Annotated in this window: 42 protein-coding genes and 1 pseudogene (1 of these 43 running past the window's edge); 29 read left to right on the forward strand and 14 right to left on the reverse strand. The window is 60.6% G+C overall.

What is annotated here, in order from left to right; genetic code table 11:
• Positions 1-134: 134 nt before the first annotated feature.
• Entirely contained in the window at positions 135-1388 is a 1254-nt protein-coding gene (mexE, locus tag D8U71_RS13345) for a multidrug efflux RND transporter periplasmic adaptor subunit MexE (RefSeq protein ID WP_039761553.1), read from the reverse strand.
• 278 nt (positions 1389-1666) lie between these two features.
• A complete protein-coding gene (locus tag D8U71_RS13350; protein WP_110600443.1) occupies positions 1667-2119 on the reverse strand; it encodes a DUF805 domain-containing protein in 453 nt (150 codons plus the stop codon).
• Between the two features lie 310 nt (positions 2120-2429).
• Between D8U71_RS13350 and gcvA the strand changes: the two genes are divergently transcribed.
• The 3 genes and pseudogenes from gcvA to D8U71_RS13365 all read left to right on the forward strand — a co-directional run bounded on the left by gcvA (position 2430) and on the right by D8U71_RS13365 (position 5033).
• Positions 2430-3335, forward strand: a complete 906-nt coding sequence (gcvA, locus tag D8U71_RS13355; protein WP_130887936.1) for a transcriptional regulator GcvA — start codon at positions 2430-2432, stop codon at positions 3333-3335.
• A 75-nt stretch (positions 3336-3410) separates the two neighbouring features.
• Positions 3411-4238, forward strand: coding sequence for a DMT family transporter (locus D8U71_RS13360; protein WP_130887937.1), 828 nt, complete (start codon positions 3411-3413; stop codon positions 4236-4238).
• Between the two features lie 29 nt (positions 4239-4267).
• A pseudogene (locus tag D8U71_RS13365) lies at positions 4268-5033 on the forward strand (SDR family oxidoreductase).
• Between the two features lie 78 nt (positions 5034-5111).
• Here the strand turns inward: D8U71_RS13365 and D8U71_RS13370 are convergent.
• The 3 genes from D8U71_RS13370 to D8U71_RS13380 form a co-directional block, all read right to left on the reverse strand.
• Complete coding sequence (locus D8U71_RS13370; protein WP_130887938.1) at positions 5112-5489, reverse strand: type II toxin-antitoxin system RelE/ParE family toxin; 378 nt, start codon at positions 5487-5489, stop codon at positions 5112-5114.
• Between the two features lie 2 nt (positions 5490-5491).
• The gene (locus D8U71_RS13375; protein ID WP_076562760.1) at positions 5492-5782 is read right to left on the reverse strand and encodes a type II toxin-antitoxin system ParD family antitoxin; all 291 of its coding nucleotides are present in this window, start codon (positions 5780-5782) and stop codon (positions 5492-5494) included.
• A 143-nt stretch (positions 5783-5925) separates the two neighbouring features.
• A complete protein-coding gene (locus D8U71_RS13380; RefSeq protein ID WP_016774850.1) occupies positions 5926-6840 on the reverse strand; it encodes a LysR family transcriptional regulator in 915 nt (304 codons plus the stop codon).
• 270 nt (positions 6841-7110) lie between these two features.
• Between D8U71_RS13380 and D8U71_RS13385 the strand changes: the two genes are divergently transcribed.
• The 4 genes from D8U71_RS13385 (at position 7111) to pgm (ending at position 13355) form a co-directional block, all read left to right on the forward strand.
• Positions 7111-8133 carry a zinc-dependent alcohol dehydrogenase family protein gene (locus tag D8U71_RS13385; RefSeq protein ID WP_041480274.1) on the forward strand — a complete coding sequence of 341 codons (1023 nt, stop codon included), beginning with the start codon at positions 7111-7113 and terminating at the stop codon, positions 8131-8133.
• A gap of 550 nt (positions 8134-8683) precedes the next feature.
• Positions 8684-10150 carry a hypothetical protein gene (locus D8U71_RS13390; protein WP_130887939.1) on the forward strand — a complete coding sequence of 489 codons (1467 nt, stop codon included), beginning with the start codon at positions 8684-8686 and terminating at the stop codon, positions 10148-10150.
• A 49-nt stretch (positions 10151-10199) separates the two neighbouring features.
• Entirely contained in the window at positions 10200-11600 is a 1401-nt protein-coding gene (locus D8U71_RS13395; RefSeq protein WP_016774847.1) for a PLP-dependent aminotransferase family protein, read from the forward strand.
• A gap of 108 nt (positions 11601-11708) precedes the next feature.
• Positions 11709-13355: a phosphoglucomutase (alpha-D-glucose-1,6-bisphosphate-dependent) gene (pgm, locus tag D8U71_RS13400; RefSeq protein ID WP_016774846.1), complete on the forward strand. Its 1647-nt coding sequence runs from the start codon at positions 11709-11711 to the stop codon at positions 13353-13355.
• Between the two features lie 54 nt (positions 13356-13409).
• On the opposite strand, the gene D8U71_RS13405 is transcribed toward pgm, so the two are convergent.
• Positions 13410-14105, reverse strand: a complete 696-nt coding sequence (locus D8U71_RS13405; protein ID WP_016774845.1) for a pirin family protein — start codon at positions 14103-14105, stop codon at positions 13410-13412.
• A 257-nt stretch (positions 14106-14362) separates the two neighbouring features.
• Here D8U71_RS13405 and D8U71_RS13410 point away from each other — a divergent pair, with 257 nt between their 5' ends.
• Entirely contained in the window at positions 14363-16843 is a 2481-nt protein-coding gene (locus tag D8U71_RS13410) for a UvrD-helicase domain-containing protein (RefSeq protein ID WP_130887940.1), read from the forward strand.
• Positions 16844-16892: 49 nt separating this feature from the next.
• On the opposite strand, the gene D8U71_RS13415 is transcribed toward D8U71_RS13410, so the two are convergent.
• Positions 16893-17165: a DUF1652 domain-containing protein gene (locus D8U71_RS13415; RefSeq protein WP_038862172.1), complete on the reverse strand. Its 273-nt coding sequence runs from the start codon at positions 17163-17165 to the stop codon at positions 16893-16895.
• Between the two features lie 265 nt (positions 17166-17430).
• On the opposite strand from D8U71_RS13415, the gene D8U71_RS13420 reads away from it, so the two are divergent.
• From D8U71_RS13420 to D8U71_RS13485, 13 genes are all read left to right on the forward strand, one after another.
• Positions 17431-18246, forward strand: a complete 816-nt coding sequence (locus D8U71_RS13420; RefSeq protein WP_073476200.1) for a nuclear transport factor 2 family protein — start codon at positions 17431-17433, stop codon at positions 18244-18246.
• 52 nt (positions 18247-18298) lie between these two features.
• Complete coding sequence (locus D8U71_RS13425; RefSeq protein WP_130887941.1) at positions 18299-19705, forward strand: FAD-dependent oxidoreductase; 1407 nt, start codon at positions 18299-18301, stop codon at positions 19703-19705.
• 31 nt (positions 19706-19736) lie between these two features.
• On the forward strand, positions 19737-20081 hold the full coding sequence (locus D8U71_RS13430; RefSeq protein WP_122611326.1) for a cupin domain-containing protein: 345 nt from the start codon (positions 19737-19739) through the stop codon (positions 20079-20081).
• Between the two features lie 55 nt (positions 20082-20136).
• Positions 20137-21222 (forward strand): polyamine ABC transporter substrate-binding protein, encoded by a 1086-nt coding sequence (locus tag D8U71_RS13435; protein WP_130887942.1) that lies wholly within the window; start codon positions 20137-20139, stop codon positions 21220-21222.
• Between the two features lie 450 nt (positions 21223-21672).
• Positions 21673-23118: a serralysin family metalloprotease gene (locus D8U71_RS13440; RefSeq protein WP_110645372.1), complete on the forward strand. Its 1446-nt coding sequence runs from the start codon at positions 21673-21675 to the stop codon at positions 23116-23118.
• A gap of 133 nt (positions 23119-23251) precedes the next feature.
• A complete protein-coding gene (locus D8U71_RS13445; RefSeq protein WP_241664222.1) occupies positions 23252-23632 on the forward strand; it encodes an AprI/Inh family metalloprotease inhibitor in 381 nt (126 codons plus the stop codon).
• A 180-nt stretch (positions 23633-23812) separates the two neighbouring features.
• Complete coding sequence (locus D8U71_RS13450) at positions 23813-25588, forward strand: type I secretion system permease/ATPase (RefSeq protein ID WP_130887943.1); 1776 nt, start codon at positions 23813-23815, stop codon at positions 25586-25588.
• A complete protein-coding gene (locus tag D8U71_RS13455; RefSeq protein WP_130887944.1) occupies positions 25585-26934 on the forward strand; it encodes an HlyD family type I secretion periplasmic adaptor subunit in 1350 nt (449 codons plus the stop codon). Before D8U71_RS13450 ends, D8U71_RS13455 begins: the two co-directional genes overlap by 4 nt.
• Before the next feature lie 2 nt (positions 26935-26936).
• Entirely contained in the window at positions 26937-28307 is a 1371-nt protein-coding gene (locus D8U71_RS13460) for a TolC family outer membrane protein (RefSeq protein WP_130887945.1), read from the forward strand.
• A gap of 296 nt (positions 28308-28603) precedes the next feature.
• Positions 28604-31549 (forward strand): autotransporter serine protease, encoded by a 2946-nt coding sequence (locus D8U71_RS13465; RefSeq protein WP_130887946.1) that lies wholly within the window; start codon positions 28604-28606, stop codon positions 31547-31549.
• A gap of 474 nt (positions 31550-32023) precedes the next feature.
• A complete protein-coding gene (locus D8U71_RS13470) occupies positions 32024-35101 on the forward strand; it encodes an autotransporter serine protease (protein ID WP_130887947.1) in 3078 nt (1025 codons plus the stop codon).
• Between the two features lie 58 nt (positions 35102-35159).
• Positions 35160-36845, forward strand: coding sequence for a polyurethanase (locus D8U71_RS13475; protein WP_130887948.1), 1686 nt, complete (start codon positions 35160-35162; stop codon positions 36843-36845).
• A 303-nt stretch (positions 36846-37148) separates the two neighbouring features.
• Positions 37149-39002 (forward strand): polyurethanase, encoded by a 1854-nt coding sequence (locus D8U71_RS13485; RefSeq protein WP_130887961.1) that lies wholly within the window; start codon positions 37149-37151, stop codon positions 39000-39002.
• Positions 39003-39124: 122 nt separating this feature from the next.
• Here the strand turns inward: D8U71_RS13485 and D8U71_RS13490 are convergent, their stop codons facing one another.
• Positions 39125-39349, reverse strand: coding sequence for a YgdI/YgdR family lipoprotein (locus D8U71_RS13490; protein WP_016774830.1), 225 nt, complete (start codon positions 39347-39349; stop codon positions 39125-39127).
• A gap of 195 nt (positions 39350-39544) precedes the next feature.
• Between D8U71_RS13490 and D8U71_RS13495 the strand changes: the two genes are divergently transcribed.
• From D8U71_RS13495 to D8U71_RS13510, 4 genes are all read left to right on the forward strand, one after another.
• Positions 39545-41197, forward strand: a complete 1653-nt coding sequence (locus D8U71_RS13495; protein WP_130887950.1) for a VRR-NUC domain-containing protein — start codon at positions 39545-39547, stop codon at positions 41195-41197.
• Positions 41194-43524 carry an ATP-dependent DNA helicase gene (locus D8U71_RS13500; RefSeq protein WP_130887951.1) on the forward strand — a complete coding sequence of 777 codons (2331 nt, stop codon included), beginning with the start codon at positions 41194-41196 and terminating at the stop codon, positions 43522-43524. Before D8U71_RS13495 ends, D8U71_RS13500 begins: the two co-directional genes overlap by 4 nt.
• Entirely contained in the window at positions 43517-45436 is a 1920-nt protein-coding gene (locus tag D8U71_RS13505; RefSeq protein ID WP_130887952.1) for a PAS domain-containing sensor histidine kinase, read from the forward strand. The genes D8U71_RS13500 and D8U71_RS13505 overlap by 8 nt, the downstream gene beginning before the upstream one ends.
• A gap of 78 nt (positions 45437-45514) precedes the next feature.
• Positions 45515-46048, forward strand: a complete 534-nt coding sequence (locus tag D8U71_RS13510; protein ID WP_016774826.1) for a hypothetical protein — start codon at positions 45515-45517, stop codon at positions 46046-46048.
• Between the two features lie 239 nt (positions 46049-46287).
• Here the strand turns inward: D8U71_RS13510 and D8U71_RS13515 are convergent, their stop codons facing one another.
• The 5 genes from D8U71_RS13515 to D8U71_RS13535 form a co-directional block, all read right to left on the reverse strand.
• A complete protein-coding gene (locus D8U71_RS13515) occupies positions 46288-46581 on the reverse strand; it encodes a hypothetical protein (RefSeq protein WP_016774825.1) in 294 nt (97 codons plus the stop codon).
• 183 nt (positions 46582-46764) lie between these two features.
• Entirely contained in the window at positions 46765-48108 is a 1344-nt protein-coding gene (locus D8U71_RS13520; RefSeq protein WP_130887953.1) for a cation:proton antiporter, read from the reverse strand.
• 42 nt (positions 48109-48150) lie between these two features.
• Positions 48151-48762 carry a Yip1 family protein gene (locus D8U71_RS13525; protein ID WP_016774823.1) on the reverse strand — a complete coding sequence of 204 codons (612 nt, stop codon included), beginning with the start codon at positions 48760-48762 and terminating at the stop codon, positions 48151-48153.
• Positions 48763-48849: 87 nt separating this feature from the next.
• Entirely contained in the window at positions 48850-49707 is an 858-nt protein-coding gene (locus D8U71_RS13530) for a glucose 1-dehydrogenase (protein ID WP_016774822.1), read from the reverse strand.
• A 229-nt stretch (positions 49708-49936) separates the two neighbouring features.
• Positions 49937-51091 carry a PatB family C-S lyase gene (locus D8U71_RS13535; protein ID WP_130887954.1) on the reverse strand — a complete coding sequence of 385 codons (1155 nt, stop codon included), beginning with the start codon at positions 51089-51091 and terminating at the stop codon, positions 49937-49939.
• Between the two features lie 360 nt (positions 51092-51451).
• Between D8U71_RS13535 and fdnG the strand changes: the two genes are divergently transcribed.
• From fdnG to fdhE, 4 genes are read left to right on the forward strand one after another with little or no spacing between them, the layout of a single operon-like run.
• Positions 51452-54517: a formate dehydrogenase-N subunit alpha gene (gene fdnG / locus D8U71_RS13545; protein WP_153188858.1), complete on the forward strand. Its 3066-nt coding sequence runs from the start codon at positions 51452-51454 to the stop codon at positions 54515-54517.
• Positions 54518-55453 carry a formate dehydrogenase subunit beta gene (gene fdxH, locus D8U71_RS13550; protein WP_125926630.1) on the forward strand — a complete coding sequence of 312 codons (936 nt, stop codon included), beginning with the start codon at positions 54518-54520 and terminating at the stop codon, positions 55451-55453. It begins immediately after the preceding gene.
• Positions 55450-56115: a formate dehydrogenase subunit gamma gene (locus D8U71_RS13555; protein WP_125926631.1), complete on the forward strand. Its 666-nt coding sequence runs from the start codon at positions 55450-55452 to the stop codon at positions 56113-56115. Before fdxH ends, D8U71_RS13555 begins: the two co-directional genes overlap by 4 nt.
• Positions 56116-56118: 3 nt before the next feature.
• A complete protein-coding gene (gene fdhE, locus D8U71_RS13560) occupies positions 56119-57045 on the forward strand; it encodes a formate dehydrogenase accessory protein FdhE (RefSeq protein WP_130887955.1) in 927 nt (308 codons plus the stop codon).
• Between the two features lie 417 nt (positions 57046-57462).
• On the opposite strand, the gene D8U71_RS28480 is transcribed toward fdhE, so the two are convergent.
• On the reverse strand, positions 57463-57671 hold part of the coding region annotated (locus D8U71_RS28480; RefSeq protein WP_206663207.1) for a hypothetical protein (this coding region is incomplete at its 5' end). Its footprint extends 58 nt past the window's final position; 209 of 267 annotated nt are visible.

Consider the following 57671-nt stretch of genomic DNA (forward strand, 5'->3'; position numbering starts at 1 on the left):
ACTTCCGGGTATTCGCTGATCGGCAACTGGAACAGCGAGATCGCACCGGCGATCAGGATCAACAGCGACAGCACCGCTGCGAAGATCGGCCGGGAAATGAAGAATTGGGAAAAATTCATCGGAGTTGTCGTCCCTTAACCGCGTGGGGTCGTAGCGGCCAGCTTCGCAGCCGAACCCGATGCGCCCTTGGCAGGGGCAACTTTGGGCAGGTTGCTGGCTTCCAGCGCTTGACGTTGTTGAGCGAGGGCGGCGAGGGTCTGCTCGCTGGCCATCGGAATCACCTCAGGGGTGACCGGTGAGCCAGGACGAACCCGTTGCAGACCCTTGACGATGATCGTGTCGTCCTTGTTCAGACCGTTGCGGACGATGCGCAGGCCTTCAATCTTCGGACCGAGTTCGACGGCGCGGTAGGCGGTCTTGTTGTCGCCATCCATCACCAGCACGAACTTCTTGCCCAGGTCAGTGCCCACGGCTTCGTCATTGATCAGCATGGCGTTGTAGGTGCCGCTGCCGACCAGTTTCAAGCGAGCGTAAAGGCCCGGGGTGTAGGTGCCGTCAGCGTTGTCGAAGACTGCGCGACCACGGATGGTGCCGGTTTTCGGATTGACCTGGTTGTCGACGAAGTTCATCTGGCCGAGGTGCGGGTTGCCGTCTTCGTTGGACAGGCCCATGTACACCGGTGTGGTGGCGCCGCGCTGACCGTTGCGGGCCAGTTGGGTGTATTTGAGGAACACGCGTTCGTCGGCGTCGAAGTAGGCGTAGACCTTGTCGGTGGAGACGACGCTGGTCAGCGCGGTGGTGTCGGCGGTAACCAGGTTGCCGGCAGTGATTTCGGCGCGGCTGACGCGGCCGCTGATCGGTGCGGTCACGCGGGTGAAGCTCAGATTCAGTTTGGCCAGGTCCAGTTGTGCCTGCAGGGCACCAACGGCGGCGCGGGCTTCTTGGGCAGCGCTGGTGCGCGAGTCGGCCAGTTCAGCGGAAATGGCGTTGCTGGTACGCAGGCGTTCGCCGCGAGCGGCTTCGTTTTCGCTGCGAGTGGCGGTGGCGCGGGCTTGAGCAACCAGAGCTTCGAGGCGGCGTACCTCAGCCTGGAACGGACGCGGGTCGATCTGGAACAGCAGGTCGCCTTTCTTGACCAGCGCGCCTTCGGTGAACGCGACCTGATCGATCTGGCCCGAAACCCGTGGGCGGATTTCAACGGTTTCCGGCGCTTCGAGGCGCCCGGTAAATTCGTCCCACTCGTTGACCGGTTGTTCCAGCACCTTGGCCACGCTGACTTTGGCAGCGGGCGGGGCACCGGCAGTCTCCGGAGTTTTGCCGCAGGCGCTCATCACCAGTACGGCCAGCATGGCCAACGGGAAGCGCAAATGTTTGAGTGATTGTTCCATGGATGCAATCCGCCGAAGTATTGAAGATGGGCGGATGATGCTCGGCGCAGGTGTGATGGCACGAATCGAATGAAGCAAAGGTAACTATCATTCGGAATGATATAAGCGCCGAGGCAGCCCTCTAGCATGCACCTTTCGTTAGGGGGCTAACAATGTGTTTTCTTGCAAATCTGTCTTGCGTGACGAGCAATGATTGAGCAAGGCCTTTGTGAGAGGGGAGTCATATATATTAAGAAACGGCCATGAAGGCCGTTTCGATCCGCTATTGCGGCTATTGATCAGTTGAAGCCTTTGCGGTTGGCACCGAAGCGATTGGGGCCAGGCTGGCTGTCTTGCGCCAGAAACACGATGTTGACGATGGGCAGCAGAATCCACCAGCCGCTGCGGTCAGTGTCGTGCATGCGCCGTACGCCAACAGCGAGGCTCGGCAACAGCATTGCCAGGTTGTACAGGCTCTGCAAGGCGCCACCGGTCTTGAGCATGGCGTCGAAAACGCTCATGACAATAGCGATGCCCATGTTGATCAGAAAAAACATCCAGTATTCACGGCGCGTGGCGCGTCCGGTGAACACGGCATATTTCTTCAGTGCCTCTACGTATGGGTTGCCGCTCGCCATGATGGGGCCACTGGCAATGGAATGCAGTGGCGCTTGAGGTGCGCCGCATTGGGGGCATGCCAGTGCCAGAGTACTTATTTCCTTGGCGCAACCACGGCAGAAAACCAGGCTCATGTTTTTTTCCCTAAAAAATGGTCAGTCGAAAGACGGGACAGATACATCCCGGTGTTTTCGTTGGTGCAGATGTCGTCGCCAACGAGAGCAGAGACTGAATGCCCGACTCTCCACTGGCGGGGCGGCGGTAATCTAATCGTTACCATAAGGTTTGTCATCGGCTCTCGGCTTTCGATTTGTGGGTCTGCGGCTAAACCCAAACCCGATCGTCACCAAATCCACTTGGGGCCAGAGGCATACGAACGCATTTCGCTCTAACATGAGCTGATATTCATGCCGTCAGCTTCTGCCACCCCCGGAACTTTCATATATGCGAGACCTGCCGCCGACCGCGACCCTGCGGGCTTTCGAAGTGGCCACCCGGCACCCGACGTTCACGGCTGCCGCTCTAGAACTGCACGTAACCCAAAGCGCCGTCAGTCACCAGCTCCGGCACCTCGAAGAACTTTGGGGCTTGCAATTGTTCGAGCGCGGCAAGGCGTTACGCCTTACAACAGCGGGGGCGACGCTGGCGCTGATCGTGCGCGAGTTTTTCATGAGCCTTGAAGCAACGCTGGAGGATCTGCGCGAGCAAAAGGACAGGGTTCGCCTGACCGTCAGCACCACCTATTCGTTCGCGTTGAAGTGGCTGCTGCCACGCTTGCCGAACCTGTCGCGCCTGCACCCGGAGCTGTTGGTGTCGCTGGACACCACGGACAAGATCATCCACTTCGCCAATGGCGAAGCCGATGTCGCAATCCGCTTGGGCAAGGGCAATTACTCCGGCCTGTATTCAGAGTTCCTGTTCGGCGAACAGGTGTTTCCCGTGGCCAGCCCCGAACTGCTGCAGCGCGTCGGCAGGCCGGGCAGTCCCGCGGAGTTGCTGCAGATGCCGTTACTTATCCGCGACGGCGCCGAGTTGGCGCCGAAATGGGAGGTGTGGTTTGAGTCCGTCGGGCTGGAGTTTTTACCGCTGCGCGAAAGCGTCAGGTTTGGCGACACCAACATGACGGTGGAAGCTGCGTTGCTCGGCCAGGGTGTGGCGCTGGTGCGCAGCGGCCATGTCGAAAACGAAATCGCCGATGGCCGTCTGGTGAGGCTGTTCGATGTGCCGTTCCCTTCGCCTTTGGCCTACTATTTCGTCTGCCCCAAAGGCATCGAAGCCCAGGCACACATTCTCAGTTTTCGTGACTGGTTGCTCAGTGAAGCATTGAAGGTGCAGAACCCCCAGCGCTGAAGCATGAGCTTTTGCTCATGCTGCAATGAGGAAACTTCGCTGTAATGCCAATGCCCGAGATGCCTAGAATGCCGCATGCCAATCCATCTCGTACTCCTCGTTCTGTTCGCCGCGCTCCTGCACGCCAGCTGGAACGCGCTACTGCGCGGCGGTACCGATCGGCTCTGGTCGATGACAATAATGTGCGTGGCCATCGCCATCGTCTGCCTCATTGCCACCTTTTTTATGGCCGCGCCTGCACCTGAGAGCTGGGGGTATGCGCTGCTCTCGGCACTGCTGCATGTCGGCTACAACCTGTTCCTGGTGCGCAGCTATCGGGTCGGCGATCTAGGGCAGATCTATCCGATTTCCCGCGGCTCGTCACCGGCGCTGATCACCCTCGGCGCCGCGCTGTTTGCCGGCGAAACCATAACCCCCGGCGAACTGCTCGGCATTGGTCTGGTGTCCGGGGGGATCATTTCGTTGGCGTTCCGAGGGCGCAGCCTGTCGGTGCCGAGCCTGCCGTATGCGCTGGGCACCGGTTGTTTCATCGCTGCCTACAGCGTGGTCGATGGCATTGGCGCCAGACTGTCGGGGGCGCCGCTGGCTTACACAGTTTGGATGAGCGCCCTGTGGGGCGTGCTGATGCCGCTGGTGTATATCGGCCTGCGCGATGCTCGCAGTCTGTTTTCCGTACGGCCCGGAATGCTCGCCGCAGTGGGCGGCGGACTGGTCTCGTTGCTGGCCTACGCAATCGTTATCTACGCCATGAACGAAGCGCCGCTGGGCGCGGTGTCGGCCTTGCGCGAAACCAGCGTGTTGTTTGCCGCATTGCTCGGCTATTTGTTCCTCGGTGAAAAGCTCACCGTCCGCAGGGTGCTGGCGTGCGTGGTCATCGCCAGCGGCGCCATCATCATCGGCTGACACAGCCCAACTGCTGAGGAGAACGTCGCATGGATAAAGTCTCGCAAGCACCGCTGATTCTGATCACCGGCGGCAGTCGCGGAGTCGGCGCCGCCACCGCCCGACTCGCTGCCGCGCAAGGCTACGACGTCGCCATCAGCTACGTCGCCAACGAGCCCGCCGCTCTTGAGGTGGTGGCGGATATCGAAGCGTTGGGGCGCAAGGGACTCGCGGTGCGTGCTGACAGTGCTGACCCCGAGCAGGTTGCTGAACTGTTCTCGGCCCTCGATCGATCGTTCATTCGGGCGTATCGACGTTCTGGTCAATAACGCTGGCGTTCTGGCAAAACAGTCACGCATGGAGGACCTGAGCTTTGAACGCATGCAACGCATCTTCGCGGTCAATGCTCTGGGACCGATCCTGTGCGCGCAGCAAGCGGTGAAGCGCATGGCTTATCGGCACGGCGGCACAGGTGGGGCAGTGATCAACGTTTCTTCTGCCTCGGCGCGCTTGGGCAGCCCGAATGAATACGTTGACTACGCAGCATCGAAAGGCGCGCTGGAAACTTTCACCATCGGCTTTGCCAAAGAAGTCGCGCGCGAGGGTATTCGGGTCAACTGCATTCGCCCGGGGCACATCTATACCGACATGCACGCCAGCGGCGGCGAGCCGGGGCGGGTGGATCGCGTGAAGGATTCGATCCCGATGGGTCGGGGCGGTCAGCCGGAAGAGGTGGCGCGGGCCATCTTGTGGCTGGCCAGCGCGGAGGCCTCGTTTGTCACCGGGACTTTTCTGGATGTGACGGGTGGCAAGTGATTCGGGTCGGGAAAGAGGCTAAAGGGCTTTCAGGGTCGAGATTCAGAGGGGGCGCCTGATCTTCCTGTTCTTGGTCAGTCAGGTCATGGGGTCAGGTCGTTCAGCCGCAGGCAAGTGCAAATGCGCTTCCATGGCGTCATGAAGGAGTCTGACGACCTCGATCACGTCGTCATTTGCCACGCGATAGAACACGATATGGCGCGGGCTCTTGACCGTTCCATGAGTGGGTTTCGCCTGCTGGCGCGAATAGATGAGGTGATAGCTGCGGAGGCCTGGTGCAAGCTCATCGCGGTCATGGCTGCCAATGCGATAAGGCTTGTCGGCCAGCGCTTGCAGCGCTGCAAGGATCAGCGCTTGGTAGCGCTGGCGGGCCTGGTCGCCGAACTGGGTATGGGAGAGTCTGAGTATGTCGACAATGTCGGCGCGCGCGGGGTTGGAAATCCGATATCGCGGCATCCTCAGTGTTTCTCGCGCGCGGGGAGGGTAGCCTCCTGGCTCAAGCCTTCAAGGTAATGTTCCAGATCCCCTTCGTTCACCTGAGTAAAACGCCCACGCTCAAGATCCATGATGCCGATCGAGGTCGCCTGACGCAGTGCCTCGATTTTGGCGGTATCTTCGGCGACGCGCTGCTCCAACAGCCGCAAGCCTTCGCGCATTACCTCACTGGCATTCTGATACCGGCCGGACTGGACAAGGTCATGAATAACCTGTTCCTGGTGAGGAGTGAGCACTACGTTTCGGGTCGCCATAATTATCTCCAGTGCTGGCCTAACCGGTACTTACGAACATTGGCATATTATGCCAATTTGCCCGTCCGGATATTGATTCGGAATCTGATTCCGACGGGGTGCGTTCTACGGTACTTCCGATAACGCACCCTAGCCGACGATAGCTAAAGACTATCCGGATCCCCAAAGAACATCTGAATCCGCGACCTCAACCACCGCTCTCCCGGGTCGTTATCCTGCGACCCACGCCAAGCCATGTGCAGTTCAAACGTACGCGTCGGCAGTGGCGGATCTTCAGCACGCAGACCGCCAGCTGCCGTCAGTGCCTCAGCCGTGTAATCCGGCACGGTCGCGACGATATCGGTGCCCGCGAGCAGCGTGCCGAGTCCGTTGAACTGCGGCACCGCCAGCACCACGTGCCGTTTGCGTCCGAGTTTTTCCAGTTCTTCATCGACGAAACCACTGAGGTCGCCAGCGAACGACACCAGTGCGTGCGGTCGGGCGCAGTAGTCGTCGAGGCTCAACGGCCCCGGCACGGTGTCGGCGCGCAGCAGCTTCGGTGCGCTGCGGCGCAGGACCTTGCGCTTGGCGTTGGCTGGCAGGTCGGTGGTGTAGCTGACGCCGATGGAAATCTCGCCGGAGGCCAGCAGGCCAGGCATCAAGATGTAGTTGACCCGCCGCACCACGAGGACGATGCCTGGTGCTTCGGCGCGCAGGCGCTTGAGCAGCATGGGCAGCAGGGCGAATTCGACGTCGTCGGATAATCCAATGCGGAACACCGACGTGCTGGTCGCCGGATCGAAATCGGCGGCACGACTGACGGCGGTCGAGATCGAATCAAGGGCGGGCGAGAGCAGGGCGAAGATTTCCACCGCGCGGGCGGACGGCTCCATGCTGCGGCCGGTGCGGACAAACAAGGGATCGTCAAACAGGCTGCGCAGGCGCGACAAGGCCGCACTGATAGCCGGTTGGCCGAGGAACAATTTTTCCGCGGCCCGAGTCACACTGCGTTCGTGCATCAATGTTTCGAACACGATCAGCAGGTTCAGGTCGACACGACGCAGGTCATTACGATTCATCTGGAGTCCTGGCAGAGTCATCAAACTTGACGAGGGCGACCATATGAGAACAATGGCCGGCATGAATCTTACGGGGAAAGGCTGGTACTCTGCACCGGAAAATTCAGCTTTACTGCGACGGTGGCAGGCCTTTTTTCATGGATTTTGCCAATGCCGCCCTTGATGCGGAATCAATGACAGGCATGTCGACTATTAATAGCCACTGATGGTCTTGGGTCCAAAGCCCAGATAGAGTTCATGGCATTAGAGGTTACTTTGACGAGGTTTGCGATGTCCCGCACGATCCGTTTTCACAAGTTTGGTCCGGCCGAGGTGCTCAAATGCGAAGAGCATGCGGCTGCTCAGCCAGGTCCTGGCGAAGTGCAGGTGCGTGTCGAGGCAATCGGCATCAGTTGGTACGACACCCTGTGGCGCCAGAATCTGGCGTCGTCCCAGGCACGTCTTCCCTCGGGCCTCGGTCATGAAATGGCTGGTGTGGTCACTGCGGTGGGCGCTGATGTCGACGACCTGTCCGTCGGCGACAAAGTGGCCAGTTTTCCCGCAGAAAGCCCGAACGACTATCCGGTGTACGGCGAGTCGATCGTCCTGCCGCGCACCGCGCTGACCCGTTATCCCGATGTGCTCAGCCCGATCGAAGCGAGCGTGCATTACACGCCGCTGCTGATCGCCTACTTCGCTTATGCCGATCTGGCACGGGTCAAACCCGGTCAATTTGCGCTGGTGACTGACGCCAGCCACTGCGCCGGCCCGTCGTTTGTGCAATTGGGCAAAGCGCTGGGTGTGCGAGTGATCGCCGCGACCAAATCGGCGGAGGAGCGGGAGTACCTGCTGTCCCTCGGTGCGGAGAAGGTCATCGTCACCGAAGAGGAAGATCTGTTGATGCGCATCAACAAGATCACCGACAACCGCGGCGTCGATGTGGTGTTCGATGGTCTTGGCGGCCCGCAGATGTCATTGCTCGGCGATGTGCTGGCACCACGCGGCAGTCTGGTGCTGTACGGCTTGCAAGGTGGTAACCAGACCCCGTTCCCGGCGTGTGCGGCGTTTCAGAAGAACATCCAGTTCTTTGTGCACTGCATCGGCAACTTCACCGGCAAGCCGGAGCTGGGCATTGTCCAGGACCACGTCGCTCTGCAGCGTGCTTTGCGTGACATCAACCAGTTGACCGCTGACCGCGTGCTCCTGCCGCTCAAGACGCGTGTATTCCCGTTCAACGAGTTCGTCGAAGCGCATCGCTACATGGACGAATGCCCATGCCGCGAGCGAGTGGCCCTGCAAGTGGAAACCGCGTAAATCCGCTCATCAGAGTCCGTGGCCGCCACGGACTCTTTTCTGTTTAGATCCTCCGCTGTCAGTAAACCCTTCCCGATATCGAAGCATCGGCCCTTCAGCAACTGAACTGGTTTTTGCCTTCGATCTGTATCTTCTAATCACACTATAAGCACTGATAATTGAATGATTACTTTCATCTCAAGGAATGAGCTATGGCTGTGCATTCAATTTGTCCAAGGCAATATCAAATGGCTGGCTCGGCTGGCTTCGTCAATTTCTGTTTAATTGCTGTAGGGCGTTTCGGAAGTTGCTTCTCCTTTTCTTGTAATGATTTGTCGTGGGACGTTGTAGGAAGTTTCCTCAGATCATTTGCGAATGGCGAAAGCCCAATGAATACGGGTGGTTGAACGTGGCGCTTGGCATCTGGATGGCTTTATTCAGGTGAAGTGTTTCAAATAACTACAACTTTGTAAGTGTTAGCATTTCAGCGTCTATTACTTATTGATCCAATTGCCGCGCGCCCATTGTCATGTCTGCGCGGCATGAAACTTTTGATACCGGGTAAATACCGATGAGCACGATCCATGATCAGGCAATGAACTATGTCTATCAGCAAGTATTGCAGCGTCTGCTGAGTTTCTTTTCCCGAGCCGAGCGTACGGCATTGCAGTTGTTGATACAGCGCCTGGTGGTGGCCGCAGGCGGCATGGAAAACATTGGGCAATTCAAGGTGCTGGTGCCTCAGTCCGGCCTGCGTGACGGCTGCTACACCCTGGCCTTGCTCCGGGCTGCGCAGTTGACCATTGCCGGACGTGCTCCGGCAACCTTCCAGTTGCGTGTGGCTTCCCTGCGCTGGAGTGGCGACAGCCCGCTCGCCCTGCAAAACCTGCATCGCAGCTACAGCGCGCTGTTTCTTTATGACGATCCGCGGGTCGAGGTGCTGATGGTGGATAACCGCGAAGTGCTGCCGTTCGACCATCGCACGCCTGTGAGCAACGAAGGGCGTGAGGCCAGTCGCGTCAATCTGCTGCTGGTCGGGCACTGTCGCACCTGGCTGGAAACGCCTGAATTATGGGATGACGCCTATCTGGCGACGGCCGAGTACTACAGCCAGATCGCCCGCTGGAACAATGGTGTCGACGCCATGATCAGCACTGAAACCAAAGGCAGTCAGCAGCATTTCCTCGAAGGCCTGAACCGTGCAATGCAGCGAGTGGCAATAACCGGTCCAGAACTGGTCAATGCCGGATTCGAAGCGCTTTTTCCGCTGCTCGACGGGCTCGGTGATGATTTTTACCGCGAGCTGCGCGCAGATGATGACCGGATAGCGTGGCGCCCGGAAGGTGAGTTCGAAGCCTGCCGGCGCACCAGTTTTATCGATATCAACGACATGATGGTCGGCAAAATCGAGGATCGCTGGCCGCTGCTGGGCGAATTTCTCGGTTATGAACCTGACGACCTGGCGCTGTACCAGGGCGAAGCGGTATTCGCTGACCCTCTGATCTCGGCGCACGTGCGAGGTTTGTACGCACGCTTCATCGAGGGGCGCGCCTATGAGGCGGGTATCGACGATTATGTTCGTCACACGCTGGCCGACATGCGGCGAAAACAGGTCGCCGAATCTGTCTGCGAGCACTTGCTGGCCAGCTATGACAATGCCGGCGGGCCAGAGCAGCTGCGGGCGCTTGCCGAGGATTACCTCATCAATGGTTTCGGATTGAGCGAAACGCAGCTGGTGTGCCTGCTGTTTGCACCGTTCATCGACAACGGCAAAGGTCTCGAGCGGTTCCTGCGCAACTGTCATCCCGGCATGCTGGTCGCGATGCCTGACCTGCACCGCGCCATGCAAGGCTTGCACGCGCCGGAGCAGGTTTTGAAGTGGATAACGGAAGTGAGCGGGTTGCCGGTCAGGTTGGTGATCCGCCTCTATGCGACGGGCCCTGTGCAGATTCATGCGCCCACGCAATTAGCCTCGGAGAGCGCGTCTGAGGATCAGGCGGGTTCGGCCTCGTCATTCGAGCGGTCGACGGAACGCTGACGGTGAGCCGGAGCCTGAGTTGTGAACCGATATCTACGGAAATGAGGGTGTGAAAAGCGCGCGGGACAACGACTTTGTTTATCAGGCAGTTTATCGATATCTGACCACGCTGATTGATGACGCCGGAGGTGGTACGGCGGTACGCATGCCTTCCTTGCGACAACTGGCGGATCGACTGAATGTCTCCATTTCAACGGTGCAGTACGCCTATTCGCTTCTGGAGAAGGAAGGTCGAGTCTATTCGATAGCCAAGTCAGGGTATTACGCGCAAGCGCTGTTCAGCATGGATGCGCCCGGCAACGGCAATGATCTGCTGGAGACCGTGTACGTCAACGCCAGACGTCCCGGAATGTGTGTGTTGAGCGCCGACGAACCGGCCTCGCTGCAACCGCTGGACAGTCCGTTGTTGACGTTGGAACGTGAGCTTCTGCGCCAATATCCGCGTCAGCTACAGACATTCGTGCAACCTTGCGGAGAGCTGGAGTTGCGGGTTGCCCTGGCAGCGCGGTACACGAGTTCGACAGAGCATTTCTGGCATGCCGATGACATCTATATCGGTGCTGATCTGCGCGGGGTCCTGGAAATTCTGATTTCGGTGCTCGAATTGCGTCACGCCAGCGTAATTGTCGAATCACCGTGCGACTGGGTGATATTGCGTCTGCTCGAGTCGTGCGGGGTGCGCGTGATCGAATGGCCATTGCTGGCCGAAGGCGTGCTTGATCTGTCGGTACTGCAATCGCTGCTGGAGAACGAGCCAGTACGTCTGGTTCTTTTGTCTTCAGTGCTGAGCATGCCCCACGGCAAGGGTTTCACCCATGAGCGTCAGCAGGCCGCCGCGCAGTTGCTCAATCAACATGGCGTCTGGGTACTGGAAAACGACTGCTACAGCGAGCTTGACGAGCGCAATGATTCACAGCGTTTGCGCAGTTGGCTTGATCCTGAGCGTCTGCTGGTGTTTTCCACTTTCGAGAAATTCATCGGCGCTGAAGCGCCATTCGGCTTTGTCCTGTCGCGTCATTGGCGTGAGGCGCTGCAACGCCATTTTCTGCTGCGCGCATTTCGCTTGTCGCCAATCCGCCAAAAGGCGATTGCCCGGTTGTTGAATGGCGGGCGGCTTGATCAGCATTTATCTGTGCTGCGGCGAATGCTGGGTGAGCGGCGAGCCGTGTTGATCCAGGTTCTGCACGAACGTTTGGGCGATACGCTGCAGATAGTCGAGCCGCAGGGCGGGGCGACGGTGTGGGTGCGTTCGTTACGGCCGGTCGACATGGCGAATGTGTTCCGTCGCCTGCTCAAGCAACAGATCATCGTGGCCCCCGGCGAGCTGTTCAGCCTGCAAGGTCTGCATGCGGATCATCTGCGGATAAGCGCGTTGCACCACGGCGAGCGGGATCTGCCGAGTGTCATCGGCTTGCTCGGTGATGCCTTGCGCCTGTCGCCCGGTCAATAACGTTAAAAAACATCGGGCGAGTTTCGGATACATCCCGTCGCACAGTGGTCAAACTGCCAGTAAACTGCGCTGCATTTCCTGAACCACTCCGATTTCAGAGGTTTTTGCATGACACTCAGTCCTTTTGCGGGCAAACCGGCACCGGCAGAACTGTTGGTCGATATCCCGCGACTGGTTACGGCCTATTACACCGGCCAGCCTGATGCATCGATATCTACCCAGCGAGTGGCGTTCGGCACCTCCGGCCACCGCGGCAGTTCGTTCGATTTGAGTTTCAACGAATGGCATGTTCTGGCCATCAGCCAGGCGATCTGCCTGTATCGCGAAGCCCAGGGCATCACCGGCCCGCTGTTCGTCGGCATCGACACCCATGCATTGTCGACCCCGGCCGGCGCCAGCGCGCTGGAAGTCCTCGCCGCCAACGGCGTCACCGTGATGATCGCCGAAGGCGATGAGTACACGCCGACCCCGGCAGTTTCTCACGCCATTCTCTGCTACAACCGCGGCCGTACCTCTGGCCTGGCGGACGGTATCGTCATCACGCCGTCGCACAACCCGCCACAGAGCGGTGGCTACAAATACAACCCAACCAACGGTGGCCCGGCCGATACCCACATCACCAAGTGGATCGAAGCCAAGGCCAACGAGCTGCTGGCGAACAAACTGGCCGGGGTCAAACGCATCAGCTACGAGCAAGCGCTCAAGGCCAGCACGACCCATCGTCACGATTACTTGAACACCTATGTCGCCGACCTGATCAACGTCATCGACTTCGATGCCATCCGCGACGCCAAGCTGCGTCTGGGTGTCGATCCGTTGGGCGGAGCAGGGGTGCGCTACTGGTCGGCCATCGCCGAACACTACCGTCTCGACCTGGAAGTGGTGAATAAACAGGTCGATTCAACGTTCCGTTTCATGACCGTCGATTGGGACGGCCAAATCCGTATGGACCCATCGTCCAGCCACGCGATGCAGGGCCTGATTGGCCTGAAAGAGCGTTTCGACGTGGCATTCGCCTGCGATCCGGACCACGACCGCCACGGTATCGTCACGCCGTCCGGTGGTTTGCTCGCGCCGAACAACTATCTGGCGGTATCCATCGACTACCTGTTCCAGAACCGTCCGCAATGGCGCGCTGATGCCGCTGTCGGCAAAACCGTGGTCAGCAGCGGTTTGATCGACCGCGTGGCCAAGCGCCTGGGCCGTCGCCTGTACGAAGTGCCGGTCGGTTTCAAATGGTTCGCCGACGGTCTGTTCGATGGCTCGCTGGGTTTTGGCGGTGAAGAGAGTGCTGGCGCCTCGTTCCTGCGCAAGGACGGCGGTGTATGGAGCACTGACAAGGACGGCTTGATTCCAGCCTTGCTCGCCGCCGAAATGACCGCGCGCACCGGGCGCGATCCAAGCCAGGCCTACCGCGCGCTGACCGACGAACTGGGCGAACCGTTCTCGGTACGCGTCGACGCCAAGGCCAACCCTGAGCAGAAGGCACTGCTGAGCAAGCTGGCGCCGGAACAGGTCACCTCGACCGAGCTGGCGGGCGAAAAGATTCAGAGCATCCTCAGCCATGCACCGGGCAACGATCAGGCCATCGGCGGTCTGAAAGTCATGACCGAGAACGGCTGGTTCGCCGCGCGTCCGTCGGGCACTGAGGACATCTACAAGATCTACGCCGAAAGCTTCCTCGGCGATGACCACCTCAAGCAACTGGTGGCCGAAGCGCAAACGTTGGTGGATGGCGCTATTTCCACTAAGTGATGCGCACATGAAAAAGGGCAACCGTAATGGTTGCCCTTTTTTATTGCCTTCAGATCAAGCCAGGTCGACCAGTACGATCTCGCTGTCCTCGATCGCCGTGACCGTCAGCACTTGCTCATGGGCCACCGCCACACCGTCACGCGCTTGGGCACGCAAGCCATTGACTTCGATCACGCCGGTGGCCGGAACCAGATAGGCGCGACGCCCTTCGTCGAGCCGATATTCGGCGGTTTCACCGGCCTTGATGTTCGCCGCCACCAGACGTGCATTGGCACGAATGTGCAGGCTCTCATCGTCGCCGTCCTTGCCGCTGGCCAGCGTCACAAAACCTTCGCGCTCGCCTTTAGGAAACGGCTTGGCGCCCCACGACGGCGGCGCACCGGTTTCGGTCGGCAGAATCCAGATCTGGAAGATCTTGGTTTCCTTGTCTTCCAGGTTGTATTCGCTGTGAGCGATGCCGGTGCCGGCGCTCATCACTTGCACGTCGCCAGCTTCGGTGCGGCCCTTGTTGCCGAGGTTGTCCTGGTGCGTGATGGCACCTTCTCGCACGTAAGTGATGATTTCCATGTCGCGGTGCGGATGCTGCGGGAAACCGGTACCTGCGGCGATGATGTCGTCGTTCCACACGCGCAGGTTGCCCCAGCTCATCCGCTGCGGATCGTAGTATTCGGCAAAGGAAAAGTGGTGATGCGCGTCCAGCCAGCCATGATGGGCGCCGCCCAGCGAGCTGAAGGGTCTGAGTTCAAGCATGATCGTCTCCTAATAAGGGTCGTCAGGGGGCGGGCCCCGTGGTTGATGACGACGATCATCTATCAAGCAATCATCGATAAAAAGCGCAAAAACTGCCGCATCATGATCAGGTTATTTGATAGGAAGGCGCCTCGAAATCGTCTCATCCGACTTTCAATTCGTCGCCTAAACCGATGACCTGTAAGCATTTCGCTAGAACTGGACGGCAAATCCAGACACCATAGCCGCCACAGCCTCACACCCTGGAGTCCGTCAGCGTGGCGCAACACATTCCCGATCTTCCCCCTGAACTTCGTCCACTGGCCGAGATGCCCTGGTTCAAACGTCTGGCCGCGCGATTCTTTGGTCACGGGTTGACCAAGCTGCGCGCCCAGCACCGGGCGTCGTGGCTGCACGGGCAAGCCGACGGATTTCGCAGTGGCCACACCGCTGGCGTCGAATACGGTTTCAAGGAGGGCAAGCTTGAGGGGTTGGAGGAAGGCCGCCAGGTTCTGCTGATTCGCGACAGCCGCAACACCGAACATCGGCCGCCCAGCGTCGATAACCACCTGTTCGATGACTGGCGCTTGCCGCTGACGGCGGAACTGAAGAAGCGCATCAAGGCTGACGTCGCCCGTTTGCTTCCGGCTCACGCCCAGCCCAGCGCTGCGCAGTGGAAGATGATCTTCAGCGATACGCCGTCCACCTCGGTGGTGGCCGGTGCCGGCGCCGGCAAGTCGACCACGCTGGTACTGCGCATTCTGTTGCTCAGCCATTATCTGGGTTTTGAGCTGGATTCGATGACCGTGGTGACCTTCACCCGCGAATCGCGTAAGGACTTCATCAACAAACTCATCGAAATCTTTACGCTGTGGGGGCAGCCGCTGAACCTCAAGCAGGCCCGCGAACTGGTCAGAACCTTCCACTCACGCATCCTGCCGATGGTCCGCAGCCTGCCGGGTTTCGAGCGTTTGCAGGCCTTCGAGAACCTCAGCGATCGCCCGCAAAGCGGCGCAGAGGAAGTCGACAGCAATCCGTTTGACCTGCGCATCAATGACGCGCAGCGCCAGCAACTTAATGCTTGTTATCACCGGCTGTTCAACGACGATGAGCGTTTCCGCCAGTTGATCCAGCCGCTGTCCCGCGCGGGTTTGCAATTAAAGGAACTGGAACGCGATCACCCCGATGTGCAGAAACGCATGGCGGTCACCGAACTGGCGGCCAAGCGCGATGAAGAACTCTGCGATGTGATTGAAGATTTATGGTTTCGTGCAGGGGCGTGGCCCATCAAAGGCATCGAACCGAATCGGCAGGCCTTCGAAATCAATGGTTCGAAGTTCCACGCTCATGGCTATATTCCCAGCCTCGATGCCTGGATGGTGCTCGGCTTTGATCCCAGGGAAAACGCCCAGCTGACCCGACCCAACGCCAAGCTGAGTGTCCGTGCAGAGTGGGCGGTCAAGCGCACCCTGTTTCAAGCTTTCTGCCGTAAGCCATTGATATGGCTAGATAGTTACGAGTCATCCAGGCGCGTTCTTTCGACGTTGGCCGGAGATGCCAGCGCCGGTCCCGGCTTTGATTACAAGGTCAAAGGCGAGCTGGCATCGGCGCCATTGCTGGATTGTTTTGTCGCCGCAGCAGGCTTTATCGAAAACCTCGGCCTGGATGTACCAGACGCGGTCAGTCGGATGAGCTTCGCCAAGGACGACCCTGATCGTTTTTTCTTTGAAGCCCTGGGCCTGTTCTGGCGCGCATTTGAAGATCACCTGCTGGACCAGAAACCGCCAGTGATGACCTACAACCGCATGTTCGCGCTGTTCAGCGAGCACTCGCCGGAAAACCTCAAGCTGCTCAGCGATGAGTTGCTGCGGCCTATGGCGCATTTGATGATCGATGAGTTCCAGGACGTATCGCCGCAGATCGTTTCGTGGATTCGCGCCAGCCTCAATGAAATCCGCAGCCGTGGCCCGGCCATGCACGTTGGGCGAGGGGCGCAGCGTTCGTCGCTATTGTGTGTTGGCGATGACTGGCAGTCGATTTACGGTTGGCGCGGCAGCTCACCGAGCTACTTCATGGAGTTCAACAAGGAATTTCCTTCACCGAGCACCACAAGAGTGATGCTCAGTGACAACTATCGCAGCCATCAGCACATCATCGACGCCGCCGAACACATTGTCCGTGCAGCGCCGGCAATCGCAGGCAAGAAGGCCAAGGCCAGTGGTGAGCCCAAGCCGCTTCACCCGGTCAATGTGCTTGAGCGGGATGATGAAGCATTGGGTCAGCGCTTGGCCGAGCATTATCGGCGCGGCGATTCAATCTTGATGCTTTATCGAAAAAGCAGCGATAAGTTATTGATAGAGCAGCATATTCAGCCTGTACTTAATGTAGATTCGAGCTTGCCCTTTGACACGCGGCGGCTGAAGCAACTGACCTATCACAGCGCCAAAGGCTTGCAGGCTGACGCAGTATTTCTGCTGGGTGATTGCCAGCATCTGACCAGTTCTCCGTACAAGAATCAGGTCTATCGCATGGCGGGATTGGGCAAAAGCGGCGACAGCGAGCCTTATGACACTGCGCAAAAGGACGAAATCCTGCGCCTTGCCTACGTCGGTATCACACGCGCCGTCAGCCATTGCTATTGGTACGTCGAACCGCAGGACAGCCAGGCGGTAAACATGCCGAGGGCGTCGGATCGAGTCGCCAAGGGCAAACCCTTCTTCGTCGACCATCGACGCGAAAAGGAAAAGACCAGCGCCTGACCCATAAAAAGCCCGCATCGCTGCGGGCTTTTTGTTTTAAATCAGGTGTTTATGCGTAGTTCTTGAGAGATTCCGGAGGAGTGAAGGCTTCCAGCTCATCCTCGATGGCTTCGATCATGCGCTCGACGTCCGCCGCGTTCATCACCGTTGCGCAGGGAATGCCGGCGATGGCAATCATGGTCTCGCCGCTGGCACGGTCGAACAGACGGGCGATCATGCTGCCCGGCGCATCCATCGTCGCCTCGAAACCCATGGGATGAAAATGCCAGCGCATCAGCTGGCAAGCGTTTGGAAAGGTGACTTTGCTGAACCCTTTATTCATGGTGTTGCCCGCCTGCTTCATCGAGCGCTTCCTTTTGCTCATGTTAGGTGGGAAGAGCCTTCATTGGCTCAACCAGTGCTTGAGCTTTAAAAGTAGCATCCGTGTGTGAAAAAACTGTGAGTTTTTTCAGTCCGTTTAGCGATTGATTCGCATTTTTTGATGTAAGTCACTGGCTCATCGATTATCGCCAAAACGCCACCATGGATTTTTTATTGAAGCGGCAGAGGAAGTTGGGCAAGCTCGGTTCTTTTTCGCCGAGCCGCTTATGCACGCCGATGACGACGGTCCAGAACAGACCCAGGCCACGGCCGCCACGGTCATGCGCTATCACCTGAGCTGGAAACACCGGGATCTGGACAGCGTCATGGCGCTTTATCACGCCGAGATCCAGTACAACGATTTCTTTCAGAACCGGGTGCTCGGTCTGGATGAGTTGCGCGAATACGTGCGCGTGAGCATGCCGCGAGAATCCGACGAACTGCTCGAACATTGCGACCGAATCCGGGTGGATGGCAACACCGCGTTCATTCAGTACGAGGTGACCTTGCGCGGCGGCGACGGCCTGGTGTCGTTTCGCTCCAGCGAAGCGATCACGGTCAAGGACGGCTTGATCTGGCGCGTCAACGAGTACGCCTCGCTGGTGCGTACTCAAGCCGACGGCAGTTCGGCACAGAGTCAGCGTCCGGCGGTCAGTCGGCTGGGTCTGTCACCGCGGCAGCTGAGTTTCATGGCCGAAGACCTGCAGCAGTATTTCGAAAAGCAGCAGCCCTATCTGGACCCTGAGCTTGACCTGCAACGGGTGGCGAAGGAGTGCGGGTACAGCCGTAATCAGATCTCCTATCTGCTCAATCAGGTGCTCGGGCAAAGCTTTTATCGCTACGTCAATCAGGCGCGCCTGCAGCATTTGCTGCGTGCGCTGGACAGCGCCACGCCGCCGTTGCGCGTCGACGAGCTGGCGTTTGCCGCCGGCTTCAATTCGTTGTCAGCGTTCTATAAATGCTTTCGCGAACACACCGGCCAGTCGCCCAAGGCCTACGCCAAACAAATTTCTCTGCGGGCACGCGCGCAAGACATCCACTGAAGGCAGCCACTAGGATCGACGCCATCGAAGGTTTTCAGTGGCGGAGTCTGGCATGTCGGCGTGGCGCACGATCAGTTTGTGGATGGATCAGCTCGATGAACCGCTGCTGGCGCGGCCTGCGCTTGAGCGTGACCTGGATGTCGACGTGGCCATCATCGGCGCCGGTTACACCGGACTGTGGACGGCGTACTACCTGAAAAAACAGGCGCCCGGCCTGGATATCGCCATCGTCGAGGCGCAAACCGCCGGGTTCGGTGCATCCGGACGCAATGGCGGCTGGCTGATGGGTAATTTGCTGGGCGAAGATCGCTTGCTCGCAGGCTTATCGCCGCTGCAACGCAGGGCGTCGTTCGATCTGCTGCACAGCATCCCCGATGAAGTGGAGATCGTCCTCGAACGCGAAGGCATCGACTGCGATTACCGTAAGGGCGGGGTGCTTTATTGTGCCGCGCGCTACCCAGAGCAGGAAGCCGTTCTGCGTGATTACCTGAGCAAGCTGCACGCCCAAGGCCTTACCGATAACGACTACCGCTGGCTCAGTCCCGAGCAGTTGGCCCAGCAGATCCGCGTGGCCAAGCCCTACGGCGGCATCTTCGCTCCCCATGTCGCGACCATTCACCCGGCGAAACTGGTCCGTGGTCTGGCGCGGACCGTGCAGAACATGGGCGTGAAAATCTACGAAAACAGCCCGGTCACTCACTGGCAACCCGGCAGTCTGCGTACCGCCAAGGCCAGCGTGCGCAGCCGTTGGATCGTCCCGGCGGTGGAAGGTTATTCGGTGACCTTGCCACCACTTGGTCGTTATCAATTGCCGGTGCAAAGCCTGATTGTCGCCACGGAACCGCTGTCCGCTGCGACCTGGGACGAAATCGGCCTCAATCGCGGCCAGGCCTTCAGTGAATTCAGCCGCCAGGTCACCTACGGCCAGCGCAGTGCCGACAATCGTCTGATCTTCGGCGCCCGTGGCGGGTATCAGTTCGCCGGCAAGCTGCGCCATGACTTCAACCTCACCCGCGATGAAGTCGAGTTGCGCCGCTATCTGTTCGGCGAACTGTTCCCGCAGCTGAAAAATGTGCAGATCACCCATGCCTGGGGCGGCAACCTTGGCATGTCGCGGCATTTCAAGCCGCACATGCTTTGCGACCGCGCCAACGGCATCGCGCTATCGGGCGGTTATGGCGGTGAGGGCGTCGGGGCCAGCAATCTCGGCGGCCGGACGCTGGCCGATCTGATTCTTGAGCGCGACAGCGAGCTGACCCAACAACCGTGGGTCCTGCCCGACGGTGGCATTCATGCGCTGCGTGCCTGGGAGCCAGAGCCATGTCGCTGGCTCGGCTACAACGCGATCATCAAAAGTTTCGTGCACGAAGACCAGACCCTGGCCAATCCCGCGACCGCGCCCTGGCGGCGCAAGCTCGCCAGCCGGGTTGCCGGGTTCATGGAAGGTTTCATGCACTGAACGTCGTTTCCCTCAATAAACAGGTCACGCCATGAGCATCACCCAATTCAAGAACACCGCCGCGCTTGAGCTCGAAGAATCCAACCCGGTCGTCGTGCCCCTCGGCGAACCCGTCGCAATTGCCTCGACCACCAGCGTCGAGCGCGACGACGGTGTCGAAACCGGCGTCTGGGAATGCACCCCGGGCCGCTGGCGGCGGCAGATCACCGCGCAGGAGTTCTGCCATTTCATTTCCGGGCGCTGCACCTTCACCCCCGACGGTGGCGGCGAAACCCTGCACATACAAGGCGGCGACGCACTGATGTTGCCTGCCAACACGCTCGGGATCTGGGATATCCAGGAAACCGTGCGCAAGAGCTACGTGCTGATTTTCTGATTGTTTGATCCTTTGATTGCCTGCCAACAAAAAAAGCCCATACAGGAATCGCCCCATGATCCAGAAAACCCTCGCATTGGCGCCGCTGTTGCTGGCCGCTTCCGTCAGTCACGCGGCCGAGACGGTCAAGGTCTACAACTGGTCCGACTACATCGCCCCGGACACCACGAAGAATTTCCAGAAAGACACGGGCATCGGCGTCACCTACGACGTTTACGACAGCAACGAAACCCTCGACGGCAAGCTGATGACCGGTAAATCCGGTTACGACGTGGTTTTTCCGTCGAACCACTTCATGGCGCGGCAGGTTCAGGGTGGGGCGCTGAAGAAACTCGACAAGAGTCAGTTGCCGAACTGGAAGAATCTCAATCCAGCGCTGCTTAAGGCCCTGCAGACCAACGACCCGAACAACGAACACGGTTTCCCTTATCTGTGGGGCAGCACCGGTATCGGCTACAACATTGCCAAGGTCAAAGCGGTGCTGGGCGACAACGCGCCGGTGGATTCCTGGGATCTGATCTTCAAACCCGAATACATGGAAAAACTGCAGAAGTGCGGCGTGGCGATCCTCGACAACGGCCCGGAACTGCTCCCGGCGGCCCTCAACTATCTGGGCCTGCCGCACCACAGCAAAAATCCCGAAGACTACAAAAAAGCCGAAGCCCTGTTGATGAAAGTGCGGCCCTACGTCAGCTACTTCCATTCTTCGAAGTACACCAGTGATTTGGCCAACGGCGACATCTGCGTAGCGGTGGGCTTTTCCGGCGACATCCTGCAAGCGGAGAACCGCGCCAAGGAAGCCAAGAACGGCGTCGAGATCGGTTATGCGATTCCCAAGGAAGGCGCGGCGATCTGGTTCGACATGGTCGCCATGCCCGTCGACGCACCGGACGAGAAGGCCGGCTATGCTTTCATGAACTACCTGCTGCGCCCCGATGTCATGGCCGGCATCAGCAACTACGTGCATTACGCCAATGGCAACGAACAAGCCGACAAACTGATCGACCCGGCGATCAAGAACGACACCAAGGTTTACCCGAGCGCGGAAATGATGGGCAAGCTGTTCGCGCTGGAAGCGATGCCGCTTAATATCGACCGGATCCGGACACGGGTGTGGAACAAGATTCGCACCGGTAGCTGAACCTCCGTCCTCTGTAGGAGCTGACGAGTGCAACGAGGCTGCGATCTCTTGATCTTAAAAAGGTCAAAGTCAAAAGATCGCAGCCTCGTTGCACTCGTCAGCTCCTACAGTCCGAATAACGTCATAGAGTTGATATCAAAGCACTGGCACCGCTGACGGAAAGTGTGACTTGCCCAACAAATTCAAACTTAGCGATATTTAATATTTAAATAGAAAATCGTCAGACAATTTCCACCCTCATCGCAACTAAAAACAATCTTTCCTCCCCGCGCGCTTTGTTTACGGCAGTTTCCTGATATAGCCAAATTGGATCGCAAAAAAACTCTTTACGACAGATTTCCAATTGTGTCAGGTTCGTTACGCCTCCATTGGGCGAGTGATAGGACGATCTCGCCAAAGATCGTCCTGTCGGACAAAAACTGTTCCATTGCTAAACAAGGAAGTGTGTTTATGTCGAAAGTTAAAACCAATGCTGTTGATTCCGCCGAACAAGCTTTCCAGCTGGCTGCCTTCAGCTCGGCGTACAACCAGATCAATAGCTTCAGCCATCAGTACGACCGCGGCGGCAACCTCACGGTCAATGGCAAACCCTCGTACACCGTCGACCAGGCGGCTACGCAACTGCTGCGTGACGGCGCTGCCTACCAGGACAAGGACGGCAGCGGCAAGATCGAACTGACCTACACGTTCCTGACCTCGGCCTCGAACAGCACGATGAACAAGCACGGCATCAGCGGGTTCAGTCAGTTCAGCGCACAGCAGCAGGCGCAGGCCAAGCTCGCCATGCAGTCCTGGGCCGACGTGGCCAATGTCACCTTCACCGAGAGAGCCTCGGGCGGCGACGGGCACATGACCTTCGGTAACTACAGCGGTGGCCAGGATGGCGCTGCGGCGTTTGCCTATCTGCCGGGAACCGGCGCTGGTTATGACGGCACCTCGTGGTACTTGATCAACAGCGGTTACACGCAGAACAAGAACCCGGAACTGAACAACTACGGTCGTCAGACCCTGACCCACGAAATCGGCCATACCCTTGGCCTTGCGCACCCCGGCGACTACAACGCCGGCAACGGCAACCCGACCTACAACGATGCGACTTATGGCCAGGACACCCGTGGCTACAGCGTCATGAGTTACTGGAGCGAGAGCAACACCAACCAGAACTTCAGCAAGGCCGGCGTCGAAGCCTATTCGTCCGGCCCGCTGATGGATGACATCGCCGCAATCCAGAAGCTCTACGGCGCCAACACCACGACCCGCACCGGCGACACCACCTACGGCTTCAACTCCAATACCGGTCGCGACTTCCTCAGCGCTTCGTCGTCGAGCGACAAAGTGGTGTTCTCGGTCTGGGATGCCGGCGGCAAGGACACCCTGGATTTCTCCGGTTTCACCCAGAACCAGAAGATCAACCTCAATAGCGCTTCGTTCTCCGACGTTGGCGGCATGGTCGGCAACGTGTCGATCGCCAAGGGCGCAGTCATCGAGAACGCGATTGGTGGTTCGGGCAGCGATCTGTTGATCGGTAACAGCGTGGCCAACGAACTGAAGGGTGGTGCCGGCAACGACATCCTGTACGGCGCTGGCGGTGCCGACAAACTGTGGGGCGGCGCCGGTTCGGACACTTTCGTGTTCGCCGCCAGTTCGGACTCCAAGCCGGGGGCGATCGATCAGATTCTCGATTTCGTCAGCGGTCTGGACAAAATCGACCTGACCGGCATCACCAACGGCGCGGGCCTGCACTTCGTCAACAGCTTCACCGGTTCGGCCGGCGACGCAGTGTTGACCTCGTCGGGTGGCAACAGCCTGTTGTCGGTGGATTTCTCCGGGCATGGCGTGGCTGACTTTATCGTCAGCACCGTGGGCCAGGCAGCGACCAGCGACATCGTCGCGTGATGTGAAAGGAAAGCGGCGCCTGGTGCGTCGCTTTCTTCGCTTGCATCGGCCTGATCGCCGAGCAAGGCTACGAGCGGAAGTGAAGTTTCCTATGACTCGATACGTTTTAACTGACACGACGATGGCATGGCTGATGGCAGTCACGCTGATGATGACCGGAGCGACAAGCATGGCGAGCAGCCTCAGACTCGAAGAACCCTCGGCATTCGCCGGGCGCTGGCAGGCCACTTTGACCGGTCACAGCGACACACCCGAAACGCGGTCGCTGCAAGACAAGCCCTCGAACACTTGCCTGGTCGAGCTTGCGCCGAACCAGACTTTGGGCGAGGGCACTGAATGTCTGGCCGCGTGGTTGGGCGAAGCGCCAATCGGCTGGTTTCCAGAGCCCGATGGCATTTCCATCACCGGCAAGGAAGGTTCGAGGATCGCCTTCTTCAGCCGCCAGCGTGATGGCATTTATACAAAGGCCTTGAGCGCCGAACTGGTTATTACGTTAGAGCGCGCAGCGCAGTAGGCAATGGTTGTCGAGTGAAGGAAAGTTGATATAAGCCAGTGGTCGTGCGTTATAAGCGCGACATCGGGTCAAGTTGTTATGAAATTGTAAGCGCTACTTGCAAGTTATCTTTGGCAGGCAGGCGGAATATCAATGGAATGCTCGTCCGGTAATGACGAGGCATGAATTCAGGAAGAATCAATGAAGATGGCGAAGTCTCCTGCCACCGCTCCGTTAATCAAGGCATTGGGCGACTATAAAAGCATTCTGATCAGCGTCGGTTGTTTCACCGCGCTGATCAACGTGCTGATGCTGGTGCCGTCGATCTACATGCTGCAAGTTTACGACCGGGTGCTGTCGTCACAGAACGAAACCACCCTGGCAATGCTGTCGTTGATGGTGGTCGGTTTCTTCGCCTTTATCGGCCTGCTGGAAGTGATCCGCAGCTTTATCGTCATCCGCATCGGCAGCCAGCTGGAGCGTCGTTTCAATCTGCGCGTCTATCAGGCCGCGTTCGAGCGCAACCTGTTCAAGGGCGAAGGCAACGCCGGGCAGTCGCTGGGCGACCTGACCCACATTCGCCAGTTCGTCACCGGCCCGGCGCTGTTCGCCTTCTTCGATGCGCCGTGGTTCCCGGTTTATCTGTTTGTCATTTACCTGTTCAACGTCTGGCTCGGCGTGTTGGCCACGGCGGGCGCGTTGCTGCTGATCGCGCTGGCGTGCCTCAACGAATACATGACCAAAGAGCCCCTCGGCGAGGCCGCCGGTTTTTCCCAGCAGTCCAGCCAGTTGGCCACCAGCCACTTGCACAACGCCGAAACCATTCAGGCGATGGGCATGCTCGGCTCGCTGCGCAAGCGCTGGTTCGGGGTGCATTCGCGCTTTCTCGGCTTGCAGAACCAGGCCAGCGACACCGGCGCGGTGATCAGTTCACTGAGCAAGACATTGCGCCTGTGCCTGCAATCGTTGGTGCTGGGCCTGGGCGCGTTGCTGGTGATCAAGGGCGACATGACGGCGGGGATGATGATCGCCGGTTCGATCCTGATGGGCCGCGTGCTGAGCCCGATTGATCAACTGATCGCCGTTTGGAAGCAGTGGAGCGGGGCGAAGCTGGCTTACCGCCGTCTCGATGCGCTGTTGCAGGCGTTTCCGCCCAGCGACGAGGCGATGGCACTGCCGGCACCGAAAGGCCAGATCACCTTCGAACAAGTCAGCGCCGGCCCGCCCGGGCAGCGTGCAGCCACTTTGCACATGGTCAATTTCAATCTGAGTGCTGGTGAAGTGCTGGGCGTGCTCGGCGCTTCCGGTTCCGGCAAATCGACGCTGGCTCGAGTGCTGGTCGGCGTGTGGCCGGTGCTCGGCGGCACCGTGCGCCTCGACGGCGCTGATATTCATCGCTGGAACCGCGATCAGCTCGGGCCTTACATCGGTTATCTGCCGCAAGACATCGAGCTGTTCAGCGGTTCCATCGCCGAGAACATTGCGCGATTCAGCGAAGCCGATCCGCAAAAAGTCGTAGCTGCCGCGCAACAGGCCGGCGTTCACGAAATGATCCTGCGCTTGCCGCAAGGCTACGACACGCAACTGGGCGAGGACGGCAGCGGCTTGTCCGGTGGCCAGAAGCAACGCGTGGCCCTGGCCCGTGCGCTGTACGGCACGCCGAGTCTGGTGGTGCTCGATGAACCCAATTCCAACCTCGACACCGTCGGCGAAGCGGCATTGGCCAGCGCCATTGCGCAACTCAAGGCGCAAGGCACGACGGTGATTCTGGTGACGCACCGTTCTTCGGTGCTGGCTCAGGCTGACAAATTGCTCGTGCTCAACGATGGCCGCTTGCAGGCGTTCGGCCCGAGTCAGGATGTGCTCAAGGCACTTTCCGGCCAGCACGAACAGCAACGCGAAAAAGCCGCACAAGCACCGGGCGGGCTCAGCATGAGCCGGCAGTATCAGCCCACGACAAGGAATTCGGGTGTATGAGCAGCGCCAGCATGAACACTGAAAACGAAGCGAACATGGAACACGCCTACCTCACCGAGCGCCCGGAACGCGATGCGAAATTCTTCGCGCGCCTGGGCTGGATTCTGGCCATCGTCGGCGCTGGCAGCTTCTTCACTTGGGCCGCACTGGCGCCGCTGGATCAGGGCATTCCAGTGCAGGGCACCGTGGTGGTGTCGGGCAAACGCAAGGCTGTGCAGTCGATGAGCAGCGGCGTGGTCAGCCGGATTCTGGTGCGCGAAGGCCAGATCGTGAAGCAGGGCCAGCCACTGCTCCGCCTCGATCAGACGCAAGTGGCTGCCGACGTGCAATCGCTGCAGGCGCAGTACCGCATGGCCTGGGCCAGCCTCGCGCGCTGGCAGGCCGAGCGCGACAACCTCAAACAAGTGACCTTTCCGCCTGAATTGAGCAACGACCCGGACCCGCGCCTGGCGCTGGTGCTGGAAGGCCAGCGGCAACTGTTCAGCAGCCGCCGCGAAGCGTTCTCCCGGGAGCAAGCGGCACTGCGCGCCAACATCGAAGGCGCCACCGCACAACTGGCCGGTATGCGCCGCGCGCGCAGCGACCTCAATGCCCAGGCCAGCTCACTGCAGCAACAGTTGAGCAATCTGCAACCGCTGGCCGACAACGGCTATATCCCGCGCAACCGCTTGATGGACTACCAGCGGCAACTGTCGCAAGTGCAGCAACAACTGGCAGAAAACACCGGCGAAAGCGGCCGCGTGGAGCAGGGCATCCTTGAATCGCGCCTGAAGTTGCAGCAGCACGGCGAGGAGTACCAGAAGGAAGTGCGCACGCAACTGGCCGATGCGCAGCTGAAAAGCGTGACGCTGTCCGAGCAGCTGACCTCCGCCGGTTTCGACCTGCAACACAGCGAGATCCTCGCCACCGCCGATGGCGTGGCAGTCAACCTCGGTGTGCACACCGAAGGCGCCGTGGTGCGTCAGGGCGAAACCCTGCTGGAGATCGTTCCCCAAGGCACCACCCTGGAAGTGGAAGGGCACTTGCCGATCAACCTGATCGACAAGGTCGGCACGCATTTGCCGGTGGACATTCTGTTTACCGCGTTCAACCAGAGCAAAACCCCGCGCGTGCCCGGCGAAGTCAGCCTGATCTCCGCCGACCAGATGGTCGATGAGAAAACCGGCGTGCCGTATTACGTGTTGCGCAGCAGCGTCAGTGATCAGGCGATGGAAAAGCTCAACGGTCTGGTGATCAAGCCCGGCATGCCGGCGGAAATGTTCGTGCGCACCGGTGAGCGTTCACTCCTCAACTACCTGTTCAAACCGCTGCTTGATCGCGCCGGTTCTGCGTTGACCGAGGAATAAGGATGTTCGGCTGTATGAAAAAGCTTTGCATGCTGGGGGCCGCAATGACGCTGCTCGCGAGTCACTCGGCAGTCGCGGCCATGGGGCCATTCGAGATTTACGAACAGGCATTGCGCAATGATCCGGTGTTCCTGGGGGCGATCAAGGAGCGCGATGCCGGCCTGGAAAACCGCGTGATTGGCCGCGCCGGGCTGCTGCCTCGGATCGGTTACACCTACAACAAGGGCCGCAACTCGTCCAAGGCGACGTCTCTGGATGATCGTGCGCGCAATCGAACTGATGAGCGCAACTACAACAGTTACGGCTCGGCGCTCACGGTGCAGCAACCGCTGCTCGATTACGAGGCTTATGCGGCGTATCGCAAAGGTGTGGCGCAGTCGTTGTTCGCCGACGAAGCCTTTCGCGGCAAGAGTCAGGAACTGTTGGTGCGAGTGCTGGATAACTACACCAAAGCCTTGTTCGCCCAGGACCAGATCGACATCGCCCAGGCGAAGAAGAAGGCCTACGAACAGCAGTTCCAGCAGAACGAACACATGTTCAAGCAGGGCGAGGGCACGCGCACCGATATTCTCGAAGCCGAGTCGCGCTATGAACTGGCGACTGCCGAGGAGATCGAAGCGCGCAACGAGCAGGATGCCGCTTTGCGCGAGCTGGGCGCGCTGGTGGGCGTGCCGGCGGTGGATATCGGCGATCTGGCGCCGCTTGGTCAGCAATTCCAGACCTTCACCCTGCAACCGGCCAACTTCGACACCTGGCATGAACTGGCGATAAGCAACAACCCGAACCTCGCTTCGCAGCGTCAGGCCGTGGAAGTGGCGCGCTACGAAGTCGAGCGCAACCGCGCCGGGCATCTGCCGAAAGTAAGCGCCTACGCCTCGATGCGCGACAACGAGTCCGAAAGCGGCAACACCTATAACCAGCGCTACGAAACCAACACCATCGGCCTGGAAGTCAGCGTGCCGCTGTACGCCGGCGGCGGGGTATCGGCCTCCACACGGCAGGCCAGCCGCACCATGGAACAGGCCGAATACGAACTGGATGGCAAAACCCGCGAAACCTTGATCGAACTGCGCCGCCAGTTCAGCGCCTGCCTGTCCGGGGTGAGCAAATTGCGCGCTTATCAGAAGGCCCTGAAGTCGGCCGAGGCGCTGGTGGTCTCGACCCGACAAAGCATTCTGGGCGGCGAACGCACCAATCTCGATGCGTTGAATGCCGAGCAGCAACTGTTCACCACCCGCCGCGACCTGGCCCAGGCACGCTACGACTACCTGATGGCCTGGACCAAATTGCATTACTACGCCGGGACGCTGAATGAGCAGGATCTGGCGCGGGTGGACGAAGCATTTGTGATCGCGCAACAGCCCTCACCCTGACCCTCTCCCAGAGGGAGAGGGGACTGACCGAGTGGCCTGCGATAGCTGCATTGACCTGAACCATCGAGCCGGACGCAGGCTTTGACATCAACAAAAATCGGCTCCCTCTCCCACAGGGAGAGGGGACTGACCGAGTGGCCTGCGATAGCTGCATCGACCTGAACGACCGAGCCGGACGCAGGTTTTGACATCAACACAAATCGGCTCCCTCTCCTCGGGGAGAGGGCTGGGGTGAGGGGAACAGGCGACACCGCAATTCAGCCCTGAACAAAACAACAAAAACGAGAGTGATGACCATGGACGTACGCATAAAGCCGATTTCGCTCGGCACGCTGTTGCTGGTGACTTCGGCAACGCAGGCCCAATACCTGGAATCAGGCCAGCCCGGCGATCCATCCAGTTGGCGCAGCGCCGAGTTCTTGCGTGACTGGGGTCTGCAACGCATGCAGGCCGATCAGGCCTACGCAGCCGGCATCACCGGCAAGGGCGTGAAGATCGGCGCGCTCGATTCCGGTTTCGATGCCGCCCACCCGGAATTCTCCGCCGACCGTTATCACCCGGTAACGGCCAGCGGCAGCTACGTCGATGGCTCAGCGTTCAACGTCGACGGCACGCTCAACCCGAACAATGATTCCCATGGCACCCACGTCGTCGGGACCATGGGCGCAACCCGTGACGGCAGCGGCATGCACGGCGTGGCGTACAACGCGCAGATCTACGTCGGCAACACCAACAAGAACGACAGTTTCCTCTTCGGTCCAAGCCCTGATCCGCGTTATTTCAAAGCGGTCTACGACAGCCTTGCCGACGCCGGCGTGCGGGCGATCAATAACAGTTGGGGCAGTCAGCCGCCGGATGTCAGCTATCGCACCCTGGCGGATCTGCACGCCGCCTACGCGCAGCACTGGAACAAGGGCACCTGGCTCGACGCCGCTGCCGACGTTTCGCGGCGCGGTGTGATCAATGTGTTCAGCGCCGGCAACAGCGGTTACCCGAACGCCAGCGTACGCTCGGCGCTGCCGTACTTTCAGCCGGATCTGGAAGGTCACTGGCTGGCGGTGTCCGGGCTCGATCAGAGCAATCAGCAGAAGTACAACCAGTGCGGCATCGCCAAATACTGGTGCATCACCACGCCGGGGGCGAAGATCAACAGCACCATTCCCGGCGGCGGTTATGCGATCAAGTCCGGTACCTCGATGGCGGCACCGCATGCGACTGGCGCCTTGGCGCTGGTGATGGAGCGTTATCCGTACATGACCAACCAGCAGGCGCTCGAGGTGCTGCTGAGCACCGCTACGCAACTCGATGGCTCGGTCACAGACGCACCGAACGAGCGGGTCGGCTGGGGCGTCGCCAACCTCAACCGGGCAATGCGCGGGCCGGGGCAATTGCTCGGTGCGTTCGACGCGAATCTGGGGGCAGGGCAGCGCGATGTCTGGAGCAATGACATCTCCGACAAGGCGCTGCTCCAGCGTCAAAACGAAGACCTCGCCGAGCACAGCGACTGGCAGCAAACCCTGCAGGACAAAGGCTGGCAGAACGGTGTGCCGGCCAGCGCCAGTCAGCAGGAGCAGACCGATTACGCCGTCGGCATGTTGCGTGATGCGGCAGCGGCGAACCGGGTGTACGAGGGCAGCCTGATCAAGTCCGGCGCCGGGCAATTGCTGCTCAGCGGCGCAAACACCTATCGCGGTCCGACTACCGTCAACGGCGGTCTGCTGACGGTCAACGGTTCGCTGACCTCAGCGGTCACCGTCAACGACAGCGGCACCCTCGGCGGCTCGGGTAGCATCGGTGCGTTGACCGCCAACAGCGGCGGCCGGGTCGCACCGGGCAACTCCATCGGCACCTTGAACGTCGGCGGTGATGTGACACTCGCCCCGGGCTCGACATACGCCGTTGAGCTATCGCCTACCAGCAGCGACCGCATCGTTGCCGGCGGCACGGCAACCGTCAGCGGCGCCAGCGTCAGCCTGGCGCTGGAAAACAGCCCGACCTTGCTCAGCAGCGCCGAAGCGCAAAGCCTGCTCGGCCGCCAGTACAACATCCTGCAAGCGGCAGGCGGCGTGCAGGGACAGTTCGCTGCGGTGGTGCCGAACTACCTGTTCATCGGCGGCGCCCTCGACTACGCCGCAAGCGGCATTCAGCTGAATATCCAGCGCAACGCCACAAGTTTCGCCAGCGTCGGGCAAACGCCGAACCAGCGTTCGGTGGCGGCGGCAGTCGAAGGGCTGGGCGCTGGCAATTCGGTTTACGAAAGTGTGCTTCGTGCACCGACTCAAGCCTCGGCGCAGCAAGCCTTCCAGCAACTGAGCGGCGAGATTTATCCAGCGCTGGGGACAATGCTGATCAACGACAGCCGCCAGTTGCGTGATGCGCTCGGCGAGCGGCTGCACGATGAATCGGCGACCCGCAGCAACGGCTGGATCAAAGCCCTCGGCGCCTGGGGCAGCACCGATTCGGGCCACGACACGGCCGGCTACAACACCTCGATCGGCGGCCTGCTGGCCGGTGTCGACGGCGCGCTTGATGAGCAGACCCGCATCGGTCTGGTCACCGGCTACAGCGACAGCTCCTTGAGCATGGGCTCGGGCACGCATTCCTCGGCGAAAGTCGACAGCTATCACCTCGGTGCTTACGCCGGGCACGATCTCGGCGCCTGGCGCTTGAGCAGCGGCGCGGCCTACAGCTGGCATCGCGGAGATGTGAAGCGCGATCTGCAATACGACGAGGTCAGCGCCAAGCAGAAAGCCAAAGTCGACGCGACCACCACCCAAGTCTTCGCCGAGGCGGCGTATCGCTTGCAATTGCAAGCGTTGGCGCTGGAACCGTTCGCCAACCTGACCTACCTGCATCTCGACACCGAAGGCTTTACCGAAAAGGGCGATGCCGCTGCGCTGAAAAGCTCTGGCGATCAGCGCGATGCGGTGTCGAGCACCTTGGGCGTGCGCGCGAGCAAAACGTTCAACCTTTCCAGCCAGCAAGCGCTGGACGTCAGCGCTCGGCTCGGCTGGCAGCACAGCCTCAGCGATATCGAATCAGAGCAGCATTTGCGTTTTGCCAGCGGCGGCACGCCGTACTCAGTGGAGAGTTCGGCGCTGGTACGTGATGCCGCACTGGTCGGCGTGCAGGCCAGTCTGGCCTTGAGCAAGGACGTGCGGGTCAACCTCGATTACAACGGCCAACTGGCCAGCCGCGAGAAGCTGCATGGCGTAGGGCTGAGTCTGAACTGGCAGTTCTGATTGCATGTGTTTGAGCCCCTGTGGCGAGGGGATTTATCCCCGACTGCGCAGCAGTCGCAAAACCTGTGTTGATCGTTCCCACGCGCAGCAAAGGAATGCAGCCCGGGACGCTCTGCGTCCCATTGGAACGCGGAGCGTCCCTAGAGGCATTCCCACGCAGAGCGTGGGAACGATCAAGGCAACGCCAGCCGCGAGAAGCTGCATGGCGTTGGCCTGAGCCTGAACTGGCAGTTCTGATTGCATGGGTTTGAGCCACTGTGGCGAGGGGATTTATCCCCGCTCGACTGCGCAGCAGTCGCAAAACCTGTGTTTACGTAGGTTGGAAAAATTCCTGGGGGTCGCTTCGCAACCCAACGGGGATGAATCCCCTCGCCACAGGTGCGGTTTGTCATTGCCTACAGCGGACAAAGGTGCCTCTCGCCACAGCTATTGAAACAACCGGATTTTTCGCAACATCACTAAGGAAGGTCGTGGATGGATAACAACAATACCCCCGCGCAATCGGGTGGCCGCTTTGCCCTGAAAACCCTGACAGTCGCCATGCTCTGTGCCAGTGCGATGGCACAGGCAGCGCCTTACGTTGAGAACGGCCGCAGCGGCGATCCGTCGAGCTGGCGCAGTAATGAATTCAAGGCCGACTGGGGCCTGGGCGCGATCGGCGCGGATTACGCCTACGCCGCCGGCTACACCGGCAAAGGCGTGAAACTGGGCATCTTCGATCAGCCGGTCTACGCCGCGCATCCGGAGTTCTCTGGCAGTAACAAAGTCGTCACCCTGGTCACCAGCGGTATCCGCGAATACACCGACCCGTATATTCCGGTGAAAGCCGGCGACGCGTTCCGCTATGACGGTTCGCCCTCGGTCGGCTCCGACGGCAAGCTCGGCGCCCACGGCACCCACGTCGGCGGTATCGCGGCGGGCAGTCGCGACGGCGGGGTGATGCACGGCGTCGCGTTCGGGGCGCAGATCATCAGCGCCGACAACGGCGACCCGGGGCCTGAAGACGGCATCGTGCGTGGCAACGACGGCGCGGTGTACAAGGCCGGTTGGGATGCGCTGATCGCCAGCGGAGCGCGGATCATCAATAACAGCTGGGGCATCGGCATCACCGACCGCTTCGACCTCGGCGGCCGCGATCCGGCGTATCCGCACTTCACCGTCAACGACGCGCAGTTGCAGTTCAACGAAATCCGCACGCTGCTTGGCACCAAACCCGGCGGCGCCTACGACGGCGCGATTGCCGCCGCACGCAGCGGCATCGTCACCATTTTCGCCGCCGGCAACGACTACAACCTGAACAACCCGGATGCCATTGCCGGCCTCGGCTACTTCGTTCCGGACATCGCGCCGAACTGGATCACCGTCGCCGCGTTGCAGCAGAACCCGGACACCGCCAGCGCCAATCCGTATGTGATCAGCACGTTCTCCTCGCGTTGCGGCTACACCGCCAGTTACTGCGTCTCGGCGCCGGGCACCAAGATCTACAGCTCGATCATTGAAGGTACCAACGCCGACAACTTGACCACCGGCTACAAAAACTACAACGGCACTTCGATGGCCGCGCCGCACGTGGCCGGTTCTATCGCGGTGCTGATGGAGCGCTTCCCGTATATGTCCGGCGATCAGGTCGCCAGCGTGTTGCGCACCACTGCGACCGACCTCGGCGCACCGGGCATCGACGCCTTGTACGGCTGGGGCATGATCAACCTGCGCAAGGCCATCGATGGCCCGGCAATGTTCGTCACCGAGCAGGACATTCCCGAGGAGTTCCGCGTTCAGGGCGCGTACGGTTCCGGCCAGTTCGTTGCTGACTTGCCGGGCATCGGCGCAATCATCGATCAGGGCAAACCCACCGAACGCGTATGCAGCGATATCACTTGCGGCCTCGACACCTGGCGCAACGACATCGGCGGCCACGGCGGTCTGACCAAGCAAGGCATCGGCACCCTGGTGCTGACCGGCAACAGCACTTACAGCGGCCCGACCCTGGTCAACCAGGGCCGTCTGGCCATCAACGGCTCGCTGCAATCGGCGGTCACCGTCAACAACGGCGGCATCCTCGGCGGCAATGGCCGCGTTGGCGCACTGGCTGTGAGCAGCGGCGGTACGGTGGCACCGGGCAATTCCATCGGCACCCTGAATGTGGCAGGTGACGTGACTTTCGCGCCGGGTTCGACCTACGCCGTAGAGCTGTCGCCGACCAGCAGCGACCAGATCGTCGCGGGCGGCAAAGCCGTCATCGACGGCGCCACGGTGAGCCTGTCACTGGAAAACAGTCCGACCTTGCTCAGCACCGGCGAAGTGCAAAGCCTGCTCGGCACCCGCTACAACATTCTGCAAGCGGCGGGTGGCATTGAAGGGCGTTTCGGTCAGGTCTTGCCGAATTACGCCTTCCTTGGCGGCACTCTGGATTACTCGGCGGGCGGCATTCAGCTGGCGGTGGGGCGCAATGAGGCATCGTTCGCCAGCGTCGGTCTGACGCCGAACCAGCGCGCCGTCGGTGCGGCGGCCGAGCGTTTAGGTGCGGGCAATGCGCTGTTCGAAACCCTGTTGCTGTCGCCCAACGCGGCGTCAGCGCAGCAGGCCTTTCAACAGCTGTCCGGCGAGATTCACCCGGCCATCGGCACGCTGCTGATCAACGACAGCCGCTACCTGCGCGAAGCCGTCGGCGAACGCCTGCGTGAGCGTGATCTGTTCAACGCCGATGCGCCGACTGATGAGCGCAGCAACGTCTGGGTCAAGGTGCTGGGGTCGTGGGGTGAAAGCGATGGCGGACACGACAATGCCGATTCCAACAGTTCCATCGGCGGGCTGCTGGCTGGCGTCGACGGTCTGATTGCTGAAGATACCCGTCTCGGTTTCGTCACTGGTTACAGCGACAGCTCGTTGAGCATGGGCAGCGGCACGCATTCGTCGGCCTCGGTCGACAGCTACCACTTGGGTGCGTATCTGGGCCATGAAATCGACGCGTTGCGCCTGACGGTCGGCGGCGCCTACAGCTGGCATCGCATTGATGTGAAGCGTGATCTGCAGTTCGGCGACGTCAGCGGCAAACAGAAAACCAAACGTGACGCGACCACCGCGCAAGTGTTCACCGAGGCCGCTTACGATCTGGGCCTGCAACCGATGAACCTGGAGCCGTTCGCCAATCTGTCCTACGTGCACCTCAACACTGACAGCTTCACCGAGAAGGGTGACGCTGCGGCGCTGAAGGGTGGTGAAGACAACCGCGACGTGGTGCTGTCGACCCTCGGCGTGCGCGCCAAGCGCAGTTTTGCCGTGTCGGACAAGCATCAGCTGGAACTGGGCGCCAGCCTCGGCTGGCAGCACAACCTGAGCAGCGTCGATGCCGACAGCCATCTGGCCTTCGCCAACGGCAATAGCGCGTTCACCGTGCAGAGCGTGTCGATGGATCGTGACGCTGCCGTGGTCGGCGTGCGTGCCGGGCTGGCGCTCAATCGCGACGTGCGGGTCAACCTCGACTACAACGGCCTGATCGGCTCGAACGAGAAAGATCACGGCGTCGGTCTGACCCTCGACTGGCAGTTCTGAGGCGTAACCGGCAGCACTTCTCGGGCTGCCGGTTTTTCAAGGAAAAGGAGCGCTGCACATGGGATTGTTCGATTACAAAAATGCCGACGGCAAAGGGCTTTACAGCGATGCCATCGCACTGACGCTGTATGCCTACACGCCCACCGGCAAACCATTGCCTGCCACCGCGTGGGCACCGGTCACGGCGACGGCGTTGGGCTATCAGGGCAAGGTCGGCGCGCAAGGCACGTTCTTCGGTGAACAGGACGGTTTCACCAGCGCCGAGGCCGAAGTGCTCGGCAAGTACGACGCTGCGGGACAACTGATCGGCCTCGGCATTACCTTTCGCGGCACCGGCGGGCTGGGTTACAGCGACACTTTCGGCGATCTGAAAAACAATCTGCTGGCAGCGGTCGGGCCATCGGATTACGCCAACAACTATGCGAAAAACGCCTTCGACAATCTGCTCAAGGCCGTCGCCGCTTTCGCGATCGCCAACGGTGTCGCTGCCAAGGATGTGCTGATCAGCGGCCACAGCCTCGGCGGGCTTGGGGTTAATAGCGTTGCTGAATTGAGCGCGGACAACTGGGGTGGCTTTTACAAGGATGCCAGTTACATCGCCTTCGCCTCGCCGACCCAGAGTTCCGGCAGCCAGGTGCTCAATATCGGTTTCGAAAACGATCCGGTGTTCCGTGTGCTAGATGGCACCACGTTCAGCACGGCGTCGATGGGCAAGCACGACAAGCCCCACGAATCGACCACCGACAACCTCGTCAACTTCACCGATAACTACGCTTCTACGGCGCAAAACCTGGTGCCGTTCAGCATCGCCAACCCGCTGAACTGGTCGGCGCACAGTTCCCTGGGCTACGCCGATGGCTTGAATCGGGTGATCGATTCGGCGTTCTACAACCTGACCGAGCGAGACTCGACGATCATCGTCGCCAATCTCGAAGAGGCATCGCGGAGCAAGACCTGGGTCGAGGACCTGGGCCGCAGCGGCGAGCCGCACAGCGGCAGCACCTTCATCATCGGCACGCAGAGCAGCGACTGGCTCAAGGGCGGGGCGGGTAATGATTTTCTTGAAGGGCTGGGCGGCGGCGACCGTTTTCGTGATGACGGCGGCTACAACGTCATTTTCGGCGGGCAGGGCCATAACACCTTCGAACTGCAGAAACCGTTGCAGAACTTCAGCTTCGCCAACGACGGCGACGGCACGCTGTACGTGCGCGACGCCTACGGCGGCATCAGCCTGACCCGCGACATCGGCGCGCTGGTCAGCAAAGAGGCCGGTTCGTGGTGGGGCAGCAAGGAAATCACCTGGGGCGTCACCGCCAAGGGTTTGAGCAATGGCAGCGAACTGACCCAGTACAACCATTCGCTCAGCGGGGATGGTTACGGCAATGCCTTGCATGCCACGGCCGAAGGCGACTGGCTGTTTGGCCTTGGTGGCGATGATCAACTGATCAGTGACAAGGCGCAGGTGACTTTCGTCGGTGGCGCCGGTAACGATGTGATGACGGCGGTGGGTGGCGGCAACACCTTCCTGTTCAGCGGCGCGTTCGGTTTTGATGCGATCAATGGTTATCAGGGCAGCGACAAACTGCTGTTCATGGGCGTCGAGGGCGCAGGGCAGGGTTATGACTACAAACAGCATGCCGCGCAGTCTGGTTCCGACACCGTGCTGAAGATTGGCGATTTTGCCGTGACGCTGATTGGCGTCGGCGTGGCTAACCTGACGGACTCGAGTTTCGTCTTTGCCTGATTCCGAAGTTGCAGGAGATCTCATCGTGGGAGCGAGCCTGCTCGCGAAAGCGCTGGTTCAGGCGATTGTGGTGTTGAATGTGCTACCGCCTTCGCGAGCAAGCTCGCTCCCACAGGTATGGCGTACACATGATCGTTCCCACGCTCTGCGTGGGAATGCAGCCGGGGACGCTCTGCGTCCCACAAGATCGCAGCCTTCGGCAGTTCCTACAGAGGCTGTGCACGATGTAATGAATGCTCCGGAGCCCCGCGCTCTGGCTGTGAGCTATCTCTGACAATTCCAACAACAAGAGAGGCAATGGCAATGGGTGTATACGACTACAAGAACTTCGGCACAGCCGATTCCGCGGCGCTGTTCAGCGATGCCATGGCGATCACGCTGTATTCCTATCACAACCTCGATAATGGCTTCGCCGCCGGTTACCAGCACAACGGCTTCGGCCTCGGCCTGCCGGCGACGCTGGTTACCGCGCTGATTGGCGGCACCGATTCGCAAGGGGTGATCCCCGGTATCCCGTGGAATCCCGATTCGGAAAAACTCGCCCTTGAGGCCGTGCAAAAGGCCGGCTGGACGCCGATCAGCGCCGCGCAATTGGGCTACGACGGCAAGACCGATGCACGCGGGACGTTCTTCGGCGAGAAGGCCGGCTACACCAGCGCACAAGTGGAAATCCTCGGCAAATACGACGCTCAGGGTCACCTCACTGAACTGGGTATCGCCTTTCGCGGCACCAGCGGCCCGCGCGAAATCCTCATCGGTGATTCGATTGGCGACGTGATCAACGATCTGCTCGCGGCGTTCGGCCCGGCCGATTACGCAAAAAACTACGTCGGCGAAGCTTTCGGCAATCTGCTCAACGATGTCGTCGCATTTGCCCGGGCCAACGGCCTCAGCGGCCAAGACGTGCTGGTCAGCGGCCACAGCCTGGGCGGTCTGGCGGTGAACAGCATGGCTGACTTGAGCGCTGGCAAGTGGGGCGGTTTCTTCGCCGACTCCAACTACATCGCCTACGCCTCGCCGACGCAAAGCAGCGGCGACAAGGTGCTGAATATCGGCTACGAAAACGACCCGGTGTTTCGCGCCCTCGACGGCTCGACTTTCAGCAGCGCTTCAGTGGGCGTGCACGACGCGCCGCATGCCTCGACCACCGACAACATCGTCAGCTTCAACGACCACTACGCCTCGAACGCCTGGAACGTGCTGCCGTATTCGATCCTGAATATCCCGACGTGGATTTCGCACCTGCCCACTGGCTACGGCGACGGCATGACCCGCGTGCTGGAATCGAAGTTCTACGACCTGACCAGCCGCGACTCGACGATCATCGTCGCCAACCTGTCGGACCCGGCGCGGGCCAACACTTGGGTGCAGGACCTCAACCGCAACGCCGAAACCCACAAGGGCAGCACCTTCATCATCGGCAGTGACGGCAACGACCTGATCCAGGGCGGCAGCGGCAATGACTATCTGGAGGGGCGCGCCGGCAATGACAGCTTCCGCGACAACGGCGGCTACAACGTCATTCTGGGCGGGCAGGGCAGCAACACCCTCGACTTGCAGCAGACGGTGAAGAACTTTGATTTCGCCAACGACGGCGCTGGCAATCTGTACATCCGCGATGCCGACGGCGGGATCAGCATCACCCGTGACATTGGCAGCATCGTCAGCACAGAGCCGGGGTTTCTCTGGGGCATGTTCAAGGACGACGTGCTGCACAGCGTCACGGACATGGGGCTGAAAGTCGGCAGTAACCTCACCGCTTATGAATCGAGCGTAAAAGGCACGGCCAGTGCTGACATGCTCAAGGCGCATACCGGCGGTGACTGGCTGTTTGGCCTGGAGGGCAATGATCATTTGCTCGGCGGTGCGGGCAATGACGTGTTTGTCGGTGGTGCTGGCAATGACCTGATGGAATCGGGCGGCGGGGCGGATACGTTTCTGTTCCACGGTACGTTTGGCCAGGACCGTGTGGTTGGCTATACGGCTAATGACAAACTGGTGTTTCTTGGCGTGCAGGGGGTGTTGCCGGGGGATGATTTGCGCGCCCATGCCTCGGCGGTCGGACAGGATACCTTGCTGACGTTCGGTGGGGATTCGGTGACGTTGGTGGGCGTGGCGCTGGGAAGTTTGAGCGCCGACGGGGTTGTTATCGCCTGACGTTGATGCGGGGCCTGTGCCGGCCCCTTCGCGAGCGGGCTCGCTCCCACAGGGGATTTGTGAACGACGTAGATCCAGTGTGGGAGCGAGCCTGCTCGCGAAAAACGATCATTCAAGCAAAGTCAGTCTTCCTTGCGCACGGTCGCGACTTCATCCGCGCGAACCTTGACCTTGGCGCCGGAAATGTCTTCGAACTCATAGAAACCGTCCTCGGTCTCGGTCTTCGGCATGTCCTCGGTCAGGTACTGGGTGCCGTTCTGCAGCGTCACCACGGTCTGGGTCGAACAGCCGCCCAGCGCCAACAGGGCGGCGACCGCTACAGGAATGCCCAGCATCTTGATTTTCATTCCCACCTCTGACTCCTTGCTTGAATGTGATTGCGGGCATTGTCGGCCCTGTAACGCGGTTGGTGCCAGCAGCGGCGGAAAAGTTCGATGGCGGCGCGAAAAAATGCCATTGATCTTTTTCCGTTTGCGCCGGGCAGGGCTGAGCTGTTATCTGTACGCATAACCAGTGTTCGCTTGCCGTGGCTTTGAATTCCCGTGACCTCCAACCCTCTCGACGATCCGTTCTATTACCTCAACAACTTCCGGCAAGTGCTTGATTGGCTTGGGCTTCGCTATGCCGATGTGATGAGCGCAAGCGAGCACGGCTTCATCCGCGACTTCAACACGCTGCCGCAAGCCTCGCAGGGATTGCTGGTGCGCATGGTCATGCGCAAGGGCATTCACTTTCGCGCGAGCAAACTCAACTATCTGGAAATCGGCGACATTGCCGAGGCGGCGCGGCCGTTGCTCGAACACGGCTGGCTCGACGAACACGCTGCGCTGACCCTGGCAGAGTTGTTTGATGTCCTGCTCAAGGCCGAGCTGCTGCAAGCGTTCGGCACCTTTATAGAACAGCCGAAAGGGCGCAAGGACGAGTGGCTGCCGGTGCTGGCCGAACAGTTCAGCGAGGCGCAGCCCCTGCGTGTCTGGGCGCCGCAACTGGCTGAGCGGCTGTTCAGCCTGACCCTGATGGACCTGTGCGATCGCCTGCGCCTGATGTTCTTCGGCAATCTGTATCAGGACTGGTCGGAGTTCGTGCTGGCCGACCTGGGCATCTTCACTTATGAAAAAGTCGAGTTCTGCGCCGACTCCCGAGGCCTGCGCAGCCGCGAAGACGTCGACGCCTGCCTGTTCCTGCATCAATGCCAGTTGCGCTTTGAAGCCGGTGAAGCGCTGGACGAGATCGTCGAACAGATCGACGCCGTGCAATTCGACAACCCGTGGCTGCGCCGCCGGCAAGCCAAGGCGTTGTTCCAGATCGGCCAGTACGCCGAGCGCATCGGCGACTTTGCCCTGGCCCTGAGTGTTTACCGCGACTGCGCCTACCCGGGCGCACGGCTGCGGATGATCCGTGTGCTCGAACGCTGCGGCGAATATGCATTGGCGCTGGAACTCGGCACGCTGGCCGAACAGGCACCGCAAAGTGCGGCCGAGCAGCAAGGCTTGCAGCGCATCGTCCCGCGTCTGCGGCGCAAACTCGGTGGCCCGCCGCTCAAACGTGCCAAGGCCAGAGAGGTCGAGCGCCTCGACTTGCACTTGCCGCGCATCGATCCGGCGCGGTCGGTGGAATTTCACGTACAAGCGCACTTGCACGCCGATGACGGCCCGGTGCATTACGTCGAGAACAGCCTGATCAATTCACTGTTCGGCCTGTTGTGCTGGCCGGCGATCTTCGCGCCGTTGCCGGGTGCGTTTTTCCACCCGTTCCAGCGCGGCCCGGTGGATCTGCTCAGCGAAGACTTCCTGGAGCGCCGCGCCGAGCTGTTCCAGGCCTGCCTGGGCGAACTCGACGACGGCCGCTACGCCGAGACCATCCGCCAGCGCTTCGTCGACAAGTGGGGCATCCAGTCGCCGTTCGTGTTCTGGGGCGCGCTCAACGAAGACTTGCTGGAACAGGCGCTGGCCTGTCTGCCCGCCGAACACCTGAAACACTGGTTCAACCGATTGCTGCTCGACATCAAGGCCAACCGCGCCGGCATGCCGGACCTGATCCAGTTCTGGCCGCAGCACAAGACCTACCGGATGATCGAAGTCAAAGGCCCCGGCGACCGCTTGCAGGACAATCAGCTGCGCTGGCTGGAGTTCTGCCACGAGCACCAGATGCCGGTGGCCGTGTGTTATGTGCAATGGGCGGAGCAGAGCGCTTGAGCTACAGCGTTGCCGTGCGTGCACTGTGCGAGTTCACCGCCAAGACCGGCGACCTCGACCTGCGCTTCACCCCGTCACCAACGGCGCTGGAAGGCATCGTCGGCCATCGCACCGTGGCCTCGCGACGCAGCGAGCAGTACCAGAGCGAAGTGGCGCTGCAAGGCGAATTCGGCGAGCTGAAGGTCAAGGGCAGGGCGGATGGCTACGATCCGGCGCAAAACTGCCTGGAAGAAGTCAAAACCTATCGCGGCGACCTGAGCAAGCAACCGGCCAATCACCGCCAGTTGCACTGGGCGCAGGCGAAAATCTACGGCTGGTTGATGTGCCAGAAACTGCAATTGCAGCAGATCAATCTGGCGCTGGTGTATTTCGACGTCGTCAGCGAAAAGGAAACCTGCCTGGTTGAATCCTACAGCGCCGAGTCGCTTCAGGGGTTTTTCGCGCAGCAGTGCGCTTTGTTCCTGCAATGGGCCGAGCAGGAAATGGCCCATCGCGAAGCGCGCAATCTGGCCGCGCAGCAACTGGCGTTCCCGCACGCGGATTTTCGTCCCGGCCAACGGCATCTGGCCGAATCAGTGTTCAAAGCCGTCAGCACCGGCCGCTGCCTCATGGCCCAGGCGCCGACCGGCATCGGTAAAACCCTTGGCACGCTGTTTCCGATGCTCAAGGCCTTGGCGCCGCAGCAACTGGACAAGGTGTTCTTTCTCACCGCCAAGACTCCCGGACGCAAGCTGGCGCTGGATGCCAGCCAGGTGTTGTTCAGGCAAACGCCGGACTTGCCGCTGCGGGTGATGGAAATGGTTGCTCGCGACAAGGCCTGCGAACACCCGGACAAGGCCTGCCATGGCGAATCCTGCCCGCTGGCCCAGGGTTTTTACGATCGCTTGCCGGCCGCCCGCGAAGCCGCCAGCCGCATCAACCTGCTCGATCAGGCAGCGATGCGTGAAGTCGCCGCGCAGCACAGCGTGTGCCCGTACTACCTGAGTCAGGAAATGGCCCGTTGGGCGGATGTGGTGGTTGCCGACTACAACTATTACTTCGACTTCAGCGCGCTGCTGTTCGGTCTGGCCCAGCTCAATCAGTGGAGAGTCGCGGTGCTCGCCGACGAGGCGCACAACCTGGTCGAGCGCGGCCGGCAGATGTACAGCGCCAGCCTCGACCAGTTCACCCTCGCCAGCGTGCGCAAAACCGCGCCCGCAGCGTTGAAAAATTCCCTGCAACGGGTCAACCGCGAATGGAACGCGCTGCATGCGCCGCAACTGGCGGCCTATCAGGCCTACGACAAGGCGCCGGACAAGCTCCTGCACGCCATCTCGCTGTGTTGCGCGGCCATTGGCGATTACCTCAACGAACATCCGCAAGGCCTCGACAGCGGTCTGCAGAACTTCTATTTCGACTTGCTGCAATTTGCCCGGGTCGCCGAGCTGTACGACGAGCATTACCTGTTCGATATCAGCAAACGCGACCTCGACCGCAAGCGTCCACTCTCGCAACTGTGCCTGCGCAATGTGGTGCCGGCGGCGTTCATCGGCCCGCGCCTGACAGCGGCGCGCAGCAGTGTGCTGTTCTCGGCCACGCTGAGCCCGCGCAACTACTACGCCGACCTGCTCGGCACGCCCGCCGACACGGTGTGCATCGACGTCGAATCGCCGTTCAGCGCCGAGCAGTTGCAGGTGCACATCGTCAGCCAGATCTCCACGCGTTTTAACCATCGCCAGGCCTCGCTGGAGCCGATCGTCGAGCTGATCGCCCGTCAGTTCAGCGAGCGCCCGGGCAATTATCTGGCGTTCTTCAGCAGTTTCGATTACCTGCAACAGGTCGCGACCTTATTGGCCGAGCGCCATCCGCGCATCACTCAGTGGCTGCAATCGCGGGGCATGGCCGAGGGCGCGCGGCAGGCGTTTCTCGACCAGTTCAGCGCCGACAGCCAGGGCGTCGGGTTTGCGGTGTTGGGCGGCGCGTTTGGCGAGGGCATCGATTTGCCCGGCGCGCGGCTGATCGGCGCGTTCATCGCCACGCTGGGGCTGGCGCAGCTCAACCCGGTCAACGAGCAGATGAAGCGGCGCATGGCCGCCATTTTTGGCGCCGGCTACGACTACACCTATCTGTACCCGGGCATGCAAAAAGTCGTACAAGCCGCCGGGCGGGTGATTCGCACCCGTGAGGATCGCGGCACGGTCATGCTGATCGACGACCGCTTTGCCGAGAGCCGCATCCAGCAACTGCTGCCGCGCTGGTGGGCGATCAAAAGCGAACCGGCGCTGTTCAAATCGACGGATTCACGCATACTTCAGCCCATGACAGTGGCTGGTGAGTGTGATGAGTGAGAACAACAGAACCGCAGCGATCGAAGACAGCCGTTTCCGGCTGCTGATCGACGCGGTTGTCGACTATGCGATCTACATGATCGACCCCGACGGTACCATCACCAGTTGGAACTCCGGCGCAAAACGTTTCAAAGGTTATGAAGAAGCCGAGATCATCGGCGAGCACTTCTCGCGCTTCTATACCCCGGAAGACCGCGCCAACGGCATGCCGCAACGGGCGCTGGACACAGCGATCCGTGAAGGTCGCTTCGAAGGCGAGGGCTGGCGCGTGCGCAAGGACGGCACGCACTTCTGGTCGCACGTGGTGATCGATCCGATCATCGACCCCGACGGCAAGCTGCTCGGTTTCGCCAAGATCACCCGTGACCTCACCGACCGCAAAATGGCCGAGGAAACCCTCAAGCAAAGCGAACAGCAGTTCCGCCTGCTGGTGCAGGGCGTCACCGATTACGCGATCTACATGCTCAGCCCCGAAGGCTGCGTCAGCAACTGGAACCAGGGCGCGCAGCGCATCAAGGGCTATTTGCCGGAAGAGATCATCGGCCAGCATTTTTCGATTTTCTACACCCCCGAAGACCGCGAACTCGGCGAGCCGCAGCGTTCGCTGGAGATTGCCACCCGCGAAGGCCGCTTCGAGAACCGCAGCTGGCGGATGCGCAAGGACGGCACGCGCTTTCTTGCCCATGTAGTGGTCGATGCGATTCGCGGCGACACCGGCGCGTTGCTCGGCTTCGCCAAGATCACCCGCGATGTCACCGAGGCCCACGAAGCACAGCAGGCCCTGGAAAAGACCCGCGAGGCGTTGTTCCAGGCGCAGAAGATGCAGGCGATCGGCCAACTCAGCGGCGGTATCGCCCATGACTTCAACAACCTGCTGACGGTGATTCTCGGCAACCTCGAGATCGTGCAGAAACGCATCGGCGACGCGCCGAAAATCGCTCGACTGCTGGAAAACGCCACCCAAGGCGCCTTGCGCGGTGTGTCGCTCACCCAGCGCATGCTGGCCTTCGCCCGGCGCCAGGAACTGAAGACCGAATCGGTGGATATCCCGCAACTGGTGCAAGGCATCACCGGGCTGCTGCGCAGCTCGCTCGGACCGAGCATTCGTATCGAAACACGCTTTCCCGATGACCTGCAGCCAGTGCTGGCCGATAGTAATCAACTGGAACTGGCGATCCTCAATCTCGCCACCAATGCCCGCGATGCCATGCCCGACGGCGGCACGGTGATCATTCAGGCGCAAGCCGAAGTGGTGCTGGAACAAACTCATTCGACCCTCGCGGCGGGGCGTTACGTGTGCCTGAGCCTGATCGATAGCGGCGAAGGCATGGACGAAGCCACGCTGGCCTGCGCCCGTGATCCGTTCTTCACCACCAAAGGCCTGGGCAAAGGCACCGGGCTGGGCTTGTCGATGGTGCACGGCTTCATCGAGCAGTTGGGCGGGCGCTTTATTCTGAAAAGCGAGAAGGGCCAGGGTACGGCGGCCGAGCTGTGGATTCCGGTGGCACTAGAGCAATCGGCCAGTCGCCCGGCGTACAGCAACGCCGCGCCCATTGCGGTGCCGAGGCTCAGTGTGCTGGTGGTCGATGACGATTCGCTGGTGCTGACCAGCACCAGTCTGTTGCTCGAAGACCTCGGCCACCGCGTTATCGGCGCGACCTCCGGCGCCCAGGCGCTGGCGCTGTTCGATCAGGGCGAAGTCATCGATCTGGTGATCACCGACATGGCCATGCCAAAAATGAGCGGCGCGCAACTGGCTCACGCCCTGCGTATGCTCAAGCCGGATCTGCCGATCATTCTCGCCACTGGATATGCCGAACGCCTGGAGGGTTTTGCCGCTCAACTGCCGCGTCTGCCGAAACCGTTCACCCAAGCGAGTCTGGTGCAGATCATCGCTCAATCGATGAAGTGACGCGCTGGTCGATCCGGCTGAACTAGTGCTGACGCGTGCCTTTCCAAAAGTCTTGTTCACTTTTGGAGGGCACGTCTCTTGTCTCGCATATTGACCCAGCCAAGCGCTGTTGAAGAAGCCTTGGCCGAACACGACGCCAAGATGTTTGGCTCACCCAAGGAGCGCCTGGATTTCTATCGCCGGGAAATCCAGTACGAAACCAGCATCCTCGCCAACCGCACCGACGCCTATCTGGCGGCGCAGTCGTTTCTGGTGATCGCTTTCGCCTCGTGCATGGCCAACCTCAATCCGGAGTGGGGCAAGATGTTCACCCTCGTCGTGCCGCCGTTTCTGGCGTTGCTCGGTGTGCTCAGTTCATTGAATGCCTGGCCGGGGATTCGTGCGGCGTACGACATCATCGATCACTGGCACTTCAAACAGAGCCAGTTGCTGCACAGCGAGCCGGTAATGGGCGCGGCGTATGACGAGTCACCCCTGTTCAGCGAAATGGAATCGAGCCACAAGGGTTATCGCAAGTCGCTGCTGTTCTCGGTGCGCACGCCTTGGATTTTTGCCACGTTCTGGGTGATGTTGGGGGTGTATGCGGTGTTTATTCAGGTGACCAATCCTTGAGGTGGATTGGTCGGGACAGGTGCTGGATGTTGTGGTGTTAATGTGATTTTACCCCCTCACCCTAGCCCTCCCGAAACGTCGGACCGCCCCCAAGGGGGCGAGGGGAAAGGGAGCAGATTTTCACGCTTTTCAAAATTTGTATTCGACTCGATTTTTCAGGTCGATGAATAACGAAAAACACCCCGGTCAGTCCCCTCTCCCTCGGGGAGAGGGCTAGGGTGAGGGGCTTTTGACTTTTATTACGCAGTTTCCAGCTCACGCCGCGCAGTTACAGCATTCTGCACCGCCGCCGGAATCGGCGGGAAATCCTCATTCAGCACACACAGATGATCAATCGCATCTTCAAACTTCGCATCGGCTTTCTTGCGCAGTGCCCGGTATTGCTCAAAGCGCTCGAAGTCGGTCGGCGTCTGTTCCAGCAGCGCGTTGGCCGCTCGGTTCAGTTCGTGGGCTTCTTCGAACAGTTGACGATTGCGTTCCAGAGCCAGTGCTCTGCAAGCCTTGATTTGCGCAGGAGTCGAGCATTCGTTCATGACCGTGACCTTGTTTGTGTCGGGGTTCCGTTTAATAGGCTGTTCACCGCAGGGGAACCGAACCTGCCGGGCCGCGCTGATGATTGGCGCGGTTAAAGTTGTGACCGTTGGGTCGCGCCCGGCGATCCATTTTTTTGCAGAAAAATCTTCGATGATTCCCAGCCAAGCGCAGCGGCCGACGAATCAGCTTTTTCGTTGCTTCAGACGTTCATAGCGCGCCAGCATCGGTTGTGTGCTGATGCCATGCAGCAGAATGCTCAGGGCCACCACCGACAAAGTGATATCGGTACAGACCTTGGCCACGTCGGAATCCAGGCCATGGTTCAGGGCGAAGAACAGATAGAACAGGCTGCCGATGCCGCGAATGCCAAACCAGCCGATCAACAAACGCTGCGGTCCGCTGAGCAGATTGCCCCACGGCATCAGCGCCACGCTCAGCGGGCGAATCAGGCAGAACAGCACCGCGCCGATCCACAACGCCCGCCAGTCCCAGTGCGCTATCAGCACGACGCCGAGCAGGGTCACCAGAAACACTTCCATCGCCCGTTCGACCAGACTGCCGAACGCCAGCATGTCGCCCATCATGATCCCCGCTGCAACCTGGCTGTCTTCCAGTTGCTCGGTATCGCCATGCACGGCGTTCTGCGGTTCGACATTCTGATGACCGACCACCGGCTGCACCAGATGCTCGGCAGGTGCCTGGGTGATGCCCGTGGATTTGACTTCCTCCTGACGCAGGCCCAGGCCAGCAGCGAAGACCGCAAGAAAGCCGTAGCCGCCAATGGCGTCGGCGACCACGTAGGACAGCGCGATCAGCGCGAGTGTCAGGTAATCGTTGGGGCCGAGGGTGCTGTCCTCGTTGTGAATGCGCAGCAATAGGGCGATCCGGCCGATGCCGCGACCCATGCCGTAACCGATTAACAGACCTGCCGGCACTGCCCAGAGCAAATCGTTTAAGAACCACTGTTGCAAGTCGCTGAAACTGCCGTCGGTGTGCAACAGCAGTAAGCCGAGGAATACGAAGGGGAAAGCCACGCCATCATTGAGCCCGGCTTCACCGGAGAGGCCGAAACGCACGCTGTCGATGTCCTGCGCATCATTGACCTGCACCAGCGCGGCGAGCACCGGGTCGGTCGGAGCCAGAATCGCGCCGATCAGCAGGGAAGGCCCCCACGGCAATTGCAGGCCCCAGTGCAACAGCAGACACACGCCGATGATGCTCAGAATCATCACCGGCCCGGCCAGACCAAAAGCGATGCGCCAGGTCTTGTTGCCCAGCGGCAGGCGCAATTTCAAACCGCAGACGAACAAGGAAAAAAGCACCGCGACTTCCGTCAGGTGCTCCATCCACAACGACGATTCCTCCAGCGGCAATTGCAGCAGGTCGAGGCCGCTGGGGCCGATGGCGATGCCCAGCAGCAGGCACACCGCCGAGGTGGTGACCGGCATCCAGCGCAACCATGACGACGTCAGGGCCAGCGTCAGCAGCACGGCGCCGAGCACCGCGACCCATACGCCGAAACTCATGACCGCTCACTGCGGTGAATTCTCAAGGACAGGCGCACCGGCTCAGCTCACGGTCGTGCGCAGGTACTCGGGGATGAGCACGTTGAACCACAGCAGAATCATCGACACCAGCATGGTCACCAGCACCAGCAGGCCAACGCCCCACACGCACGCCGAATACAGCAGGCCTTGCTCCTTGCGCTCATGCATGAAGGTCGGCAGGCCGACGAACAGCAGAAACGTCGAATAGATCGACGCGGCGCCGAGCACCAGAATTGCCAGCCAGCGGCTCGGGTACAGCCCGGCAATCCCGGCGAGGAAAAACGGCGTCACCGTGTAGGCGGCAAAACCGATGCATTGATTGAGCGTTGGCCGCGCATCGAATGAACGCGACATCCAGCGAATAAACCCGCCGATAATCGCGACACCCGCGACGATCGTCACGTACAGCAACACGCTCAGTTGCAAGGCGCTGGCCGTGCTCAGGCGCACGTTTTCACCCACGGCTAGGCTCCAGCCGACCTGGGTGGTGCCGATGAACAGGCACACGGCCGGAATCAGCGCGAGCAGCAGCAGATGCGCGAGGTAGTGGCGGGGATGGGTTTCCTCTTCGCGGCGGATATCGGTCCAGGCGAAGTTGGGTTGGGTGAAGAGTCTGACGAGGGGGGCGGACATGACAACCTCCTGTTCCTGTTGGCCCGTAGGCGTTTACAGGTATGGAGAGATGCCATGCCGCTCGGGTTCAGTTTTTCTGCTGCACGGTTACAGCATCGGTTTGCCGCCGGTCACGCCGTAGCGCTGACCGGTGATATAGCTGGCTTCGTCGGAGGCCAGCAGCACGTAAATCGGCGCGACTTCCACCGGTTGGCCGGGACGGCCGAGCGGGGTGCTGCCGCCGAAGTTCTGCACTTCTTCATCGGGCATGGTCGAGACGATCAGCGGCGTCCAGATCGGGCCGGGTGCGACGCTGTTGACGCGAATTTCCTTCGGCCCGAGCATCTGCGCCAGGCCACCGGTGAAGTTGGCGATTGCGCCTTTGGTGGTGGCGTAGGCCAGCAGGGTCGGCTTGGGCATATCCGAGTTGACCGAGCTGGTGTTGATGATCGACGAACCGGGGCGCATGTGTTTGATCGCCGCCTGGCAGATCCTGAACATGGCGGTGATGTTAACGTCGAAGGTCATCACCCATTCGTCATCGGGGATTTCTTCAAAGTTTTCGTGCGTCATCTGGAACGCGGCATTGTTGACCAGAATGTCGATGCGGCCAAAGCGCTCGACGGTCTTGTCGACCAGCGCTTGGCACTGCGCTTTCTCGGCGATATCGCCCGGCAGCAGGATGCACTGACGCCCGGCTTGCTCGACCCAGCGTGCTGTTTCCTTGGCGTCTTCGTGTTCATTCAGGTAAGCCACGGCGACATCGGCGCCTTCACGGGCGAAGGCAATCGCCACTGCGCGACCGATGCCGCTGTCAGCGCCGGTGATCAGCGCAATCTTGCCGGCCAGACGGCCGGAACCGACGTAACTTTGCTCGCCGCAGTCTGGATACGGCTCCATCTTGCGTTGCGAGCCGGGCACCGGTTGGGCTTGTTTCGGGAAGGGTGGTTTTGGATAGTCAGTCATCGCAGGGTCTCCTGATTTCAAGGCCAGTGTTCCGGGTTGACCCGGTGGCTTTGCCTTGAGTTCGATCGGATTTGCGTTGGATTTAGTTGGCTATGCAAAACCAATGTGGGAGCGAGCCTGCTCGCGAAAGCGGTCTGTCAGACGATAAATATGTCGACTGACACTGCGCTTTCGCGAGCAGGCTCGCTCCCACAAAGGATCACTTACACAGGGGAATCTCGGGGCAGGATCAGAGATTGCGGTTAGCCAAAGCCCGCTCCATCCGCGCAACCCCTTCTTCCAGCAACGCCCTCGGGCAGCCGAAGTTCAAACGCACAAACTGCTGATGCCGGTCACCAAAATCCAGTCCGGCACTCAGGCCGACCTTGCCCTGTTCGAGGAAGAATCGTTGCGGATCCGGCAGGTCCAGCGCGGTGCAATCGAGCCACGCCAGATACGTGCCCTGCGGCACATTGATGGTAACGCCCGGCAGGCGCGTGCGCACCGCGCCTACCAGCCAGTCGCGGTTGGCCTGCAGGTAGGTTTTCAGTTCGGCGAGCCACGGCGCGGCTTCGCTGTAGGCGACGCGGGTGGCTTCCATGCCCAGCGGGTTGACGCTGTCGACCATGCCGCAGCGAGCGTGGTTGACGCGCTCACGCAGGGCGGCGTCCTGGATGATCATGAACGAGGTCTTGAGGCCGGCGATGTTGTAGGCCTTGCTCGCCGACATCAGGGTGATCGTGCGTTTGGAAATCTCGGGGCTCAGCGATGCGGTGGGAATGTGCACGCGGCCGTCGAAGCACAGTTCGGCGTGAATCTCGTCGGAGATGATCCACGCGTCCTGCGCTGCGCAGATGTCCGCGACTGCCTGCAACTCTTCGCGGTCGAAGACCTTGCCGAGCGGGTTGTGCGGGTTGCTCAACAGCAGGGCGCCGCCGCCTTTCAGCGACTCGCGCAGTGCGTCCAATGGAGTGGCGTAGGTGCCATCGGCCTGGGCGTTGAATTCCAGCTCGACCTTGTTCAGGCCCCAATGCCCCGGCGCATGACGCAGTGGCGGGTAGTTCGGCACTTGCACGACGACATTCTGCTGCGCCTGGACCAAAGCCTTCAGCGCCATGTTGAAGCCGGATTCCACGCCCGGCAGGAAGATCAGCTCCTGCGGTTTGACCTGCCATGAATACTTGTTCCACAGGTCGGCGACGATGGCTTCACGCAGGTTGTCCTGGGCCACGCTGTAACCGAGCAGCGGGTGCAGCAGGCGCTGTTGCAGGGCTTCGACGATGACCGGCGGCGCGGCAAAATCCATGTCAGCGACCCACATCGGCAACACATCGGCCGGGTAACGGCTCCACTTGGTGCTGCCAGTGTGGTGGCGGTCGAACAGCTGATCAAAATCGAAAGTCATGCGCGGTCTCGTCAAGGCGGAGTTGGTTCTGCCGGACATTCTATGCGCAACTCGTTCCCTGTAGGAGTGAGCCTGCTCGCAATAGCGATCTGACTGATCGTTCCCACGCTCCGCGTGGGAATGCAGCCCGGGACGCTCTGCGTCCCAGTGGAACGCGGAGCGTCCCTTGAGGCATTCCCACGCAGAGCGTGGGAACGATCAATACCTCGAGATTGCAGATGAAACACCCGACGGTCGGTTTTCACACAATCGGCAAGGTCTTTGTCTACAGTGAAAAAGTCGGCGCCAAGGCGTCGCAACCGTGATTGTCCAGATAAAGCCCGGCGCAAGTACCGGGTTCCACCTGATCAGGAGTGCACGATGGATCTCAGCCGTCGTCAGTTCTTCAAGGTCGCCGGTATCGGCCTTGCAGGCTCAAGCCTGGGCGCGTTGGGCATGGCCCCGACGGCGGCCTTCGCCGAGCAGGTGCGTCACTTCAAGCTCGCCCACACCCGTGAAACCCGCAACACCTGCCCGTATTGCTCGGTCGGTTGCGGTTTGATCATGTACAGCCAGGGCGATGCCGGCAAGAACGTGGCGCAAAACATCATTCACATCGAAGGCGACGCCGACCACCCGGTCAATCGCGGCACGCTGTGCCCGAAAGGCGCGGGCCTGCTCGACTTCATTCACAGCCCCGGCCGCTTGCAGTACCCGCAGGTGCGCAAGCCCGGCAGCAATGAATGGACGCGCATCGGCTGGGACGAAGCCCTCGATCGCATCGCCGACCTGATGAAGGCCGACCGCGACGCCAACTTCATCGAGAAAAATGCCAACGGGCAAACGGTGAATCGCTGGCTGACCACCGGATTCCTCGCGGCGTCGGCGGCATCCAACGAAGCCGGCTACATCACCCAGAAGGTGATTCGCAGCCTCGGTCTGCTGGGGTTCGATAACCAGGCGCGTGTCTGACACGGCCCGACGGTGGCAAGTCTTGCCCCGACGTACGGCCGTGGTGCCATGACCAACACCTGGACCGATATCGCCAACGCGAATCTGATCCTGGTAATGGGTGGCAACGCAGCAGAAGCGCATCCGTGCGGCTTCAAATGGGTGACCGAGGCCAAGGCGCATAACGCCGCGCGGCTGATCGTGGTCGATCCGCGTTTTACCCGGACCGCTTCGGTGGCCGACTATTACGCGCCGATCCGCACCGGCACCGACATCGCCTTCATGGGCGGGTTGATCAATTACCTGCTGACCGAGGACAAGATCCAGCACGAGTACGTGCGCAATTACACCGACGTGTCGTTCATCGTCAAAGCCGGTTATGGCTTCGAAGACGGCCTGTTCAGCGGCTATGACGCGGAAAAACGCAGCTACACCGATAAGTCCGGCTGGGGTTACGAATTCGCCGAGGATGGTTTCGTCCGCGTCGACCCGACCCTGCAAGACCCGCGCTGCGTTTATCAACTGATGAAGCAGCATTACAGCCGCTACAACATCGACCTGGCCAGCCAGATTTGCGGCATGCCCGTCGACGCCATGCAGAAAATCTGGGAAGAGATCGCCACCTGCTCGACACCGGGCAAGACCATGACGATTCTCTATGCCCTCGGCTGGACGCAGCACTCGATCGGCGCGCAGATCATCCGCAGCGCGGCGATGGTGCAACTGCTGTTGGGCAACGTTGGCATGCCCGGCGGTGGCGTCAATGCGCTGCGCGGACACTCGAACATTCAGGGCCTGACCGACCTCGGCCTGCTGTCCAACGCCTTGCCCGGCTACCTCACGCTGCCCAGCGACAGCGAGCAGGACTATGGCCAGTTCATCTTCAAACGCACGCAGGTTCCGCTCAGACCGGGGCAGCTGTCGTACTGGCAGAACTACAGCAAATTCCACGTCAGCCTGATGAAATCCTGGTACGGCGCCAACGCCACCGCCGAGAACAACTGGCTGTTCGACCATTTGCCGAAGCTCGACATCCCTAATTACGACGTGCTGAAAATGTTCGACCTGATGAGCCAGGGCAAGGTCAACGGCTACTTCTGTCAGGGCTTTAATCCGATCGCCGCGTTGCCGGACAAGAACCGCGTGATGGGCGCGTTGGCCAAGCTCAAGTGGCTGGTGGTGATGGACCCGCTCGCCACGGAAACCTCGGAGTTCTGGCAGAACGTCGGGCCGTACAACGACGTGAAAACCGCTGAAATCCAGACCGAAGTCATTCGCCTGCCGACCACCTGTTTTGCCGAAGAGGACGGCTCGCTGGTCAACAGCAGCCGCTGGCTGCAATGGCACTGGAAGGGCGCCGACGGCCCCGGCGAAGCGCAGACCGACGTTCGCATCATGAGCGAACTGTTCCTGCGCCTGCGCCAGCGTTATCAGACCGAAGGCGGCAAGTTTCCTGATCCGCTGCTGAAACTGTCGTGGCCGTACAAGATCCCCGACGAGCCTTCGCCGGAAGAACTGGCGCGGGAGATCAACGGCACCGCCGTCAGCGATTTCACCGATGCCGGCGGCGTCACGGTCAAGGCCGGTACGCAACTGGCCGGCTTCGGTTTGCTCAAGGATGACGGCAGCACCGCGTCCGGTTGCTGGATTTTCGCCGGCAGCTGGACCGAGGCCGGCAATCAGATGGCGCGGCGCGATAACGCCGACCCATTTGGCATGCACCAGCATCAAGGCTGGGCGTGGGCCTGGCCGGCGAATCGGCGAATCCTCTACAACCGTGCTTCGGCGGACCCGGCGGGCAAACCGTGGGATCCGAAAAAGCGGCTGGTGTGGTGGAACGGCAAGGCCTGGACCGGCACCGACGTGCCGGATTACAAGGCCGATGTGCCGCCGGAAGCCGGGATGAATCCGTTCATCATGAACCCCGAGGGCGTCGCGCGGTTCTTCGCCGTCGACAAGATGAACGAAGGGCCATTCCCTGAGCACTACGAGCCGTTCGAAACGCCGATCGGCATCAACCCGCTGCACCCGCAGAACAAGAAGGCCACCAGCAACCCGGCGGCGCGGATCTTTGATTCGGTCTGGGAAACCCTCGGCGAGGCCAAGGACTTCCCCTACGCCGGCACCAGTTACCGGCTCACCGAGCATTTCCACTTCTGGAGCAAGCACTGCAAGTTGAACGCGATCGCTCAGCCCGAGCAATTCGTCGAAATCGGCGAGGTGCTGGCGAACGAGAAGGGCATTGCTGCCGGTGATCGTGTGCGCGTCAGCTGCAAGCGCGGGTTTATCGAGGCGGTGGCGGTGGTGACGAAAAGGATCCGGCCGCTGCAGGTCAACGGCCAGGTCGTGCATCAGATCGGCATCCCGCTGCACTGGGGTTTCACCGGCCTGACGCGTCACGGTTACCTGACCAACACCCTGGTGCCGTTCCTCGGCGATGGCAACACTCAGACCCCGGAATCCAAGTCATTCCTGGTCAACGTGGAGAAACTGTAAATGGCCAGCCAAGACATCATTGCCCGCTCGGCCACCACCACCGTGCCGCCGTCAGTGAGGACCCAGCAGGGCGTTGCCAAGCTGATCGACACGACCAAATGCATCGGCTGCAAGGCCTGCCAGGTCGCCTGCTCGGAATGGAACGAGCTGCGCGACGAGGTCGGCCACAACCACGGCACCTACGACAATCCGCAGGATCTGACGGCGGATTCGTGGACGCTGATGCGCTTCACTGAGCACGAAACCGACGCCGGCAACCTCGAATGGCTGATCCGCAAGGACGGCTGCATGCACTGCGCCGAACCCGGTTGTCTGGCCGCGTGCCCGAGCCCCGGAGCGATCATTCAGCACGCCAACGGCATCGTCGATTTCGATCAGGACCACTGCATCGGTTGTGGCTATTGCATCACCGGTTGCCCGTTCAACATCCCGCGCATTTCGCAGAAGGATCACAAGGCCTACAAATGCACGCTGTGTTCCGATCGGGTTGCGGTAGGGCTGGAGCCGGCCTGCGTGAAAACCTGCCCGACCGGCGCGATCGTCTTCGGCACCAAGGAAGACATGCAAGAACACGCCGCCGAACGCATCGTCGACCTGAAAAGCCGTGGCTTTGAAAACGCTGGTTTGTACGACCCGGCAGGCGTTGGTGGCACCCACGTGATGTACGTGCTGCACCACGCCGACACGCCGAAAATCTACGCCGGTTTGCCGGACCATCCGGCGATCAGTCCGCTGGTGGGTTTGTGGAAAGGCATCAGCAAACCCCTCGGCCTGCTGGCGATGGGCGCGGCGGTGCTGGCCGGGTTCTTCCACTACGTGCGCATCGGCCCGAATCGTGTCGAGGAGGATGAGCATCCGGCGCCACCCGATACCTCGGTGCACGTGGTCGACCCGGCGGTGCACACCTTCGATCCACGCGGGGAGGAGCGGCCATGAGCAACAAGACGATCCTGCGTTACAGCGCCAACCAGCGCACCAATCACTGGCTGGTGGCGATCCTGTTTTTCATGGCCGGGTTGTCCGGGCTGGCGTTGTTTCATCCGTCGCTGTTCTGGCTGAGTAACCTGTTCGGCGGCGGCACCTGGACGCGGATCCTGCACCCGTACATGGGCATCGCCATGTTCGTGCTGTTCCTCGGCCTGGTGTTCAGCTTCTGGCGCACCAATTTCTTTATCGCCAATGACCGCCAGTGGCTGCGGCGGATCAACCGGGTGATGGTCAACGACGAAGAAAGCGTGCCGCCGGTGGGTAAATACAACGCCGGGCAGAAATTGCTGTTCTGGACTTTACTGCTGTGCATGCTCGCGTTGCTGTTCACCGGGCTGGTGATCTGGCGCGCGTGGTTCAGCGCGTATTTCGGCATCAGCGTGATCCGCTGGGCCATGCTGTTGCATGCGCTGGCCGGGTTCGTGCTGGTGCTGAGCATCATCGTGCACATCTACGCCGGTTTGTGGATCAAGGGTTCGGTCGACGCCATGCTGCATGGCTGGGTCAGCCGGCCGTGGGCGAAGAAACACCATGAACTGTGGTACCGCGAGGTGACCCGCGACGAACAGCCTCGGGACCTGCCCGAGCGACCGCTGACGAAAAAGGGCTGACTTTTGCCAAGCATTCTTGAACCCGGGGAAATCGAGGCGGCGGCCAGTTCGCCGCCGTTTCTGTACCTGCCACCACGTAACCTGTTTGCCCTGCGTGCTGAGCGCCTTGAGCGTCTGGCCGAGGGCAATGGGTTGGCGGATTATCTGCGGCTGATGGCCGGATTGTGCCGGGCGCAGCAGCAGGTGTTCGACGATCCGCCGCTGACCGCGCCGTTTGATGCGCAGCGTTTCGAAGCCTGTCAGCAGCACGGTCTGCCGCCGTTCGCGGCAGACACCTTGGTGCGCGAGGATGCCTGGCAGCCGTGGCTGAATGCCTTGCTGCAGCGCTATGCGCCTGCGGATCAGCCAGCGGTGATCGACGCGCTGGATACTTTGCGCGGCGCCAGTCCCGGCCAGTTGCGCGCGTGGGCAGTGGCGCTGGTCAGCGGTCAATATTCGCTGGTGCCAGCGGCGCTGGTGCCGTTTCTCGGCGCGGCGCTGCAAACCGCCTGGAGCCACTGGCTGCTGAGCGTGCCGCAACTGCAACTGAAACCCGGCGACAGCCTCAGCCAATGCCCGGCCTGTGGTTCACCGGCCATGGCCGGGGTCATTCGCCATCGCGGCAAGCACAACGGTTTGCGCTATCTGGTGTGTTCGCTGTGCGCCTGCGAATGGCATGTGGTGCGTGTCAAGTGCGTGTATTGCGAGCGGAGCAAAGGCCTTGAATATCTCAGCGAGGAAGACGACCGCCACAGCGCCGAACAGGCCCCGCTGCGCGCCGAAGTCTGCCCGAGCTGCAACAGCTACCTGAAATTGCTCTATCTGGAAAACGATGCCGAAGCCGAGGCGTTGTCGGCAGATCTCGGCAGTTTGCTGCTGGACATGCGCCTGGCCCAGGACGGCTATCAGCGTCTGGCGCCCAATCTGTTGCTGGCGCCGGGGGACGACTGACCAGAGCAAAATTGTGGGAGAGGGGTGTGCTCCCACAAGTCTCTGTGCCGAATCACAAAGCCCGGTCAGCCCCGGATTTCTCTGTGGGAGCGAGCCTGCTCGCGAAGGCGTCAGGTCAGCCACCTCCACATTGACTGACACACCGCATTCGCGAGCAGGCTCGCTCCCACAGGTTTTTTGTGGTGACCAACAATGTTCATTCCACCCCGAATCCCTGTGGGAGCTGGCTTGCCAGCTCGCACAGATTTGTGGGCCGAATCACAAAGCCCGGTCAGCCCCGGATTTCTCTGTGGGAGCGAGCCTGCTCGCGAAGGCGTCAGGTCAGCCACCTCCACATTGACTGACACACCGCATTCGCGAGCAGGCTCGCTCCCACAGGTTTTTTGTGGTGACCAACAATGTTCATTCCACCCCGAATCACTGTGGGAGCTGGCTTGCCAGCGATTCGGTCGGCACATTCACCGCCTTCTTTGACTGACCCACCGCAATCGCTGGCAAGCCAGCCACAGATTTGTGTGCCGAATCACAAAGCCCGGTCAGCCCCGGATTTCTCTGTGGGAGCGAGCCTGCTCGCGAAGGCGTCAGGTCAGCCACCTCCACATTGACTGACACACCGCATTCGCGAG

The organism is Pseudomonas sp. Sample_21 (genome assembly GCF_004307525.1).
Classification (GTDB): Bacteria; Pseudomonadota; Gammaproteobacteria; order Pseudomonadales; family Pseudomonadaceae; genus Aquipseudomonas; species Aquipseudomonas atacamensis.

Bases quoted from the DNA above. Each gene is read 5' to 3' on its own strand.
- mexE (WP_039761553.1), bottom strand. From the start codon at position 1,388: ATGGAACAATCACTCAAACATTTGCGCTTCCCGTTGGCCATGCTGGCC.
- D8U71_RS13350 (WP_110600443.1), bottom strand. From the start codon at position 2,119: ATGAGCCTGGTTTTCTGCCGTGGTTGCGCCAAGGAAATAAGTACTCTG.
- gcvA (WP_130887936.1), top strand. From the start codon at position 2,430: ATGCGAGACCTGCCGCCGACCGCGACCCTGCGGGCTTTCGAAGTGGCC.
- D8U71_RS13360 (WP_130887937.1), top strand. From the start codon at position 3,411: ATGCCAATCCATCTCGTACTCCTCGTTCTGTTCGCCGCGCTCCTGCAC.
- D8U71_RS13370 (WP_130887938.1), bottom strand. From the start codon at position 5,489: ATGCCGCGATATCGGATTTCCAACCCCGCGCGCGCCGACATTGTCGAC.
- D8U71_RS13375 (WP_076562760.1), bottom strand. From the start codon at position 5,782: ATGGCGACCCGAAACGTAGTGCTCACTCCTCACCAGGAACAGGTTATT.
- D8U71_RS13380 (WP_016774850.1), bottom strand. From the start codon at position 6,840: ATGAATCGTAATGACCTGCGTCGTGTCGACCTGAACCTGCTGATCGTG.
- D8U71_RS13385 (WP_041480274.1), top strand. From the start codon at position 7,111: ATGTCCCGCACGATCCGTTTTCACAAGTTTGGTCCGGCCGAGGTGCTC.
- D8U71_RS13390 (WP_130887939.1), top strand. From the start codon at position 8,684: ATGAGCACGATCCATGATCAGGCAATGAACTATGTCTATCAGCAAGTA.
- pgm (WP_016774846.1), top strand. From the start codon at position 11,709: ATGACACTCAGTCCTTTTGCGGGCAAACCGGCACCGGCAGAACTGTTG.
- D8U71_RS13405 (WP_016774845.1), bottom strand. From the start codon at position 14,105: ATGCTTGAACTCAGACCCTTCAGCTCGCTGGGCGGCGCCCATCATGGC.
- D8U71_RS13415 (WP_038862172.1), bottom strand. From the start codon at position 17,165: ATGAATAAAGGGTTCAGCAAAGTCACCTTTCCAAACGCTTGCCAGCTG.
- D8U71_RS13420 (WP_073476200.1), top strand. From the start codon at position 17,431: ATGCACGCCGATGACGACGGTCCAGAACAGACCCAGGCCACGGCCGCC.
- D8U71_RS13425 (WP_130887941.1), top strand. From the start codon at position 18,299: ATGTCGGCGTGGCGCACGATCAGTTTGTGGATGGATCAGCTCGATGAA.
- D8U71_RS13430 (WP_122611326.1), top strand. From the start codon at position 19,737: ATGAGCATCACCCAATTCAAGAACACCGCCGCGCTTGAGCTCGAAGAA.
- D8U71_RS13435 (WP_130887942.1), top strand. From the start codon at position 20,137: ATGATCCAGAAAACCCTCGCATTGGCGCCGCTGTTGCTGGCCGCTTCC.
- D8U71_RS13440 (WP_110645372.1), top strand. From the start codon at position 21,673: ATGTCGAAAGTTAAAACCAATGCTGTTGATTCCGCCGAACAAGCTTTC.
- D8U71_RS13445 (WP_241664222.1), top strand. From the start codon at position 23,252: ATGGCAGTCACGCTGATGATGACCGGAGCGACAAGCATGGCGAGCAGC.
- D8U71_RS13450 (WP_130887943.1), top strand. From the start codon at position 23,813: ATGAAGATGGCGAAGTCTCCTGCCACCGCTCCGTTAATCAAGGCATTG.
- D8U71_RS13455 (WP_130887944.1), top strand. From the start codon at position 25,585: ATGAGCAGCGCCAGCATGAACACTGAAAACGAAGCGAACATGGAACAC.
- D8U71_RS13460 (WP_130887945.1), top strand. From the start codon at position 26,937: ATGTTCGGCTGTATGAAAAAGCTTTGCATGCTGGGGGCCGCAATGACG.
- D8U71_RS13465 (WP_130887946.1), top strand. From the start codon at position 28,604: ATGGACGTACGCATAAAGCCGATTTCGCTCGGCACGCTGTTGCTGGTG.
- D8U71_RS13470 (WP_130887947.1), top strand. From the start codon at position 32,024: ATGGATAACAACAATACCCCCGCGCAATCGGGTGGCCGCTTTGCCCTG.
- D8U71_RS13475 (WP_130887948.1), top strand. From the start codon at position 35,160: ATGGGATTGTTCGATTACAAAAATGCCGACGGCAAAGGGCTTTACAGC.
- D8U71_RS13485 (WP_130887961.1), top strand. From the start codon at position 37,149: ATGGGTGTATACGACTACAAGAACTTCGGCACAGCCGATTCCGCGGCG.
- D8U71_RS13490 (WP_016774830.1), bottom strand. From the start codon at position 39,349: ATGAAAATCAAGATGCTGGGCATTCCTGTAGCGGTCGCCGCCCTGTTG.
- D8U71_RS13505 (WP_130887952.1), top strand. From the start codon at position 43,517: ATGAGTGAGAACAACAGAACCGCAGCGATCGAAGACAGCCGTTTCCGG.
- D8U71_RS13515 (WP_016774825.1), bottom strand. From the start codon at position 46,581: ATGAACGAATGCTCGACTCCTGCGCAAATCAAGGCTTGCAGAGCACTG.
- D8U71_RS13520 (WP_130887953.1), bottom strand. From the start codon at position 48,108: ATGAGTTTCGGCGTATGGGTCGCGGTGCTCGGCGCCGTGCTGCTGACG.
- D8U71_RS13525 (WP_016774823.1), bottom strand. From the start codon at position 48,762: ATGTCCGCCCCCCTCGTCAGACTCTTCACCCAACCCAACTTCGCCTGG.
- D8U71_RS13530 (WP_016774822.1), bottom strand. From the start codon at position 49,707: ATGACTGACTATCCAAAACCACCCTTCCCGAAACAAGCCCAACCGGTG.
- D8U71_RS13535 (WP_130887954.1), bottom strand. From the start codon at position 51,091: ATGACTTTCGATTTTGATCAGCTGTTCGACCGCCACCACACTGGCAGC.
- fdxH (WP_125926630.1), top strand. From the start codon at position 54,518: ATGGCCAGCCAAGACATCATTGCCCGCTCGGCCACCACCACCGTGCCG.
- D8U71_RS13555 (WP_125926631.1), top strand. From the start codon at position 55,450: ATGAGCAACAAGACGATCCTGCGTTACAGCGCCAACCAGCGCACCAAT.